General features: G+C 38.0%; 46 protein-coding genes, 2 tRNA genes, 1 rRNA gene and 3 pseudogenes. 46 read left to right on the top strand and 6 right to left on the bottom strand.

The features are described from left to right. The 8 genes from rrf to F4694_RS29765 form a co-directional block, all read left to right on the top strand. Positions 1 to 94, top strand: a 5S ribosomal RNA gene (rrf, locus tag F4694_RS29800); the annotation flags it as partial. A gap of 83 nt (positions 95 to 177) precedes the next feature. After that, positions 178 to 251: transfer RNA gene (locus tag F4694_RS29795), tRNA-Met, on the top strand. A 32-nt stretch (positions 252 to 283) separates the two neighbouring features. Then, positions 284 to 360: transfer RNA gene (locus F4694_RS29790), tRNA-Asp, on the top strand. 182 nt (positions 361 to 542) lie between these two features. After that, entirely contained in the window at positions 543 to 1,016 is a 474-nt protein-coding gene (gene tsaE, locus F4694_RS29785) for a tRNA (adenosine(37)-N6)-threonylcarbamoyltransferase complex ATPase subunit type 1 TsaE (RefSeq protein ID WP_179603537.1), read from the top strand. Further along, entirely contained in the window at positions 997 to 1,704 is a 708-nt protein-coding gene (gene tsaB / locus F4694_RS29780; protein ID WP_179603536.1) for a tRNA (adenosine(37)-N6)-threonylcarbamoyltransferase complex dimerization subunit type 1 TsaB, read from the top strand. The genes tsaE and tsaB overlap by 20 nt, the downstream gene beginning before the upstream one ends. A gap of 12 nt (positions 1,705 to 1,716) precedes the next feature. Next, positions 1,717 to 2,166, top strand: a complete 450-nt coding sequence (gene rimI, locus F4694_RS29775) for a ribosomal protein S18-alanine N-acetyltransferase (RefSeq protein ID WP_179603535.1) — start codon at positions 1,717 to 1,719, stop codon at positions 2,164 to 2,166. Beyond that, positions 2,163 to 3,185: a tRNA (adenosine(37)-N6)-threonylcarbamoyltransferase complex transferase subunit TsaD gene (tsaD, locus tag F4694_RS29770; RefSeq protein ID WP_179603534.1), complete on the top strand. Its 1,023-nt coding sequence runs from the start codon at positions 2,163 to 2,165 to the stop codon at positions 3,183 to 3,185. The genes rimI and tsaD overlap by 4 nt, the downstream gene beginning before the upstream one ends. Positions 3,186 to 3,651: 466 nt before the next feature. Beyond that, complete coding sequence (locus F4694_RS29765; RefSeq protein WP_179603533.1) at positions 3,652 to 4,158, top strand: Gmad2 immunoglobulin-like domain-containing protein; 507 nt, start codon at positions 3,652 to 3,654, stop codon at positions 4,156 to 4,158. A 33-nt stretch (positions 4,159 to 4,191) separates the two neighbouring features. Here the strand turns inward: F4694_RS29765 and F4694_RS29760 are convergent, their stop codons facing one another. Beyond that, a complete protein-coding gene (locus F4694_RS29760; protein ID WP_179603532.1) occupies positions 4,192 to 6,111 on the bottom strand; it encodes an ABC-F family ATP-binding cassette domain-containing protein in 1,920 nt (639 codons plus the stop codon). 189 nt (positions 6,112 to 6,300) lie between these two features. On the opposite strand from F4694_RS29760, the gene moaC reads away from it, so the two are divergent. Both moaC and F4694_RS29750 read left to right on the top strand, forming a co-directional pair. After that, positions 6,301 to 6,798, top strand: a complete 498-nt coding sequence (moaC, locus tag F4694_RS29755; RefSeq protein WP_179603531.1) for a cyclic pyranopterin monophosphate synthase MoaC — start codon at positions 6,301 to 6,303, stop codon at positions 6,796 to 6,798. Between the two features lie 29 nt (positions 6,799 to 6,827). Continuing rightward, complete coding sequence (locus F4694_RS29750) at positions 6,828 to 7,481, top strand: redox-sensing transcriptional repressor Rex (RefSeq protein WP_179603530.1); 654 nt, start codon at positions 6,828 to 6,830, stop codon at positions 7,479 to 7,481. A 70-nt stretch (positions 7,482 to 7,551) separates the two neighbouring features. Here the strand turns inward: F4694_RS29750 and F4694_RS29745 are convergent, their stop codons facing one another. Next, positions 7,552 to 7,752, bottom strand: coding sequence for a YdiK family protein (locus F4694_RS29745; RefSeq protein ID WP_063253362.1), 201 nt, complete (start codon positions 7,750 to 7,752; stop codon positions 7,552 to 7,554). Continuing rightward, positions 7,749 to 8,471, bottom strand: a complete 723-nt coding sequence (locus F4694_RS29740; RefSeq protein ID WP_179603529.1) for a CPBP family intramembrane glutamic endopeptidase — start codon at positions 8,469 to 8,471, stop codon at positions 7,749 to 7,751. The genes F4694_RS29745 and F4694_RS29740 overlap by 4 nt, the downstream gene beginning before the upstream one ends. 282 nt (positions 8,472 to 8,753) lie before the next feature. Between F4694_RS29740 and groES the strand changes: the two genes are divergently transcribed. The 14 genes and pseudogenes from groES (at position 8,754) to F4694_RS29670 (ending at position 25,348) form a co-directional block, all read left to right on the top strand. Further along, entirely contained in the window at positions 8,754 to 9,041 is a 288-nt protein-coding gene (gene groES, locus F4694_RS29735; RefSeq protein WP_179603528.1) for a co-chaperone GroES, read from the top strand. 52 nt (positions 9,042 to 9,093) lie between these two features. Further along, the gene (gene groL / locus F4694_RS29730) at positions 9,094 to 10,722 is read left to right on the top strand and encodes a chaperonin GroEL (protein WP_179603527.1); all 1,629 of its coding nucleotides are present in this window, start codon (positions 9,094 to 9,096) and stop codon (positions 10,720 to 10,722) included. Positions 10,723 to 11,121: 399 nt separating this feature from the next. After that, the gene (locus F4694_RS29725) at positions 11,122 to 12,246 is read left to right on the top strand and encodes a CdaR family transcriptional regulator (RefSeq protein WP_179603526.1); all 1,125 of its coding nucleotides are present in this window, start codon (positions 11,122 to 11,124) and stop codon (positions 12,244 to 12,246) included. 224 nt (positions 12,247 to 12,470) lie between these two features. Continuing rightward, a complete protein-coding gene (locus F4694_RS29720; protein WP_179603525.1) occupies positions 12,471 to 13,646 on the top strand; it encodes a glycerate kinase family protein in 1,176 nt (391 codons plus the stop codon). Positions 13,647 to 13,688: 42 nt separating this feature from the next. Beyond that, positions 13,689 to 14,735, top strand: a complete 1,047-nt coding sequence (locus tag F4694_RS29715; protein ID WP_257029493.1) for a TRAP transporter substrate-binding protein — start codon at positions 13,689 to 13,691, stop codon at positions 14,733 to 14,735. A 110-nt stretch (positions 14,736 to 14,845) separates the two neighbouring features. Next, complete coding sequence (locus F4694_RS29710; RefSeq protein WP_179603523.1) at positions 14,846 to 15,340, top strand: TRAP transporter small permease; 495 nt, start codon at positions 14,846 to 14,848, stop codon at positions 15,338 to 15,340. A 27-nt stretch (positions 15,341 to 15,367) separates the two neighbouring features. Further along, a complete protein-coding gene (locus F4694_RS29705; RefSeq protein WP_218895893.1) occupies positions 15,368 to 16,657 on the top strand; it encodes a TRAP transporter large permease in 1,290 nt (429 codons plus the stop codon). Positions 16,658 to 16,706: 49 nt separating this feature from the next. After that, positions 16,707 to 17,801, top strand: a complete 1,095-nt coding sequence (locus F4694_RS29700) for a zinc-binding dehydrogenase (protein ID WP_179603522.1) — start codon at positions 16,707 to 16,709, stop codon at positions 17,799 to 17,801. Between the two features lie 24 nt (positions 17,802 to 17,825). Next, positions 17,826 to 18,716, top strand: coding sequence for an HpcH/HpaI aldolase/citrate lyase family protein (locus F4694_RS29695; protein WP_179603521.1), 891 nt, complete (start codon positions 17,826 to 17,828; stop codon positions 18,714 to 18,716). A 15-nt stretch (positions 18,717 to 18,731) separates the two neighbouring features. Further along, positions 18,732 to 20,156, top strand: coding sequence for an aldehyde dehydrogenase family protein (locus tag F4694_RS29690; protein WP_179603520.1), 1,425 nt, complete (start codon positions 18,732 to 18,734; stop codon positions 20,154 to 20,156). A gap of 73 nt (positions 20,157 to 20,229) precedes the next feature. Beyond that, positions 20,230 to 21,255 carry a D-2-hydroxyacid dehydrogenase gene (locus F4694_RS29685; RefSeq protein WP_257029489.1) on the top strand — a complete coding sequence of 342 codons (1,026 nt, stop codon included), beginning with the start codon at positions 20,230 to 20,232 and terminating at the stop codon, positions 21,253 to 21,255. A 509-nt stretch (positions 21,256 to 21,764) separates the two neighbouring features. Continuing rightward, positions 21,765 to 22,360, top strand: a pseudogene (locus tag F4694_RS32815) (family 1 glycosylhydrolase). A gap of 836 nt (positions 22,361 to 23,196) precedes the next feature. Continuing rightward, positions 23,197 to 24,213 (top strand): hypothetical protein, encoded by a 1,017-nt coding sequence (locus F4694_RS29675; protein WP_179603519.1) that lies wholly within the window; start codon positions 23,197 to 23,199, stop codon positions 24,211 to 24,213. Between the two features lie 16 nt (positions 24,214 to 24,229). Further along, complete coding sequence (locus F4694_RS29670) at positions 24,230 to 25,348, top strand: glycoside hydrolase family 25 domain-containing protein (RefSeq protein ID WP_179603518.1); 1,119 nt, start codon at positions 24,230 to 24,232, stop codon at positions 25,346 to 25,348. A 963-nt stretch (positions 25,349 to 26,311) separates the two neighbouring features. Here F4694_RS29670 and F4694_RS29665 read toward each other — a convergent pair. Further along, positions 26,312 to 26,530, bottom strand: a complete 219-nt coding sequence (locus F4694_RS29665; RefSeq protein ID WP_218895892.1) for a hypothetical protein — start codon at positions 26,528 to 26,530, stop codon at positions 26,312 to 26,314. Between the two features lie 285 nt (positions 26,531 to 26,815). Between F4694_RS29665 and F4694_RS29660 the strand changes: the two genes are divergently transcribed. The 18 genes from F4694_RS29660 to urtE all read left to right on the top strand — a co-directional run bounded on the left by F4694_RS29660 (position 26,816) and on the right by urtE (position 43,286). Then, the gene (locus F4694_RS29660) at positions 26,816 to 28,405 is read left to right on the top strand and encodes an ABC transporter substrate-binding protein (RefSeq protein ID WP_179603516.1); all 1,590 of its coding nucleotides are present in this window, start codon (positions 26,816 to 26,818) and stop codon (positions 28,403 to 28,405) included. Positions 28,406 to 28,523: 118 nt separating this feature from the next. Then, positions 28,524 to 29,480, top strand: a complete 957-nt coding sequence (locus F4694_RS29655; protein ID WP_179603515.1) for an ABC transporter permease — start codon at positions 28,524 to 28,526, stop codon at positions 29,478 to 29,480. Between the two features lie 3 nt (positions 29,481 to 29,483). Further along, a complete protein-coding gene (locus F4694_RS29650) occupies positions 29,484 to 30,341 on the top strand; it encodes an ABC transporter permease (RefSeq protein ID WP_179603514.1) in 858 nt (285 codons plus the stop codon). A gap of 16 nt (positions 30,342 to 30,357) precedes the next feature. After that, a complete protein-coding gene (locus F4694_RS29645) occupies positions 30,358 to 31,356 on the top strand; it encodes an ABC transporter ATP-binding protein (protein WP_179603513.1) in 999 nt (332 codons plus the stop codon). Continuing rightward, positions 31,356 to 32,336: an ABC transporter ATP-binding protein gene (locus tag F4694_RS29640; RefSeq protein ID WP_179603512.1), complete on the top strand. Its 981-nt coding sequence runs from the start codon at positions 31,356 to 31,358 to the stop codon at positions 32,334 to 32,336. The genes F4694_RS29645 and F4694_RS29640 overlap by 1 nt, the downstream gene beginning before the upstream one ends. Before the next feature lie 19 nt (positions 32,337 to 32,355). Next, on the top strand, positions 32,356 to 32,817 hold the full coding sequence (locus F4694_RS29635) for a hypothetical protein (RefSeq protein ID WP_179603511.1): 462 nt from the start codon (positions 32,356 to 32,358) through the stop codon (positions 32,815 to 32,817). Between the two features lie 488 nt (positions 32,818 to 33,305). Then, positions 33,306 to 33,608, top strand: a complete 303-nt coding sequence (locus F4694_RS29630) for an urease subunit gamma (RefSeq protein WP_179603510.1) — start codon at positions 33,306 to 33,308, stop codon at positions 33,606 to 33,608. A gap of 18 nt (positions 33,609 to 33,626) precedes the next feature. Next, entirely contained in the window at positions 33,627 to 33,947 is a 321-nt protein-coding gene (locus F4694_RS29625; protein WP_179603509.1) for an urease subunit beta, read from the top strand. Beyond that, on the top strand, positions 33,947 to 35,656 hold the full coding sequence (ureC, locus tag F4694_RS29620) for an urease subunit alpha (protein WP_179603508.1): 1,710 nt from the start codon (positions 33,947 to 33,949) through the stop codon (positions 35,654 to 35,656). The genes F4694_RS29625 and ureC overlap by 1 nt, the downstream gene beginning before the upstream one ends. 10 nt (positions 35,657 to 35,666) lie before the next feature. Continuing rightward, positions 35,667 to 36,113 (top strand): urease accessory protein UreE, encoded by a 447-nt coding sequence (gene ureE / locus F4694_RS29615; RefSeq protein ID WP_179603507.1) that lies wholly within the window; start codon positions 35,667 to 35,669, stop codon positions 36,111 to 36,113. Then, on the top strand, positions 36,106 to 36,795 hold the full coding sequence (locus F4694_RS29610; protein ID WP_179603506.1) for an urease accessory protein UreF: 690 nt from the start codon (positions 36,106 to 36,108) through the stop codon (positions 36,793 to 36,795). The genes ureE and F4694_RS29610 overlap by 8 nt, the downstream gene beginning before the upstream one ends. A 26-nt stretch (positions 36,796 to 36,821) precedes the next feature. Continuing rightward, the gene (gene ureG, locus F4694_RS29605; RefSeq protein ID WP_179603505.1) at positions 36,822 to 37,436 is read left to right on the top strand and encodes an urease accessory protein UreG; all 615 of its coding nucleotides are present in this window, start codon (positions 36,822 to 36,824) and stop codon (positions 37,434 to 37,436) included. After that, the gene (locus F4694_RS29600; protein ID WP_179603504.1) at positions 37,433 to 38,248 is read left to right on the top strand and encodes an urease accessory protein UreD; all 816 of its coding nucleotides are present in this window, start codon (positions 37,433 to 37,435) and stop codon (positions 38,246 to 38,248) included. Before ureG ends, F4694_RS29600 begins: the two co-directional genes overlap by 4 nt. Before the next feature lie 205 nt (positions 38,249 to 38,453). Then, on the top strand, positions 38,454 to 39,722 hold the full coding sequence (gene urtA, locus F4694_RS29595) for an urea ABC transporter substrate-binding protein (protein ID WP_179603503.1): 1,269 nt from the start codon (positions 38,454 to 38,456) through the stop codon (positions 39,720 to 39,722). Positions 39,723 to 39,856: 134 nt separating this feature from the next. Further along, entirely contained in the window at positions 39,857 to 40,762 is a 906-nt protein-coding gene (gene urtB / locus F4694_RS29590; RefSeq protein WP_179603502.1) for an urea ABC transporter permease subunit UrtB, read from the top strand. Between the two features lie 32 nt (positions 40,763 to 40,794). Beyond that, a complete protein-coding gene (gene urtC / locus F4694_RS29585; protein ID WP_257029488.1) occupies positions 40,795 to 41,874 on the top strand; it encodes an urea ABC transporter permease subunit UrtC in 1,080 nt (359 codons plus the stop codon). Next, a complete protein-coding gene (urtD, locus tag F4694_RS29580) occupies positions 41,828 to 42,583 on the top strand; it encodes an urea ABC transporter ATP-binding protein UrtD (protein WP_179603500.1) in 756 nt (251 codons plus the stop codon). Before urtC ends, urtD begins: the two co-directional genes overlap by 47 nt. A gap of 4 nt (positions 42,584 to 42,587) precedes the next feature. Beyond that, positions 42,588 to 43,286, top strand: coding sequence for an urea ABC transporter ATP-binding subunit UrtE (gene urtE / locus F4694_RS29575; protein WP_179603499.1), 699 nt, complete (start codon positions 42,588 to 42,590; stop codon positions 43,284 to 43,286). A 208-nt stretch (positions 43,287 to 43,494) separates the two neighbouring features. Here the strand turns inward: urtE and F4694_RS29570 are convergent, their stop codons facing one another. Next, positions 43,495 to 44,463: a YsnF/AvaK domain-containing protein gene (locus F4694_RS29570; RefSeq protein WP_179603498.1), complete on the bottom strand. Its 969-nt coding sequence runs from the start codon at positions 44,461 to 44,463 to the stop codon at positions 43,495 to 43,497. 394 nt (positions 44,464 to 44,857) lie between these two features. Here F4694_RS29570 and F4694_RS29565 point away from each other — a divergent pair, with 394 nt between their 5' ends. Together F4694_RS29565 and F4694_RS29560 are read left to right on the top strand one after the other, a co-directional pair. Next, on the top strand, positions 44,858 to 45,583 hold the full coding sequence (locus F4694_RS29565) for a polysaccharide deacetylase family protein (RefSeq protein WP_179603497.1): 726 nt from the start codon (positions 44,858 to 44,860) through the stop codon (positions 45,581 to 45,583). 267 nt (positions 45,584 to 45,850) lie between these two features. Then, a complete protein-coding gene (locus F4694_RS29560; RefSeq protein ID WP_179603496.1) occupies positions 45,851 to 46,636 on the top strand; it encodes an SDR family oxidoreductase in 786 nt (261 codons plus the stop codon). A gap of 114 nt (positions 46,637 to 46,750) precedes the next feature. Here F4694_RS29560 and F4694_RS29555 read toward each other — a convergent pair whose 3' ends face one another. Further along, positions 46,751 to 48,223 (bottom strand): alpha-amylase, encoded by a 1,473-nt coding sequence (locus tag F4694_RS29555; RefSeq protein WP_179603495.1) that lies wholly within the window; start codon positions 48,221 to 48,223, stop codon positions 46,751 to 46,753. Between the two features lie 320 nt (positions 48,224 to 48,543). On the opposite strand from F4694_RS29555, the pseudogene F4694_RS32555 reads away from it, so the two are divergent. Continuing rightward, positions 48,544 to 48,729: pseudogene (locus F4694_RS32555) on the top strand (KGG domain-containing protein); the annotation flags it as partial. 72 nt (positions 48,730 to 48,801) lie between these two features. Then, positions 48,802 to 49,083, top strand: a pseudogene (locus F4694_RS32550) (con-10 family general stress protein); the annotation flags it as partial. Positions 49,084 to 49,366: the final 283 nt, after the last annotated feature.

Below are 49,366 nucleotides of genomic sequence, written 5' to 3'. Positions count from 1 at the left end.
TCACACCCGTTCCCATACCGAACACGGAAGTTAAGCTTCTCAGCGCCGATGGTAGTTGGGACTTTGTCCCTGTGAGAGTAGGACGTTGCCAGGCTGTACTATTTTTAAAAAAGTGTGGATATATTATTTGTTTTAACATATACTATATTGGTGCACTAAAAGATTCATTTATATTGTCGCGGGGTGGAGCAGTCTGGTAGCTCGTCGGGCTCATAACCCGAAGGTCGCAGGTTCAAATCCTGTCCCCGCAATTAAGATTTTCAAGCAAACACTTGAAAAACTTGGTCTGGTAGTTCAGTTGGTTAGAATGCCTGCCTGTCACGCAGGAGGTCGCGGGTTCGAGTCCCGTCCAGACCGCCATCTATATTTTTTAAAATACGAAACCTTGTTTCGTTTTTTTTATGCCCTTTTGCTTAAAAAGTGAAAGTTAGGTAAAATACATAGTGAATGGACATCCTTAGGAGCTATCCTAAGGTTTTTTTTTACAAAAATAAGGTAGAATGTAGATAGTGATAGGCTATGTTAGAATAAAAGGTGATTATATGAATCAGTATGAAAAATATACAAAAGATCCGAGTGAAACGTTCCAGCTGGCTTCTAATCTTGCTGAGCTGTTGCAGCCAGGTGATGTCATATGTCTGGAAGGAGATCTAGGTGCAGGTAAAACCACCTTTACAAAAGGGTTAGCAAAAGGACTGGATATTAAGAAAACCGTTAACAGTCCGACCTTTACCATAATAAAGGAGTATAGGGGCAGACTGCCTTTGTATCATATGGATGTGTACCGAGTTGCCGATTCCTATGAGGATTTAGGTTTCGATGAATACTTTGAAGGTGATGGAGTAACCGTTGTAGAATGGGCTCATTTGATTGAGGAACAGCTGCCTAACGAGTTATTAACCATCTATTTATATCACGAGGGTTCGGAAAAAAGAAAAATGGTATTTGTTCCAAAGGGAAAAAGATATGAGCAATTATGTAAGGAGATTTTTCTAAATGACAATACTAGCGATTGATACTTCTAATTATCCATTAGGGGTTGCGCTTATAGAAGATAATCAAGTTCTTGGCGAATATATAACTAACTTAAAGAAGAATCATTCTGTTCGAATTATGCCAGCGATCCAGACATTAATGAAGGATTGTGAGAGAACCCCAGCACAATTAACAAAAGTAGTGGTAGCAAAAGGTCCAGGCTCTTATACTGGCGTTCGAATTGGTGTTACCATTGCCAAAACTTTGGCTTGGTCGTTAAAGATACCATTGGTTGGTGTGTCTAGTATTGAAATTATTGCGGCGGGTGCTGGGAGACACTTTGATGGTTATATATCACCCCTTATTGATGCAAGAAGAGGGCAAGTCTATACAGGGCTCTATGAATACCAAAGTGGGCTGCTTACAACTGTTAAAGAGGACCGCTTAGTATTATCTGCCGATTGGGCTGTTGCATTAAGGGAAGTAAACAAACCCATTTTATTTGTAGGGAACGACCTGCCGCTTCATCAAGCTGTGATAGAAGAAACACTAAGCTCTCAGGCAGTGTTTGCGGCGATTACGGAGCATAATCCACGTCCTTCGGAGCTGGCGTTATTAGGCAAAGATAAACAGGGGGAAGACATACATTCCTTTGTTCCTAACTATATCCGTTTAGCAGAGGCGGAGGCGAAGTGGTTAGAGGCAAATGGGAAAATTCTAAAAGGATAGGATTAAAGAAATATGGTAGATTCTTTTGTTTTTCGATATATGAAGGAAGAGGATATCGATCAAATATTAGAGGTTGAGCATGCCTCTTTTGCTACTCCATGGAGCCGAGAAGCTTTCTATAATGAAATTTATAATAACAAATTTGCTGTTTATATTGTTTTGGAAGAAGATGAAAAAATAATTGGTTATGTTGGTGCGTGGGTTGTGATTGATGAAGCCCATGTAACAAATTTGGCCATCCTACCTTCCTATCGAGGCAAAAAACTCGGGGAAGCATTGCTTCGTAAGATGATGACTGTGGCGAAGGATATGGGTGCAAGAAGCATGACGCTTGAAGTACGAGTAACAAACAATGTTGCACAATCTCTTTACCGCAAGTTAGGATTTCAAAATGGCGGCATTCGGAAAAATTATTATACAGATAATCAAGAAGATGCCCTAGTGATGTGGGTGAATATATGAAAAAAGATCAGTGGATAATGGGAATAGAAACAAGCTGTGATGAAACAGCAGTAGCCATTATTAAAAATGGCAGAGAGATTGCGGCAAATGTTGTTGCTTCTCAAATTGAAAGTCATAAGCGTTTTGGCGGAGTCGTACCTGAAATTGCCTCCCGTCATCATGTAGAACAAATGACAATTGTTATTGAAGAGGCTTTAAAAGAGGCAGACCTTACACTACCTGAGTTGGATGCCATCGCGGTAACAGAAGGACCAGGATTAGTGGGAGCCTTGTTAATTGGTGTAAATGCAGCCAAAGCACTAGCATTTGCCCATAACATTCCACTTGTTCCTGTTCACCATATTGCTGGACATATTTACGCCAACCGGTTAGTAAAAGAACTGACCTTCCCTCTTCTATCCTTAGTAGTATCTGGAGGCCATACGGAGTTAGTCTATATGAAGGAACAGGGGCATTTTGAGGTCATTGGAGAAACCAGGGATGACGCTGCTGGTGAAGCCTATGATAAGGTGGCGAGAACCTTAAAACTGCCTTATCCTGGTGGACCACACATTGACAGGCTGGCTCAAGAGGGCAGTGATACACTCAATTTGCCTAGGGCTTGGCTAGAAGAAGGGTCATATGATTTTAGCTTTAGCGGATTAAAATCAGCGGTTATTAATACTGTCCACAATGCTGAGCAGCGTGGTGAAATAATCGCACCCGAGGACCTTGCTGCAAGTTTTCAGCAAAGCGTCATTGAGGTATTGGTGAAAAAGACAGTAAAAGCGACTGAGGAATATAAGGTTAAACAAGTGCTTTTAGCTGGTGGTGTGGCAGCTAATAAGGGTCTTAGGAAGGCATTAGAAGAAGCATTTTCAACTAAATCTGATATTGATTTGGTCATTCCGCCATTAAACTTGTGCACTGATAACGCAGCGATGATTGCTGCAGCTGGAAGTATCATGTTTGAAAAGGGTATTCGAGCCGACCTTTCACTAAATGCAAACCCTGGTTTGGATATTGAATTATACAATTAGTTTAGAGTCCTTCTGAATAAGAAGGGCTTTTTTTGTTAGGTGCAAAGATTTTTAAAGGGTTTTTTTACAGATTGGCACCAAAAGACCCTTGATGTTGAAAGTTCGGTCACAATAAATTGGTTAACCCAAATCTTCGTACTTAATGAGTATAAAACCCACTTTTTTGTGGATAACTTTTTTTGAAAAATTGCGCATTCATAAATAATGTGGGTAACTCACCTTTAATTTGTGGACAATGTGGATAAGTTGAGCGTTTTTTGTGGATAATGTGGAAAAGTGTGAATAAACCTTAAAGATTAAGTTTTCCTTTGTGAATAAAGTTGTGGAAAAGGACCTTGGAATGAAAATGGGAGAATTTTAGCGGAATTTGTCGATTATTAAATGAAAATGTAAACATATTTTTCTATACAAATCTAAAAAAAGGGTGAATATAGTTAATAACGAATATGTTTAAAAGGGGGATAAAATGAAGGGGAAATTAATGTTTCTACTAATTATGGCTCTTCTCGGTTTAGCTGCCTGCAACCAAGATACTAACACACCAGGTAATACGGAACCAAATAGTACAGATTCAAGTGAAACAGATCAAGGTGATAAACAACCCGATGTTATAGAGAATGATGAAACAGATTCAGGTGGTACAAATGAAGAGGATAAACACGACATGGAAGAGAATAAGCAGTATGGAAATGACGTATTTAAGGAAGTAAGTGTTTCACCCTTGGAGGATGGCAGTGTAGTTGTGAAGGGAAAGGCAAGGGTATTTGAAGGTGTTTTTCAATATGCAGTGATCTCTGGAACGGAGATCCTACTAGAAAACCACTATCAAACAGAGGGTGCACCTGCATGGGCAAGCTTTGAAATAGCCATAGATAATCAGTTTTTAACAAAAGAACAGGTTTCAATTGAGCTATTTGTATATTCAGCAAAGGATGGGGCGAAAACAGACATTTTAACGATTCCAATAAAATAAGGGCTTGGATTTCCATATCCAAGCCCTTTTTTATTATTCTGCAAGTTCAGCCCATTCTTCCATTAACTGTTCGAGCTCAGACTTTGCCTTTTCATTTTTCAAATTAATTTCTAGCACTTTCTCGTGGTCCTGAAATATTTCAGGTTCACATAACTTTTCGTCGTTATCCTGGATAAGTGCCTCCAACTCTTCTATACGCGTTTCAATTTCTTCTAATTTTCTCTTACGCTGCCGCTCCAGCTTTTTACTTTCTTTGTCCTGTTGATAAGAATTTCTCTCTTGCACGTCGGAAGCAGTCTGTTTTTTAATAACGTTTGTGCTCTCTAAAGCCCTGAGTTCCTCTTCCTCAAGCTTCTTCTCAATATAATAGTCATAGTCACCTAGATACTCTGTACTTCCATTTGAACTAAGCTCCAAGACCTTGGTGGCGATTCTGTTAATAAAGTATCGGTCGTGTGATACAAAAATAATCGTTCCAGGGTAGTCGACAAGTGCATTTTCAAGGACCTCTTTACTGTCTAGGTCCAGATGGTTCGTAGGCTCGTCCAATATTAGAACGTTTGCCTTCTCCAGCATTAATTTGGCTAGTGCCAATCTTGCTTTTTCACCACCGCTTAATGTTGAAACAATTTTTAATACATCGTCACCTGAAAACAGGAAGTTACCTAAGACTGTCCGTATTTCTTTTTCATTTTTTAACGGCCATTCATCCCAAAGTTCATTGAGAACACGCTTATTCGAGGTCAATTCTGCTTGTTCTTGGTCATAGTACCCTATTGCTAGATTTGCACCATATTGAACCGTACCAGCAAGTGCGGGAAGTTTTTTGATGACGGTTTTTAATAGAGTAGACTTTCCAATTCCGTTTGGACCAACTAAGGCAATGCTTTCACCCCGATAAGCCCGCATGTTAATATTTTCAGATACTTTTTGTCCATCATAACCAACAGCTAAGGATTCTACTGTAAGTACGTCATTTCCGGTTTGTTTCTCAATTTCAAAGGAGAAGGTGGCGGACTTCTCATCCCCTAATGGACGATCCATCAAGTCCATTTTCTCCAGCTTTTTGCGCCTGCTTTGAGCTCGTTTCGTCGTAGACGCACGGGCAAGGTTGCGCTGGATAAAATCTTGAAGATTAGCAACCTCCTGCTGCTGCTTCTCATATAGCTTTAAATCGCGTTCATAATTTGCCGCTTTTTGATCTAGATAAGCACTATAGTTACCAATAAATTTTTGAATTTGCTTCCGTGAAACTTCGTAAACCTGTGTAACCACTTTATCCAAAAAGTAACGGTCATGGGACACAATTAAAATGGCACCGTCATATCCTTGCAGGTATTGCTCAAGCCACGTGAGTGTATCGATATCAAGATGGTTTGTAGGCTCATCCAAAATTAAAATATCGGGCTTCGTTAAAAGAAGTTTACCTAAAGCTAGACGTGTCTTCTGACCACCGCTTAAACTGGATATCATCAATGAGTTATTATGAAAATTTAAACCGTGGAGGATAGAGCGAATATCTGCTTCGTACTGATAACCACCCTGTTCTTTAAATCTCACTTGCAGTTCATCATATTCCTTTAGTATTCGATCGTAGCGGGTACTATCCTCCATAGCGGCAGGATCCGACATCGAAACCTCTAACTGTCGAAGAGATTTTTCCATACTTCTAAGCGATTCAAAAACGGTAAGCATTTCATCCCAAATGGATAAGTTCGATTCTAATCCAGTATTCTGGGCCAAATAACCAATGCTTACCCCCTTTGGCTTAATGATTTCACCGCCATCATGTGACAAATGCCCAGCAATTATTTTTAATAATGTCGATTTCCCTGCACCGTTTCGTCCAACAAGTGCAACACGATCCCGGGTTTGTAATTCTAGTTTTATATTCGATAAAATTAGGTCTGCACCATAGTATTTTGCTAGTTGATTAACTTGTAATAATATCATTGTTTTTCACCTCTATTACTAAAATAAGTGTACCTTATTCCTGCAAAGTCGGCAATAAAGTGCCATGGCGTTGGAGAAAATAAGAAAATATCTTGAAAGAAAAAAATGTAATTTTTTCATCATTCGCTCAAAGTTTCACAGACAAATTGTGAAAAATATAGTATGATTTTTGGTGGGAGGATATTATTTATGTCTGATTTTACTCATTTTAACGAAGAAGGAAGAGCGAAAATGGTGGACGTTAGCGATAAGCCAGAAACGACTCGTACGGCACTTGCTCATTCCAGCATTACGGTTAGTAAAGAAATTTATGAAAAAATAACAAATAATGAAATGAAAAAAGGCGATGTTCTTGCAGTGGCTCAAGTTGCTGCCGTTATGGGGGCAAAGAAAACTTGGGACTTAATACCGATGTGCCATCCTATACCTTTGACCGGAGTAAATATATCCTTCGCATGGGAAAAAGAACACGAGTTTGCTTATACATTAAATATAGCCGCTGCGGTGAAAACAAAAGGAAATACAGGTGTTGAAATGGAAGCGTTAACAGCTGCGTCCACTTGCGCACTGACTGTTTATGATATGTGTAAAGCAGTGGATAAGGGTATGGTAATTGGAAAGACCTACCTGGTTGAAAAAACGGGTGGGAAAAATGGGGATTTCCACCGAACCGAACACGTTAGATAAATGAGCCTATTTATGAGGGGTGGGAGAATATGAGTAATGAAACGATGAAAATACCACAAGCGACAGCAAAACGGCTGCCCTTATACTATCGATTTTTAAAGAATCTGCATTCTTCTGGTAAACAGAGGGTTTCGTCTGCAGAATTAAGTGAAGCAGTGAAGGTGGATTCGGCAACGATTCGACGCGACTTTTCCTATTTTGGAGCCTTAGGAAAAAAGGGATATGGCTACAATGTCAATTACCTATTAACCTTCTTTCGGAAAACATTAGATCAAGATGAATTAACAAAAGTAGCGTTGATTGGTGTAGGTAATCTTGGAACCGCCTTTCTAAATTATAACTTTTTAAAAAATAATAATACAAAAATTGAATGTGCTTTTGATGTTGACCCAAATAAAATGGGAACGACAATCCGGGATGTACCCGTGTTTCATATGGATGAGCTCGAAAAGGTTTTAAGCAATGATGATATACATGTTGCCATCCTGACGGTACCCGCTCCAGTGGCACAGGTGATTACGGATCGACTTGTAAAATCAAATATTAAAGCGATATTGAATTTTACACCTGCAAGATTAAATGTTCCGGCCTCCATACGGGTACATCATATCGACTTGGCAGTCGAATTACAATCACTTATTTACTTCCTCAAACACTACCCTACAGAGGAAGTAGAAGAATAAAGTAAAAGACCTTTTCACTTGGCGATGTGAAAGGTCTTTTTTTGTCGAAAAAAGAGTGATGAAGAAATTGCTATTTCTTTATTTTGTCTTTATATCGATTGTAAAAGAAAATCATTCTTAAACCAGATCCGAAGTCAAAGGTGGCAAGTATAACGAGCAGGTAGCTGAAAAATCCCCATCCGTTTAGGGTGACATCCTCAATGGCAAAATAAGTAAATAAGCAGCCAAGAACAATATAAATGATTCCGGAAAACAAGGGTGAACGTCTCATAGAAAGCCTCCGATAAAGTTTTGAATACCTTCTGCCTCACGGATGATTTTATCAATTTCATCTTTATATACTGACTGCATGACGACAACTAATGTATTCATGGCAACATGGGCAAAAATCGGTACAAGGATATGTTTTGTTTTTACATAGAGAAATGCAAAAGTGAAACCCATTGCGGAATAGAGAAGTACATGATGCGGCTCCATATGGGCTAAGGCAAAAATGACAGAACTGATTAAAGCTGAGAAGAAAAAGTTAAACCGTTTGTGAAGAGCACCGAAAATAATTTTCCGAAATACGATTTCCTCTAATATCGGTCCTATTACTGAACTAACTAATATAGCGAGCGGAAAGGACTCAATGATGTTAAGAATTTGCTGAGTGTTTTCTGAGCCCATCTCAACCCCGATAAGCCGTTCGATATTTGCAGCGAGAGCTTGGGCAAATAAGGCGAGAAATACACCAAATACAGCCCAGATGGCCGAAAAACCAAAGGAACTGCCTCTTTCATTCAACACTGGTTTTTTCATTTCTGTACGCAGCAGGAAAAGAATAATAACAAGTGCAAGGGTGAAGCTGAAAATTAACCAATATGGGACAACGAGCCCTTGATTCATTCCTAGGTAGCCGAATAGGAACATCAATCCGGGAATTCCTACTAGGCTTGATAACTGCATGGCTATATAGACAATTAAAATAATCCAATATTCCCTTTTCAAATTAAAAAGTCTCCTTTAAGCAGCTAATGAAAGTATTTTACCCTATTCTCCATTCTACTAATAATAGCGAGGTTGTTTCAATTTTAAAGATTATCTTTAAAAACTATGTATATTCCTACTTGTAAATCACATACTTGTAAGGTTGCAAAAAATAATAAAAAATTGTTGCTTCATACTTGCAAAATTATTTTCCATTTATTATTATAAGAATTGTGTTAGCACTCATGTTAAGAGAGTGCTAATAAGTCAGAATTACATATTTATTTGAGGAGGTTGTTTGATTTGTTAAGACCACTAGGTGATCGTATTGTCATTGAGCTTGTCGAATCAGAAGAAAAAACTGCAAGCGGTATCGTGTTACCAGACTCAGCTAAGGAAAAGCCTCAAGAAGGAAGAGTTGTTGCCGTAGGTACAGGCCGAGTGCTTGAAAATGGCGAACGTGTTGCTCTTGAAGTTTCTGTAGGCGATCGTATTATCTTCTCAAAATACTCAGGTACAGAAGTAAAGTTTGAAGGCAACGAATATTTAATTTTACGCGAAAACGATATCCTTGCTGTAGTTGGCGAATAAGGATTTTTTAAAACAATATTGCGTTTAAAAAATACGAGGAGGTTTTTTGAACATGGCTAAAGAAATTAAGTTTAGTGAAGATGCACGCCGCGCAATGCTTCGTGGTGTTGATGCTCTAGCAGATGCAGTAAAAGTTACTCTTGGACCTAAAGGACGTAACGTGGTTCTTGAGAAAAAGTTTGGTTCACCATTAATTACAAACGACGGTGTAACAATCGCGAAAGAAATCGAATTAGAAGATGCATTTGAAAATATGGGTGCTAAGCTTGTTGCTGAAGTAGCTAGCAAAACAAACGATGTTGCTGGTGACGGAACTACAACTGCAACTGTACTTGCTCAAGCAATGATCCGTGAAGGTTTGAAAAACGTAACAGCTGGTGCTAACCCAATGGGTATCCGTAAAGGGATTGAAAAGGCAGTTGCTGTTGCAGTTGAGGGCTTAAAAGCAATTTCTAAGCCTATCGAAGGCAAAGAGTCTATTGCACAAGTTGCTGCTATTTCTTCTGATGATAGAGAAGTAGGTCAATTAATTGCTGAAGCAATGGAGCGCGTTGGTAACGATGGCGTTATCACAATTGAAGAGTCAAAAGGCTTCACAACTGAATTAGATGTTGTAGAAGGTATGCAATTTGACCGCGGATATACATCTGCTTACATGGTAACAAATACAGATAAAATGGAAGCTGTTTTAGAAAATCCATATATCTTAATCACAGACAAAAAAATCTCAAGCATCCAGGAAATCCTTCCTGTCCTTGAGCAAGTGGTTCAACAAGGCAAGCCATTATTGTTAATCGCTGAAGATATTGAAGGAGAAGCACTTTCTACTTTAGTATTGAACAAACTTCGCGGAACATTCAATGCAGTTGCTGTTAAAGCTCCTGGCTTTGGTGACCGTCGTAAGGCTATGCTTGAAGATATCGCTGCATTAACTGGCGGTGAAGTCATCACTGAAGAGCTTGGCCGTGAATTGAAAACTACTACAATTACATCTTTAGGACGCGCTTCTAAGGTTGTTGTAACAAAAGAAAATACAACAATCGTTGAGGGTGCTGGTGCAACTGAAGAGATCCAATCTCGAGTTAACCAAATCCGTGTTCAATTAGAAGAAACAACTTCTGAATTTGACCGTGAAAAATTACAAGAGCGCTTAGCGAAGTTAGCAGGCGGTGTAGCAGTAATCAAAGTTGGTGCTGCAACTGAAACTGAATTAAAAGAGCGCAAGCTTCGCATCGAAGACGCTTTAAACGCAACTCGTGCTGCGGTTGAAGAAGGTATCGTATCCGGTGGTGGTGTTGCCCTTCTTAACGTATACAACAAGATTGCAGAAATCCAAGCCGAAGGCGACGTACAAACTGGTGTAAATATCGTATTACGTGCGATTGAAGAGCCAGTACGTACAATCGCTCACAACGCTGGTCTTGAAGGATCTGTTATCGTTGACCGCTTAAAGCGCGAAGAAGTTGGAACAGGCTTCAACGCAGCTACTGGTGAGTGGGTAAACATGATCGAAGCTGGTATCGTTGACCCAACTAAAGTAACTCGTTCTGCACTTCAAAACGCTGCGTCTGTAGCTGCTATGTTCTTAACAACTGAAGCAGTTGTTGCTGACAAGCCAGAACCAGCTGGCGCTGGCATGCCTGATATGAGCGGCATGGGTGGAATGGGCGGCATGATGTAATAGCTGATCAATCCCTTGGTATATAAGGTTTTTAAAGAAATTTGCTAACAAAGTGCTAATATAATCTAAATTAAAAGAAGCTTCTCATTAGTTGACTAAACTTTTGGGAGGCTTCTTTTTTTCCTTTCTTGAGTAACATGGAGATAGATACTTTTTGTAATTTGGTCATCGGAATGTGGGTTCAGATCAGAACGATCCCCTTATTTCTTCCCTCCATTTCCTTCGAGTCACGAAATTTGACACTTTAGAATGGTGAAGGATATAATATACATATAATAGAATATTAAAAATAGTTAGAAATTTCATATACTTTCTTATCTAAAACTAACAATATTGTAATGGATCCATTATTGTTCACTATCAAATTACTAGATGTATTGTTTAGGGAGGAGAAATATTGTGTTTCTGAAGAAGACGACAGCGGACAAGATCATCCATGAAATGAAACATGTTGTAGATAATCACATTAACATTATTGATAATAATGGGTTTATTATTGCAAGTACAGATATACGCAGAATCAACAATTATCATGAAGGAGCTCTATTAGTTATTAATAAAAGATTTAAAGAACTAATTGTAGAGTTTGATGAACAGTATGAGGGTTGTAAAAGCGGTGTCAATTTACCAATCTATTTTTCAAATGAAATCATTGGGGTAGTTGGGATAACGGGCATCCCAGAAGAAGTAGTTAAATATGCACGAATTATCCAAAAAATGACTGAAATGCTTGTTCATGAATATTTTGATCTCTGGAATCGAAATAACAATGAAAAAATTAAGCTTATATTTGTTAATGACTTAGTTAGCGGAAATTTTCTATCTTCTCTTTTTGAAATTGAAGAACGGCTACAAAAAAATAACCTAGATGTAAAAGGTACGTTTAATGTTGCCCTAATTAAATATGCTAAGAACGAAAACGCCGATTATAATAGTCACCTCAATACAGCTCGACACACTATTGTTAAAAAATATATAACTGAAAAACTAGAAAATACGAACTCATTGGTTACTTTTAATGGTGAATTTTTCATTATCATTACCAATTTAAGCTTAGAAGAGTTTTGTAAGGAATTAGAGTATCTTTGTAAAAAGGTTCAAGAGATTCATAGTGTTCCTCTTACTTGTTCGATAGGGAATAATTATGATAGTTATGAAGATATCCCAAAGTCCTATAATGAAGCGAGTAGTATTTTAAGTTACATAAATAACCAACCAGGAGTTTATCAATTTAGCAAAACCTCCTTAAATGTAGCCTTTAGTAAAATCCCTGAGAATTACAAAACCACATTGAAGAATCATGTTTTCTCAAAATGTAGTAGCGCAGAAACACAGGAATTCATTGATTTTATTAAAAATTACTTTTTTTGTAATGGATCCTTAAATCTACTGTCGAACAAGTACTTTATTCATAAGAATACCGTTCAATATAAAATTCAAAAGATCAAGGAGAGAACAGATTACGATATTCGTGTGTTTAATGACATGCTTATATTGTATTTAGCTTCTATTTTTTATAAATAAATTTCTTAAAAGCACTTTAACTTAGAGGGCTTTTTTTTGTGCCTTCGAAAAAGCCATTTTGTATCGATACCAAACCCCATTGTTATCAAAAACAAAAATTGGTATGAAGCGTTAGTATGGGGAACATACCATTTAAGTAATCTGATAATTATAATTATTTATATATTAACCCGTACTATTTTCAATCTATTTAGTACAAAAAATTATCGTAAAGGAGGTTCCGTATGAAAGTAGTTATTGCGATTGATTCATTTAAGGGCTGTTGCACGACCTTAGAAGCGGCAAATGCTGTTGAACGAGGAATCCGTTATTACCGTGATGATATTAAAACGAAAATCCTCCCAATAGCGGATGGTGGAGAGGGAACGGTTGAAACCTTAGTAAAATCATTAAACGGAAAGTATGTCGAAGTGGATGTTTTAAATCCGCTTGGAAAAAAAATAAAGTCTAAGTATGGGATTCTTCCAGGCAAAATCGCAGTTATTGAAATGGCTGCTGCCTCTGGACTGCCTTTAATTTCTGAAGAAGATTATAACCCACTAATTACAACAACTTATGGAACGGGGCAACTGATTCGAGACGCATTGGATAAAGGCTGCAAGGCTATTTTTATCGGACTTGGTGGAAGCGCTACCAATGATGGTGGAGTTGGAATGGCTCAAGCTTTAGGAGTTAGCTTTAAAAATAAAGTGAATCAAGAAGTTGGGTTTGGGGGTGGGGAACTAAAAGGGATTGAATTTATTGATATTTCGAAATTAGATCCAAGAATTGATAATACAGAAATTGTGATCCTATCCGATGTTACAAATCCATTATGTGGCAAAAATGGTGCAGCGAATGTATATGGACCACAAAAAGGCGCAACTCCTAAGATGATTCAAATTCTTGATGATAATTTACAGTATTTTGGAAGCGTTATCAATAAACAGCTATCAATAGATGTGATGAATCTATCAGGCGGGGGCGCTGCCGGGGGTTTAGGGGCCGGACTTGTTGCCTTTTGTCAGGCAAAAATTCATTCGGGTGTTGAAAAAGTCATTGAGTTGATTGGGTTGGAGGAACATCTTCTAGATGCTGATTTACTCATCACAGGTGAAGGCAGGATTGATGCGCAAACGATTAATGGAAAAGTAGCTTTGGGTGTTGCTCGTAAAGCTAAAAAATATGGTGTACCAGTAATCGCAATCGTCGGAAGCATCGGTGAAGGAGCTGATATTGTTTATAGTCATGGTATCGATGCCATTGTTGATATTGTTTCAGAACCAATGTCACTAGAAAAAGCATTGGAGGTTGGCATTTCCTTATTAGAAAAAACGAGTGAAAGAACTATGAGAATTTGGGATGCAAGTGTAAAACATCGGAACGTTAAAAGTGCTACAGGAATTTTGATAGATTGTTAGATTCCTATCCATATAAATCATATTTAAGGGGGAAAACAAGTGATGAGAAAAACGAGAATCATATTAATTACTATAATCGCAATGATTGGGTTTCTATTAGTAGGCTGCGGAAATGCAAGCAACGAAGCCTCTGGCGATTCCGATGGTTCAGCCAAAAAGTTTCGACTAGGAATGGTAGCAGCGCAAAATAGTGTGCAGCATCAAGCTGCAGAAAAGTTTGCAAAATTAGTCAAGGAAAAAACAAATGGGAGTATCGATATTGCCGTTTTTCCAGCGGGGCAGATTGGTAGTGATGAATCACTTGGGCAAGATCTTTCTCGAGGAACTTTAGAATTTGCCTTTTTAAATCAAGGTTCAATGTCTGGTATGGATAAGTTGTTTGATTTCCATTACCTTCCATATATTGTTTCGAATTATGCACAAGCTGATAAGTTATTTTATGGTGATGGAATCATTCCTCAAACTATGACAGAAACATTAGCAAAACATGGAATTAAAGCTCTTGGATGGTATGAGCTAGAGTTTAGAGCCTTATCTAATTCTAAAAAAACAGTGACAACACCAGAAGATTTTAAAGGATTAAAATTACGCGTTCCAGGCTCACAGGCTATTATGGGATTCTTTAATGGAGTCGGAGCTCAAGCGGTAACAATTGCAATGCCAGAATTATACACGGCATTACAACAAGGAACAGTAGATGGTCAAGATAATGGGCTATTAATTACGTACGATAACAAGCTTCATGAAACAAACCAATACTATACTCGTCTAAACCATGTCTTTGCAACCGGGACAATCGCAATGAGCGATAAAACCTTCGAATCATTGTCAGAGGATGAGCAAAAGGCACTAAAAGAAGCAGCTAAGGAAACGCAAGAGTGGGAAATTGCTGAGCAAAGAGATGTAACAGAAAGTTATGTAGAGAAGATGAAAGAAGAAGGCGTGGAAGTAACTGAATTAACACCTGAACAAATCGCTGTATTCCAGGAAATAGGTGTTAAAGTTTGGGAAGATCTTTATGATACGTATGGTCAAGATAGAATTGAAAAGCTTAAAGAAGAAGTTGAAGCTGTAAAAGATGTTAAATAACCACTAACCAGAAGGACCTTCGATAGGTAGGAATCAATTTCAATATCATCCATTCTATCGAAGGTTAAGAAAACCTTTTTATGTTTTGAAAAAGGAGGAGGAGACTGTTGTTGGCTAAATACGCTAGATTCGAAGAAATTCTCTTTAAAATTGAAAAATTGGTCATAACGTTAATGATGGCTATCATGTTTGTAACCGTGTTTTTTCAGGTTTTTACGAGATTTTTTAACCTACCAATACCAGATACGAGTGATATTAGTATTTTAGCCTTCACGATTATGACCTTTATTGGTGCAGGACTTTTAGTTTATACGAAAGGCCACATTACTCTAGAGGTAACTTCACTCATTAAATCGAAAAAATTGGTATTTATTTTTGATTTATGCACCCATATCGCAATGCTCGTCATAATTGGTGGACTACTAAACATTGGATATTCTTTACTAACTTTTGCACTAGAAAGTAATGAAGCGACAATGGCCATGCGAATTCCGATGTCCATTCCATTTTCAGCATTAGTTATCGGATTGATCTTAATGATTATACATACAATTGGGATCATCCTTAAATTAATCAGCAACCAAAGGGCTGTTCCTACAGAATGATCCTGGGTAAAAAGGGAGGGTAGATACATGATACTTACCGTAATGATAGTAGTACTGTTAGTTTTATTAATACTTGGTGTGCCAATAGGGTATACTTTTGCTCTTTCTGGTCTCATTGGTGCTGTAATGGCTAATTTACCTCTTGGAATAGTTGCAGCTACGCCTTATCACGCTTTAGCATCCATCCCTTTATTAGCTATTCCTTTTTTCATACTAGCAGGTGAACTCATGAATCGAGGAAAGCTAATTGATAGAATGGTAGATTTAGTCGAAGTTTTTTTAGCTTGGCTTCCCGGACGATTGGGCCATGTTACTTTAATTTCTAGTGCTTTTCTCGGTGCGATGACAGGCTCATCAGTTGCTACTGTGGCAGCTATGGCCAGTAGTGTTGGGGAAAGAATGATTGCAAAGGGATATAAACGAGCTTATGTTGCAGCATTAACAGCCTGCTCAGGTTTATTAGGGGTGCTCATCCCACCATCCATACCATTGATTGTATATGGAGCGGCAGTTGGTGCATCCGTCTCTAAACTTTTTTTAGCAACAATTGTCCCAGGAATCATGTTTACGATTATTTATATGTTAGTACACTGGTTTAGTCTCCCTAAGGTGTTAAATACGGAAGGTGAAGGAGCACATGAAAAGAGTTCTAGCTTTGATAAGGTTATCTATAAAAAAGCTCCAAAATTGTTTTGGAAAGCAACTCCTGCCATTATTCTTCCGTTCATTATTTTAGGTGGAATTTACACAGGTATTGCTACTCCAACCGAAGCTGCTGCGGTCGCTGGTGCTTACGCAATCGTGATTATTGTACTTGGGAAAATGGTACGGATTAAAGAATTACCAAATATTTTTTATCAAGCAACGGTCGTTTCAGCATCGATTTTGTGTATTATTGCTTTCGCTAGCATCTTTAATAAAATTATGACGTTATTGCAAGTACCACAGGTAATAGCGGAATTTACAATTACAATGACTGAAAATCCTGTCATGTTCTTAATTATTGTCAATCTCATTTTGTTCTTAGTTGGAATGTTTATGGAAACGAATGCTGCTGTACTTCTTATGGCACCTTTATTATATCCTGCAGCGATGAAGTTCGGCATTGATCCGATTCATTTTGGGATCATCCTAGTAACAAATATTGAATTAGGGTTAATTACACCGCCAATGGCAGCTAATATTTTTGTCTCGGCAAGAATTAATAAGTCTTCGTTAGTAGAAATGTGGCCTTATATTTTAAGATTCTTAATACCATCCATCATTGGATTGTTATTAATTACTTATATCCCATTCCTAACGTTATGGTGGAAATAAAGGTTTAGCAAAATAATAAAAATGTAGAAAGCTAGGGAGGAAATGAAAAATGGGTAAAGTTGCAGCAATGACTGGTGTAAGAGAGATAGAAATTAAAGAATATTCTGTGCCAAAAGCAGAAAAAGGCTGCGTAACAATGAAAGTTCTCAAAAGTAATATATGTGGATCTGACATCCATATGTGGGAAGGCAAACACTTATTTAAAAACCATGTACTAGGTCATGAAATGGTTGGTGAAATTTCTGAACTTGGTGAAGGTGTAGTCACTGACTATGCTGGTGAGGAAGTAAAGGTTGGAGATCGTGTCGTTCCCGTTTACTATCTTACTTGCCAAAAATGTCCGGCATGTTTAGATGGCCATTTTAACATTTGTACACATGGAAGCGACTATCAAGGTCAGCTTGCAGAAAAACACCCACATTTTACTGGAGGATTTGCCACACATTATATCATCCATCCAAATCAGTATTTTTATAAAGTACCAGACAATGTACCTGATAATGTTGCAGCTGGAGCAAACTGTGGAATTGCGCAAATGGTATATGCGATGGATATCTCAGGCATTAAAATTAACGACACTATTGTCATTCAAGGAGCCGGTGGTTTAGGATTATTTGCTTCTGCTATTTCAAAAACGATGAGTGCGAATGTCATTGTGATTGATAGTATTGGTTCAAGACTAGAAGAAGCAAAGAACTTTGGAGCAGACCATGTGATTAATATGAGAGATTTCGACACCGTTGAAAAACGTATTGAAGAAATTAACCGATTAACGAAGGGCAGAGGTGCAAACTTTGTTCTGGATGTCGCTGGAGTTCCAGCTGCTTTTGATGAAGCTGTTCGTATTGCAAAAATTGGTGGAACGATTCTTGAGCTAGGAAACGTAAGTGTAGATGAAAGCCAAAAAGTATCCATCTTGCCAGGGCTAATTACTCGTAAATGCTTGACCGTAAAAGGAATCCTGCGCTATCAACCATGGTACTTACAAAAAACATTAAAGTTTCTTGAAAAATATAACAATCATTTTCCATTTAATAGCTTAACAGACAGAACTTATAGTTTAAGTGAATCACAGTTAGCGATGGAAAAAGCGGCTGCAAAAGAGATTACGAGAGCCATTATTGAACCTAATAAAGCTGAGTAATTTTCCAAATAGGTGGTGGAAAAGTTGAATCATAAGTCGATTAGACGGTCCTTATTATATGTACCAGGCAGTTCAGAAAAAATGATCAAAAAGGCATTGGATTTAGATGCAGACAGTTTCATCCTAGATTTGGAAGATGCCGTCGGTCTTACTGAAAAGGGGTTGGCACGTCAAAACGTGAAACTGTATATTTCCCATTTTAAAGCTAGAAAAAAAGAAGTGATTGTAAGGATAAACGATGTAAAAACAGAAGATGGGGTGTTAGATCTCGAAGCCATCGTGGAAGAAATGCCAAATGCGGTGATTGTTCCTAAAGCGGATGAAGAGGCGGTTTTAATCACTAATATCCTAATAAAATCCACCGAAAAACGTTACGGTATCAAAGGTTTTGAAATAGGCATTATTCCATTGTTGGAAACGAGTTATAGCATTGTTCATACTTTCCATATTTTATCGAGTTCGGACCGGATTTCCGGAGTACAGTTTGGAGCAGAAGATTTAACAAAAGAACTTGGGATTGAGCGAACAAGAGATGGCAAAGAAATTGAGTATGCCAGAAACGTTATTGCTCAAGCAGGAAACGCTCGTAAAATTGATATTCTTGACACTCCATTTACACATGTCGGGGATCGCGATGGATTAATACAAGACACAAACAATGCCAAAAGTATAGGTTTTACTGGTAAAACATGTATTCATCCGAATCAAATTGAAATCGTAAATGATGTTTTTACACCAAATGCTGAGGATGTTATTAAAGCAAGACATTTAATTCGTGTCTTCGATCATGCAGTTGATTCTGGCAAAGGGGTTTGTATGTTTGAGGGGAAAATGATTGATAACCCTATTGCAGATCGAGCTCGAAAACTGGTGATGAAGGCAGACTTAATTTCAGGGTTAACAATAAACAATTAAAATGGAGGTTTTTTCATGACCAGTGTGACAAGCAACGATAGTGGTATCGATATTGATGTAAATAGTATTTCTAGTCTAGTAACAAGAGCAAAAGCGGCACAAAAAATAGCCGAAGGATATAATCAGGAAGAAGTTAGACGTATTGCCGCTAGCATTGGATGGTTTGCGGTAAATAAAGCAACTGAGTGGGCAAATTTCACCTTCGAAGAAACAGGGATGGGTGAAATTCAAAGCAAGATTAATAGAACACAAGGTCGAGCTAGAGGGATTATGCGAGATCTTAAGAATGCAAAAACAGTTGGTGTGATCGAAGTTGATGAAGAAAAACAACTAGTTAAAATCGGAAAACCAGTAGGAGTAGTGGGTGCACTTATTCCTACCACTGTTCCAGCCGGTGTCGTTTTTATTGGCATGATGAATGCAATTATGGGAAGAAATGCGATGATTTGTTCGCCGCATCCAAGAGCAAAGCTCACAACGATTAAAGTTGTTAATGAAATCAGACAATTGTTTAAGAGATTAGGAGTACCTGAAGATCTGCTGTTATGTATTGAAGACCCATCAATCGCAAAAACAAATGAATTAATGCAACAGGTTGATTTAGTCGTGGCAACTGGTGGAGCTGCAATGGTGAAGGCAGCTTACTCTTCAGGTACACCTGCATATGGTGTAGGTGCTGGTAATGTAGTCGTTGTGATTGATGAAACGGCTGACCTAAGTGATGCAGCCAATAAGGTTGCGGAATCTCAATTAAATGATTTGGCTATTGGATGTTCAACTGAAAATGCGGTTGTTATTAAGGACAACGTTTACGATGAAGTCATAGAAGCAATGATTGCTTCTGGTGCTTATTTATGTAATGAAGAAGAAAAGGAAAAATTGCAAGCCGTTCTTTGGAAAAATGGGTACTTAAATCCAGAAGTATTATCTAAGCCGGCAACATTTATGGCAGAAAAAGCAGGATTTAAGATTCCTGAAGACCGCACGTGGCTAATTGTTGAAGAAACTGGATTTGGCCCAGAATACCCATTCTCTGGGGAAAAACTATCTGTCGTCGTTACTCTGTATAAATATGATACGTTCGAAAGCGCCATTGAATTAGTTAATAACATACAAGCTTATAGTGGAGCTGGCCATTCATGCGGAATTCATAGTAATGATGATGATAGAATTTTAAAATTTGCACTCGAAACGAATACAAGTCGTGTAGCCGTAAGAATGCCTGTAGGCAAATCAAATGCAGGAAATTGGAACAACGGAATGCCATTTACCATCAATCTTGGTTGTGGAACATGGGGTAAGAATATAACATCCGAAAACATTACTTACAAAAATTACATTAATACCACTTGGGTAGCAAGAGAAATTACAAACTATACGGTTCCTACAGATGAGGAACTATTTGGCGATGTAATGGCAGATCCAAAAGTATTTGAATAATCGATACACGGGAATGACCGTTTTGCCCCTTAGTTTGGTGTACGGTCATTTCTTTTTTAAAGGAGGGTATAAATTGTTAAAAGCTGTTGTATTAGACGGGTACAGATTAAATCCAGGTGATTTAGATTGGTCAACTTTACTATCCTTGGTTGATGCGACTATTTATGAGCGTACCACATATTCTGTTGAGGATGTACCATTAATCCTCGAAAGGGTGAAGGATGCAGATATTATCCTTACGAACAAAACACCTATTCCAAAAGAAGTAATCATACAACTACCAAAACTAAAATATATAGGCATGCTTTCAACGGGATATGATGTCGTGAACGTGGAGGCTGCAAATGAAAATAATATTGTCGTGACCAACATTCCTACTTATGGTACGGATGCTGTCGCTCAAATGGCGATCGCTTTGCTTCTAGAAATATGCCATCATGTCGGATCACATAGTGATGCTGTCAAACGAGGAGAATGGACAAATAATGCGGATTGGTGTTTTTGGAATCATCCATTAATTGAGCTTTCAGGAAAAACAATGGGAATCATCGGTTACGGTCGTATTGGTCAAGCGGCAGGACGTATAGCTATAGCTTTAGGTATGAAAGTATTAGCATATGGCCATAACCATGTTAAAGAATTTGTAAGTGATAAAATGGAATACGTAGAGTTAGAAGAATTATATGCAAAGTCCGATGTTATTTCACTACATTGTCCGTTAACTGAGCAAAACAAAGGCATTATTAATAAAGAGAGCATTAACAAGATGAAAAATGGAGTTATTATTATTAATAATTCAAGGGGGCAATTGATAAATGAGGATGATCTAGCACACGCATTAAACAAGAATAAAGTAGCAGGGGCGGCACTAGATGTAGTTTCCACTGAACCTATTAGAGGGGACAATCCGTTACTTCATGCCAAAAATTGCATTATCACTCCCCATATATCATGGGCCACCAAAGAATCCAGACAAAGATTATTAAACACAGCAATTGAAAACCTAAAAAATTACCTATCGGGTAAACCAACAAATGTAGTTAAGACACAAGGGGAAGTAGGGGGACGGTGCTCCTGTACCCAAATTGGAGTAAAGTGATGAATTGTGGTCCAAGGGGACAGGCACCTGAACTGCACCCCAATTGTTAGACACAACTAACGATTGGAGGTGTAGTTTTTTTATGACCAAGATATACTTCTTAGAGACCAAATTAGCTGCTGTTAATGATTACCTTGAGGGTGCGATTCCATCAGAGAAATAGCAAAAAAGTATAGTGCAAGTAAAACAATGCTACATAGATGGGTAGCTAAGTTTCAGAACCATGAAAAAGAAGCCCTTCAAATTCAAGAAACCTATAAAAATTACTCAATTTGAGTTTAAAATGGACGTACTAAAAAATACAGAAGTTTTTTAGACAATAAATTTTTATAGAAAACAGTTAAAAGCTTGGTTTAAAAGGGTTTACTTCTCTTTTAAACAATCGATTAGTTAGTATAACAACTTGTCTGTTTTTGTAAGAATGTGTATTTTGTTAGTTCCTATTGTCAGTTTTGAAGATTATTCCTAATTTTCTATCCCCTCGTACGAAGGAAGGGGAGCAAATTATCATGGAATGTCATGAGAAAGCAAGACAAGTTATTAAAAAAATTAAACCTAATATTAAGGTAGGGATTACCTTTTCATTATACGATCATCAGACATTAACTGGTGGAGAAGAATCAGTAAAAAAAGAACAAGTTGATGATTTTCTTGATTATATCGCCTATCTTCAGGAAGATGACTTCTTAGATGTACAAAATTACTCTAGAAAAATCCATGGTCCCGATGGAGTGATTAAACCGGATGGAAATACAAGGTTAACGAAAATGGGCTATGAATATTATCCTGAAACATTGGGAAATGTTCTGAGATTTGTTTCTAAGCACTGGGACAAGCCCATTTTGGTAACGGAAAATGGTGTCTCCACGGATTATGATGAACAAAGAGTCGAATTTATTGAACGAGCATTAAAAGGTGTTCATGAATGTATGGAAGAAGGGATCCAAGTATAGGATACACGCACTGGTCTCTGTTGGATAACTTTGAATGGCAGCTTGGCTATGAGCAGCGATTTGGATTGATAGCTGTTGATCGTTCCACTCAAACGAGGTATCCCAAAAAAAGTTTGTCCTACATAGGAAATGTGAAGCAGTCAGGACTCTAATTGAAATCGATTATCAGGGCGACTTTATTATAAAAGGATCAATCCTTAAAAGAGACTTCTCATAAATAAATATGCTAACATTTTGCTAGCGCAATCAAATAAAAAACAGTAAATTCCCGTTAAAGATGTTACACATAGATTTCCTAAAACCTTAATATATCGCACTTTTTGCACCTAACGTTAAAGAAATTACACACTCTCATCTTACGGGCGGCATGATGTAATAAGGGATGAAAATGAAAAGGTCTTTCATCAGTTTACTAAACTGATGGGAGGCCTTTTCTTCCGTATTGGCAGTTATATGAGCGTAAATATTCATTGTGGTGTTAATGTCTGTGTGCCCCAATCGTTTCTGTATTTCCTTTATTTGAACAAGGTAAAGAAATTAGGTGAAATGTTTTTAATCTTCAATTTAAGATGGTTCTGTAACTGCTAAAATGGAAAATAACAGGGAAGAGTATCTCATTATTACGAACGTTGGGCTTTATGGTATACAATCGTATCAAAATTTTTAAGCAGTCGAAAACACCTCATTTAGTCGAGGTGTTTATTTTTTTTGACTATAAATCTTATTCAAATAAAAACTACACACTTCAAACTTCTATGAATCTAGAACTTAGACATTACCTTGACCTAATAGTTTCGATTTCCTCAATTGTATATGAGTAAAGCCCCTTTGTTTAAGTAGATTTGACTCATCAATAATAGAACCAGCTTAGGTTAAAAGAACTCTTTCTTTGTTAAAGAAACGAAAAATCGACAAAAAAAATAATAGTAATGTAGAATAATGTCTATGTGGGTTATGATGCCCTGCTTTTTTGAAAGGGGGTGAAATAATGAACCTACGGCATTTATTTATTTCAGGTCTAATTGTTGGAGCCGCCATGTTTTTACCGGGCAATGTCTTTGCTGAGGAGAACGAACTTAGTGTACCGCAGAATTCTCAAAAAGCACCTGGACAAGTTAGTCCTTCAGTGGGAATTCATAACGCAACTGTAAAATCAGACGTTCCGGCCAAGGAAGAAGCTATAGTGGGACCCGCAGCTGTGAAACCAGACGTTCCAGCTAAGGAAGAAGCTATAGTGGGACCCACAACTGTGAAACCAAATGTTCCAGCCAAGGAAGAAGCTGTGGCAGCACCTAATCCCGCTATGAACAATCAAGGTGGGGTAAAGCAGCAGCCATCTAAAGTTTCTCCTACCAATCCAGCTATCCATAAGTCATCTGCAGCATCACAAAAATTGCATGATCAGGCAAAAGGTAATGTGCAGTCTGCCTTAAATAAGACAGAAAAGTCCGTTAATGAGGCTCGCGATCCTGAAAAAGTGGCAGCTGTTGAGGAACATAATAATGGATTAGAAAAGAATACGCCGACTCCTAAAAACGGGTCTAGAAATTCTGATTTAGATTCCTTACATAATTCTGAAACTGAAGTAAAAAAACAAGTCTACCCTGCAAGTTTTGAACCTCAAGGGAAGGACACAGATTTATCAGTGGTGAAAAAGGAAAATCGTTCTGAACCCCTTATGCAGGAGTCACAAGAAAAGAGTGGTATCCCATCAGCTGAGGAAAAGATTCCAAAGGTCAGTGAGGTGCCGAACCCAACGCAGCGGACGGGCAGTAACGGGGGACCATCAAATGACAGGGGCAGTCAGGGATTAAATACTATAAGTTTTCTAGATAAATGGTTTGTATGGAATCCATATTATGAAATCCAGCTTGTCCAATCTTATCTTTCTCAGCATACATGGTTGAATAATCAATGGGTGAATGCTCCACCTTCACCACCACCAATAGCAGCTCCTTTTTACTTAACGTTTACTGTTAACTTAGCCACAAGTAACGATAAATAAAGGAGCAAAATTGGGAATGAAACATTATTTTAAACCATATAAACTTATTAAATCTATTGTATTAACTGGAGTATTGTCATTTGGACTTATGGCAGGAGGCCCTTTTACTGCGGCGGCTGAACTTGATAAAGCCAAAGTGGAGCCTGTTCAAGCTACGCATGCAAACAGTTCCGTAAATGTACATGCCAATGTAAAAGTAAACCCTGCGGTTCCTGCACAAGCTACGGATTCTGTACAACTTGAGGCTCCCGCACAACCTGAAGTTCCTGCTCAGGATAAAGAAGTAAAAGCTGAGATTCAACATAAGGAAAAAGGTAGTATCGGAAAATCGCAGGCAAGTATACATGCCAGTGAAACAGCTAAAGAGAATGCTTCAGAAAACTCTGCCATCTTTTCCCAAACACCAGTAGCAGAATATAATGAGACTTCCGAAAACCCAGATGACCTTTCTAATTCTTCAGTGGCAGAATTGAACGAAACGGATGCTACAGAGGAATATTTTTTCGGATCAGATTCCGCTACATTAGCGAATCCTGAAGGAGAGGATTTTTATATAGGGAAGTTAGGCTATGGGAACAATGTGCAATTTGATGCAAGTACAGGCGGTGCAATTTATTTCAGTAGCGCTAGAGCACAAGATGCTACCTATGTTTACGGTTACTGGTTTTTATCCGGTATGCAAACTGCGCCATCAGGAATGTCGGCAAGCGATTGGGGAGTACATCAGGCCGAATTAGCACTACAAGCCTATGAAACTATGAAAAGTGTATATGGTTCAAAAGTTAGACCTGTTATCTTTGTCGATGTAGAACCGGCTCTAACCGGTATGAAAGACTATGACTATGCAAATAATCAAATGATTTATAACGCATTTGTTAATTACCTAAATCAATATGGACAAGGTGTTAAACCTGGCACCTATTCATCTCCAGGGAGCTGGGAACGCACAATGGGGGACTTTTCGCCAAGCACTCCAGGGGCTTATTGGGTCGCTTATTATCCGAGTGACATCCCTACAAATTTGACAACAAGCAATTCAGATTGGCTTAATTTCCCTGGAACAAACGAAAAGGCAGAAATTTGGCAGTACTATGGTGGATATGATGACTATAATGTAGCTTGGAAACTACCATAAACGAAATATAAAGGGAAAGTGGGTAGATTTAGAGTTTAATAGTTCGCTACTCCCCACAGTACCTGAATAAAAAAAGCAACGCTATTTTGATCTGACCCAATAAAGTTAGACGAATATATTTAGGCAGCTTCTAAGATCTGAGTTCGGTATTCTACTTGACTCAGATCTTTTAATTCCTTTTAGGAAACGCTATTATGACCAATGTTCGACTGCTAATCGCAAGCTACATTAGTAACAGAGTTAGTTTAAATTTATAGGTTTACCTATAAAGGTATATGAAAAATTTTTGCTTTATCGGAATCTCATTGGATGGTGCCTGGCACCACATTCCTGTTACAATAATTTCAATTCCTTCATCATCAATTGTCTCGACATTTTGTACACATCATAGAACTTCTCGTTTTCGTAGCCTTTCGGGGAATATTCGGCGAATCGATGCTAAAAAATCAGCATCGTTTCTAAGTTCAATTCATTGAGTAATTATTGTTTATCCATATATGTGCTACAAAATGCTAACATTTTGCTAACGCAATCTCATGAAAAACTGTATATTCCCGTTAAAGATGTTACACCTCAGATTCTCCAAAACATGGATATACTGCACTTTTTGCATCCATCATTAAAGATATTACACACTCTCATCTTACGGGCGGCATGATGTAGGTTTCAAACCTTCATTTTGAGAAATAATTAATCTATTTCTCAACCAAGATTCACTTCATTTTATGAAGTAGTGATGAAATAAATTTATATTTTTAGCAATAACCACTTCCTAATAAAAATAGGGAGTGGTTTTTTTGTTGTTAAAATTCGCTTATCAAGATTTCCTCGATGATAGGAAATTTAAAAACACGACAAAGACAAATATCAAAAATTATGAAATGCTTTTGAGCAAGTTTATTGATTACGCCATCGAAAACAAGTTGTAAATGTATTAAAATGGTTAAATACGAGCTTGAAACATTAGGAAAGGAACAATTCTTCCACAAAGCATATGACGAAATCTGCTTTCGGTGATGACATAAGTGCGGATAATGTAGTGGTAGAAGGAAAAGCAGAATAATAAGAAATGATAATCCAAGACAATTGAACTTTTGGGAAGCCTCTTTTTTCAGCTCTTTTGCGTAACGTGGAAATACCATTTATCTTAATTTGGTCATCAGTATGACCAGGCCGATCCATTATTTGTTCGAGTGAAACACCTTCCTCTGCTGAGAGAGATGTATGCGTATATCTCAAAGAAGGAATCAACAGGGGTAGAAAATCAACAATTTGCTTTCACACAGCCATAAAAAAACATAAATTGTTCAAATATTACTTATATATTTCATTTACTAATTTTCATCAATCATGTAAAATAAATAACGTAAAACATATAAGAATAGTAGGAATTGAAATTTACATACTGTATTTACCTATTATTCTACTATTCCTATATCAAAAATAGCAACATAGGGGGAAAAACAAGTGGGTCGTAAAAATGTAAATATCCTCATAGTCATCTTAGTAAGCTTCTTTTTATTACTAGCTGGCTGCTCTTCAAAGTCAACAGAAAATGCAAGTTCAAAAGATAAGGCTGATGGAGCAAAAACACCAGATACTTTTATCTATGGTATTGATGGTGATCCAGGAAATGCTGTAAATGTTATTTCGACCGGTGATCGTTACGGATTAATGGAAATCAAAACGATTTACTCACCATTGTATATGTATAACGGAAAAGACAATGTTGAATACTTTTTAGCTGAAAGCATGACAGCGTCAGAAGATTTCTTAACTTACACTGCAAAATTGAGAAAAGACGTTAAGTGGCATGATGGCGAAGCGTTTACAGCCGATGATGTTGTATACACATATGAGCAAATGTTAAAAGAAGAAAATGGCGGATGGGCAAGAAGCCAGCTTATATTTAACAATCAGCCAGTAAAGGTTGAAAAGGTAGATGACTATACAGTTAAATTCACTTTACCTGAAGTAAGTATGGGTGCGTTCGAAGCTTTAGGAAACATCTTCATTATGCCAAAACATGTTTATGAAGGTGAAACCAATATCGCCAACAGTCCTAAAAATGCTACTCCAGTGGGTACAGGACCATACAAATTTAAGGAATATAAAGCAGGGGAAAGTGTTACGTTTGAAGCAAATCAAGACTACTTCCTTGGAGCTCCAAAAATTGCTAATGTAGTTTACCGAATTATTATGGATGCAAACACTGCTACAATGGCACTTCAAAAAGGGGAAATTAATGCCTTTGCAATCCAGCCATCTGACGCAACTAAATTTAAAGATAGCAAGAATGTTAGCTTAAAGCCTTATGATGAAGGTAGAGTAGGATATTTAGCGTTCAACTTAAGCTCAAAAGCAGTTCAATCAAAAGAAGTCCGCCAAGCTATTGCATATAGCTTGAATCGTGATGAAATTAATACGGCAAGCTATGTTTCTAGTGATTATTACGTAAATGCGTATTCAATCTTACCAGAGAAGGCAACTTACTATACAGACAATGTAGAAAAGTTTAAAACAGATACAAAAAAATCAAAAGAACTTTTAGCTAGTGCTGGCGCTTCTGACTTGAAATTGAAGCTTGGTTTTACTGCTAATAATCCTATTCAACAAAAGCAAGCAGCTGTTATCCAACAAAACTTACAAGCTGCAGGTATTACTGTAGAGCTTGTTGGTATGGATGGAACAGCCTTAAGCCAAAAAATGCAAAGTGTTCACACTGATTTTGATATGTATCTTGGCGGATACATCATGGGTATTGACCCAGATACGTTTAATTCACTTTTTGTTACCGATAGTACAGCAAACTACATGCATTACAGTAACCCAAAAGTGGATGAATTGTTTAACCAGGGACGTGTTGAAAAAGATGATGCCAAGCGTGAAGCAATCTATGAAGAAATTCAACAAATCATCATCGAAGACGCTGCCTTTTATCCGCTTGTAACAAACAAACGAATCCTTGCGATTGATTCTCGAATCAAAGGCATTGAGGAAGCTGGATTAGTACCTGTTTATACGTTTGAAGATATGTCCAAGCTTTCATACGAATAAGTAATAAAAGATAAAGATAAACAGCGAGCTGTTTATCTTTATTTTTTAGTTGAAGAAGTACTAGAATAGTATAGTAGATTTTATGCCTTTATGTGGATCAATAAGGAGTGGGACTTTCTTGTTTAAGTATATTTTCAAAAGGATTATGCAGGCGATCCCTATGCTCGTCATTATTTCAATCATTTGTTTTGGACTCATCCAATTGGCTCCATACGATGCAGTAGACGCTATGACTACACCGAATATGTCTGAGAAAACGGTTGAATTAATCAAGGCGAGATATGGGTTAGATCAGCCTGCTTATATGCAATATTTTTATTGGGTAAAAGGGATTTTGAGCGGAGAATGGGGTTATTCCATCGTAACACATGAGAGTATTTCTAAGGATCTCTCTGTTAGAATTCCAAACACAATTATCCTAGTTCTGCCAGCCTACTTTATAGCATTAGTTTTGTCGGTTATTCTTGGCCTTATTGCTGGTGCTAGAAAGGGCAAACTAGCAGATAAAATCATCGATGGTCTTAGTTCTTTTGGGATTGCTATACCAAGCTTTTGGATGGCGATGGTTCTAATTTTCATTTTTGGATACCAGCTAAATTTATTTCCGATTCTGGGGATGCATACTATTGGCAGCGAGGGTTCTTTTTCCGATCTCTTCATCCATTTGGTCCTGCCCACTACCGTATTAACACTTTCATTTATGCCCGAACTAGTCCGTTATGTCCGTTCCTCGACAATTGGTCAGCTTTCAGAGGATTATGTCATGGTCCAACAGGCATACGGGGCACCTTCAATTGGGATATTATTTAATCATGTTCTTCGAAATGTGCTGCTTCCAGTAATCACGATTGTTGGAATGAGCCTCCCAATGTTAGTGACCGGTGCAGTTGTAACGGAGACTGTATTCGGCTGGCCAGGTATTGGTACTTATTTTGTGAAGTCGATTCAAGGGTTTGATTATCCAATCATCATGGCAATTATGCTGCTCTCATCCAGTCTTGTGATTATTGGCAATTTGCTCTCAGACATTTTATACTGCATTGTTGATCCAAGAATAAAAGGAATGGGGGAGTAAAAGTTGAACGGAGAGAAAAATAGAAGGATTGAAAAGCTAAAAACAGAGCTGAAACGTAATAAATCGGCTGCCTTGGCTTTACTATTCCTATTCCTGATAATTTTTGTATCAATCTTCGCTTTTTTATCACCCTATGATCCAAATAAGGTAGATGTGTTAAATGTCCTGCAAAAGCCAAATGCTCAGCATTTATTTGGGACAGATGAGCTTGGACGTGATTATCTTACTAGAGCCTTGTATGGTGGGCGAGTCTCGCTGATAGTAGGGATTTTAGCAATGCTTATTTCAACTAGTATTGGTGTATTGGTTGGTACAGTAAGTGGATATTTTGGAGGGCGGATTGACAACTTTCTGATGAGGACAGTTGATATTATTTCTTCGATTCCATGGATGATTTTAGTAACAGTAGTAAGTATTTATCTTACGCCAGGACTAAAAGCTATTATTCTCGTTATCGGACTTTTTACGTGGATGAGTACGGCAAGAATGGTCCGTGCTGAGACACTTTCTGTAAAAGAAAGAGAATATGTTTTATACGCAAAATCTACAGGACAATCAATAAGAAAAGTAATTTGGAAACATATTATTCCAGCTGTAATGCCGACGTTCATAGTAGCTTCAACGGTAAGTATTGCCAACGCGATTTTGATGGAGTCCGCATTAAGCTTTCTTGGACTAGGAATACAGCAGCCATTATCATCATGGGGAAGCATGCTGCAAAATGCACAAAGCAATCTAGGAAATGCACCATACATGGCGATTTTACCAGGTCTTCTTATTGTATTTACCGTTTATTCTTTTAATAAATTGGGGGATATCTTAAGAGCGGTTGTGGAGCCGAAGACAAGCGGCGGCAAATAGAGAGGAGGGACAACAAATGAAAATCAATGTAGATAAGGAAAGTAGTTTACTAGAAGTAAAAAACCTCCGCACAGCCTTTTATGATGGGAAAACGAAAACAGAAGCAGTTCGTGGAATTGACTTTTCTGTAAAAAAGGGTGAGATTCTTGGAATAGTCGGCGAATCAGGTAGCGGAAAAAGTGTATTGGTTAAATCGATTCTTGGTATTGTCCCTTCAAATGCAAAAGTAGATACTGGGGAAGTTATTTTGGATGGCAGGCGTATTGAAGGCTTATCCAAGAAAGAAAAAAGGTTGATTCGAGGGAAGGATATTGCGATGATTTTCCAAGATCCAATGACCGCTCTTAATCCCTTAAAAAAAGCTGGTGATCACCTAATTGAATTATTAGTCAGAGTGAGAGGGATAAAAAAGAAGGAAGCCAAACAAGAGGCAATTGAACTTCTGAGAATGGTAGGAATTCCTTCTCCCGAAACAAGAGTTGACCAGTACCCTCATGAATTTAGCGGCGGGATGAGACAAAGGGTACTGATTGCGATGGCATTAGCTTGTAATCCGAAGCTATTAATTGCTGATGAGCCAACAACTGCCCTTGATGTAACGATACAAGCACAAATTCTTGAATTACTAAAAAAGCTGCAAAGAGAAAAGGATATGTCAGTTGTGTTAATAACACATGACTTAGGGGTCGTTGCTACAATTTGCAGCCGGATTTTAGTGATGTATGCAGGAATGGTTATGGAAGAGGGAATGGCGAATGAAATCTTTTATTCTCCTAAACATCCATATACAAAAGCTTTGCTGAACTCAATTCCAAGGGTGGATGGAGAAAAGACTAGATTGAAGCCAATAAAAGGCTCCGCTCCTTCACTAAAAAATGTGGGTAAAGGCTGCCCGTTTGCAGACCGGTGTGAGTTTGCATTTGATAGATGTTTCACGGAAGTACCTCAATATAATACCTTTTCAGCCACACAAAGATCGATGTGCTTTCTAGCGGAAGAAGAGGTGAAAAATTGATGAATGAGACACGTGAAAAGCTAGTTGAAGTAAAAAATCTAAAAAAATACTTTCCAATTAAAACATCAATGTTTAAAAAGGGAAACCAAGTAGTAAAAGCTGTAGATGATGTGACTTTTCACATTTATAAGGGTGAGACGTTTGGTCTTGTTGGTGAATCTGGCTGTGGTAAATCAACACTAGGGAGGACGCTCAATCGCTTGTATAATCCTACTTCAGGTGAGATTCTTTTTGATGGCAAGGATATTACGAAATTAAATAATAAAGAATTGCAGCCGTTTCGCAATAGAATGCAAATGATTTTTCAAGATCCATATTCTTCTCTTAATCCTCATTTGACGGTTGAAAAGATTATCGATGAACCACTAGAAATCCATACAAGACTTTCTAAAAATGAAAGAAAAGAAAAGATTATTGATATTCTTGAGAAGGTTGGATTAAAGAAAGAAGACTTGGATAAATTGCCACATGAATTTAGCGGAGGGCAGCGGCAAAGAATCGGAATAGCGAGGGCACTTTCAATTAATCCAGATTTTATTTTGTGTGATGAAGCGATATCCGCGCTGGATGTTTCGATTCAGGCACAGGTAATAAATATGTTGGAAGACCTGCAGAGTGAACTAAATCTTACTTATTTGTTTGTTGCTCATGATTTATCTATGGTACGACATATATCTGATCGGATTGGTGTAATGTATCTTGGGAAAATAGTAGAGATTTCAAAAAGTGAAGAGCTATATGATAAACCGCTGCATCCATATACGCAAGCATTATTATCGGCTATTCCCATTCCTGATCCAATAAAGGCACAGAACAGTAAGCGAGAAATTATTACCGGTGAGCTTCCCAGCCCAATTGAAATGGAAAAAGGCTGCCGTTTTAGATCAAGATGCCCATTTGCTAAACCAATCTGCGCAGAAGCTGATCCACAATTAAAACAAGTGGATGATGAACATTATGTGGCCTGCCATTTATATTAATGAAGGGAAGTAATGGATTGTGGAAAAGGTTAAATTAGCTTTAAATTATGCTCTAATGCTTGAAATGATGAAAGCTAAAGGATATGCCAGTACAACAATAGTCGCACTCCTGAATGAAGGGGATGAAGAAATACTTAGCAGTATTGGGGATGGAATTCCAACATGGAAAACGCTGGTTGACTACTACCACCTGGATAAAGCGAAATTGCACCAGGTACTTAAAGAAGGGTATAAAATAACTTTCTTGACAAAAGGAGCCCTTAAATCTCTTTTGTCCATCAAGTTTGGAATGAAAGAAGGCGTGGATTTTGTTGATACTGGTGAATTTCTTGCCCAAGTTAAGATCACAGCAGATAACCTTGAAGCTCTACGTGGAATCATCTCGAAAAACTGGACGATAGTTTTAGAGGATGAAAATATTAATGACGAAACATACTTGATCAAAATTGAGCTAACCTATAAACCTGTCTTTAATATATAGGCTCTGTTAAATTTTAATGTTGATAAATGAGTGAATTAAAAGGGAAGCCCATTAGTGAAGGTTACCCTTTATATATAGAATGAGCAATCACAAAGTGCTAACCTTTTTGCTAACGAAATCCCATGAAAAAAGGTACATTTCCCTTTAAAGATATTACACCTCAGATTTCCTAAAACCTTGATATTTAGCACTTTTTACACATAACGTTAAAGATATTACACACCGGGCGGCATGATGTAATCTGCCCCCAAATAAAAAAGAAGCCTCCCAAAAGTTCACTGAACTTTTGGGAGGCTTTTTTTTATTTCTTGTGTGTCATGAAGGTACGCATTAGTGTGAAAACCGGCCCTACTCGTCACCATTTTTTTACTTTTTAAAATATTGTAAAAAAAGGCAACCTATGTTAATTTATTTGTATGTTAGGTTTCGTTACATCAAATGTTAGATGATGTGCAATTTGGGGTCTACTGAATGAAAGGGTGAAATAAATGAAGCTTACTTCGCGGGAAATGGAGAAATTGATGGTGGTTGTAGCGGCTGATTTAGCACGTCGTAGGCAAAAGCGAGGATTGAAGCTTAATTATCCAGAGGCGATAGCTATTATTACATATGAAGTCCTTGAAGGTGCGCGAGATGGAAAGACGGTAGCTCAGTTAATGCAGTATGGTGCCACGATATTATCAAGGGAAGATGTAATGGAGGGTGTTCCTGAAATGATTCATGATATTCAGGTGGAGGCAACTTTTCCGGATGGGACTAAGCTTGTGACGGTGCATGATCCAATTCGTTAATATGAGGAGGAGTAGTGAATGATTCCTGGTGAGTATGTGTTGAAAAAAGAAGTGATTGTATGCAACGCAAATAAACAATCGAAGAAAATTCAAGTTCTCAATAGAGGAGACCGCCCGATTCAAATAGGATCGCATTTTCATTTCTTTGAAGTCAATTCAGGTTTACACTTTGACCGTGAACAAGCACTTGGAATGCACCTTAATATTCCTGCTGGTACTGCTGTACGTTTTGAGCCTGGAGATCAAAAGGAAGTAGAGCTTGTTCCGTTTTCAGGCGAACAAAAGGTCTACGGTTTAAATAACAAAACAAATGGTCCGGTAGGAAAGGAGGTAGAATAATGAGCTTTAAAATGTTCAGAAAGCAGTATGCTGATATGTTTGGTCCAACAGTTGGGGATGCTGTCCGTTTGGCGGATACCGAACTATTTATTGAGATTGAAAAAGATTATACAACATATGGAGACGAAGTGAAGTTTGGCGGTGGCAAGGTTATCCGGGATGGAATGGGGCAGCATCCCTTAGCAACTAGAGCGGAGAGTGTCGATTTAGTATTCACCAATGCCATTATTCTCGATTATACAGGCATTTATAAAGCTGATATTGGTGTGAAGGATGGTTATATTGCTGCTATTGGTAAAGCGGGAAACCCATTATTGATGGACAATGTTGATATTGTTATTGGTGCTTCTACTGAAGTAATCGCTGCAGAGGGAAAAATAGTAACTGCGGGTGGGATTGATGCTCATATTCATTTCATTGCTCCCGGGCAGATTGAGACTGCCCTTTCCTCTGGAATTACGACAATGTTAGGTGGAGGTACAGGTCCTGCAACAGGAACAAATGCAACAACTTGTACACCTGGGCCATGGAATATTCATGGGATGCTTCTTGCTGCAGAAGAATACCCTATGAATCTAGGATTCTTAGGAAAGGGAAATTCTTCAGATGAAAAACCTCTTATTGAACAGGTAGAAGCAGGAGCTATTGGCTTAAAGCTTCATGAAGATTGGGGAACAACTGCTGCAACGATTGATACTAGTTTAAACGTAGCGGATCAATTTGATATACAAGTTGCTATCCACACAGACACCTTAAATGAAGGAGGGTTTGTGGAAGATACCATAGCTGCTATTGATGGCCGGGTTATCCATACATACCATACTGAGGGTGCTGGAGGTGGGCATGCTCCAGATATTATTAAAGCAGCTGGATATCCTAATATTCTTCCTTCATCTACAAATCCAACCCGTCCATTTACAGTAAACACACTTGAAGAACACCTAGATATGCTGATGGTTTGTCATCACTTGGATCCGAGTGTTCCTGAGGACGTTGCTTTTGCGGATTCAAGAATTAGAAAGGAAACAATTGCGGCTGAAGATATATTACATGACCTAGGTGTGTTCAGTATGATTTCATCAGACTCGCAGGCAATGGGACGTGTGGGTGAGGTGATTTCCCGTACATGGCAAACAGCCGATAAGATGAAGAAGCAACGAGGTAAGCTGCAAGAGGACCTCACAGTAGGAGATAACTTTCGGGTAAAAAGATATATTGCCAAATACACCATTAACCCAGCAATTGTACATGGTATCTCGGAATATGTGGGATCTGTGGAGGTTGGTAAATTTGCAGATTTAGTTTTGTGGGACCCAGCATTTTTTGGGGTGAAACCAGATCTTATTCTAAAAGGTGGGATGATTGCTCATAGTATAATGGGTGATCCAAACGCGAGTATTCCTACTCCTCAGCCTGTCTTATATCGCCCGATGTTTGCAAGTCATGGAAGCTTGAAATATCGAACATCCATAACGTTCGTTTCTAAGGCTGCATATGAAAACGGCGTTCATAAGGAGTTAGGACTCCAAAAAGAAATTAAGTGTGTTTCAGGAATCCGGAAAATATCAAAAAAATCAATGGTATTTAATGATGCAACACCAAATATTGAAGTTGATCCGCAAACATACGAAGTTCGTGTGGATGGGGAATTGATTACATGTGAACCAGCTGAGGTTGTTCCAATGGCCCAGCGTTATTTCTTATTTTGAGGTGAAGGATATGATAATTGAAAAAGTGCTTGGTAATGTCTCGACGATTGAAAAAAGAACTCCACATGTTGAACGTGTTTATTTGGAAAGTGATTTATTGGTCAAAAGAATCCAGCGGGTTATTACAGACCATGGGAGAGAAATTGGAATTCGTCTAAAGGATAATAAAGATTTGGTTGATGGTGATATTCTTCATATGGATGAAAAAAATATGATTGTTATTTCGGTGAAAGAGGATGATGTGTTAGTGATCATGCCAACTTCGATTGGACAAATGGGTGATATCGCACATCAGTTAGGAAATCGCCATCTTCCAGCCCAATTTGTAGGTGATGAAATGTTGGTTCAATATGATTACCTTGTCGAGGAATTACTTAAACAGGTAAAGGTGCCTTATAAACGAGAAAAGAGAAAAGTAGGTCAGGCGTTTCGTCATATAGGACATAGTCATGGATAATGATTTAATTCCTTTACTACAATTATGTGATTCTAATTTTCCATCTGGGGCATTTTCGCACTCATTTGGTTTAGAAACATATATCCAAGAACAAGTTATTGTGGATAAGGAAAGCTTTAAAACTGCCATTTCTGCCTTTGTTGATAAACAGTTAGTCTTCTCAGATGGACTTGCTTGTAGACTATCATATGAAATCTTGGAATCTACTAGAGGTATAAATGAGCTTCTCGAAATTGATCGTCTATTGTACGTGTCGAGTCTTGCGATGGAAACAAGAGAGGGTAATCGCAGGATTGGAGAACGAATGGCAAAGTTGTGTCTGGAATTATACCCTTCAACTACCTTAGGGGAGTATCTCCAATTTATAAAAAATAAACAAGGCTACGGTCATTCGGCACTTGTGTTTGCGTTTGTTGCACATCACTTGCAGATTGATAAGGAGAAAATTCTTTCAGCATACCTATTTGCCTCTGTGTCATCACTTATTCAAAATGCAGTTCGAGGTGTACCACTAGGTCAAACAGATGGTCAAAAGCTATTGGTCGAAATGCAGGTAAAGATTCACGAGGCCAAAAATAGAATTATGATGCTAACAAAGGATGATTTAGGTGCGGTAAGTCCGGGATTGGAAATTGCACAAATGCGTCATGAGAGGCTGCCTGTACGATTATTTATGTCTTAATTAAGCGTTATAAAGGAGAGATGAAGATGGAACCGATACGAATTGGAGTTGGTGGTCCTGTGGGGGCCGGTAAAACAATGCTAGTCGAAAAATTAACGCGAGCATTGAATGAAGAGCTGAGTATGGCGGTTGTCACAAATGATATTTATACAAAAGAAGATGCGAATTTTTTAATTAAAAATGGAGTATTACCTGAGGACCGTGTTATTGGTGTGGAAACAGGAGGATGCCCTCATACAGCTATTCGTGAAGATGCATCTATGAACTTTGCGGCTATTGATGAGCTAACAGAACTGCATCCGGATTTAGAATTGATATTTGTGGAAAGTGGTGGTGATAATTTAGCTGCAACCTTTAGTCCAGAGTTGGTCGACTTTTCCATATATATCATAGATGTTGCCCAAGGGGAAAAAATCCCTAGAAAAGGAGGGCAGGGGATGATTAAATCAGATTTATTTATTATAAATAAGATTGATTTAGCTCCATATGTGGGGGCGAGTCTAGACATTATGGAAAGTGATACGATTGCAGCGAGAGGGGAAAAGGCATATATTTTCACGAATTTGAAGGATGGAACTGGTTTAGATAAGGTCGTTGATTGGATTAAAAAGAATGCATTATTAATGGGATTAGGTTCATGAGCTACACGGGAGTGTTAGATCTTTTCGCCTCGAAAAAGAATGAAAAAACGATTATCTCATCGTGCTATTATGAGGGTGCCTTAAAAATAGCACGGCCAATCTACCTAGAGGGAGATTCACCTTCTATCTATCTCATTCATGTTGGTGGAGGGTATGTTAATGGAGATTCTTATTTCACTCAAATACAGGTAGATGACAGTGCACATCTGCTAGTTACTACCCAATCGTCAACGAAGGTTTATAAAACTCCTACAGAACCTGTACGTCACCAAACAAAAATAAAACTAGGATTTGGGAGTGTACTAGAGTACATTCCAGATCCTTTGATTGCATATGAAGACGCTCGATTTATACAAGAAACAGAGGTTGAGATAGAACGTGATTCATGTTTTTTTTATAGTGATATCATTACTCCTGGCTGGGCAAAAGATGGGGGTTTTTTTAAATATGAATGGATTCGGTCAAAACTTAAGATTTATAGAGAAGGACAGCTCGTGTTATTTGATCATCTTTTTTTAGAACCTGATCAGCAAATGAACGGAATCATGCAAATGGAAGGATATACCCATATAGGTACATTTATTCTTATTCATGAGCAGGTGAATAAGAAGTTTTTAGATGAGTTTTATTCTCACCTTATTGAAAACTTTCCTGATGTTCATTTAGGATTATCAGCATTACCTAATCAAGGAGGTATTCTGCGACTATTAGCAAATCATTCTGGAATCATTGAAGCAATCATAGCAGAAGCCCAGACATTTAGTAGGCGTTTGTTATTAAATAAAGAATCCATTCTTTGGAGGAAGTATTAGAAATTAACAGAATGCTTAACATAGGTTTTTTAATAGGTTGTAAGATAAAGCACTTGTTGTCTCATTAGGCATCAAGTGTTTTTTTGATTTTTGAAAAATCCAAAAACTATGTCACATAACCTTACGTGATTGTGGAACATCATGTGTAGTGTTGTTATTATTTAGTTGTCAGAAAATTTTACATATTTAAATGGGGGTTAAAAAAATGAAAGTAAAACAGTTTTATCTTTTTTTACTAATGGTAGCTTTTACAACGATCATTGTAGCGTGTTCAGGAAGTAATGGTGCATCCACCCCAGAAGAGGGAAGCTCTGGATCAACAGAAGGTACTTCTGATTCAGATGAAGATGTGATTGAAGTAGGAATCTTACATTCTTTGAGCGGAACCATGGCGATCAGTGAAACATCTGTACATGATGCAGAATTATTAGCAATAAACGAAATTAATGAAAACGGAGGTGTTTTAGGAAAGCAAATTAAGCCAGTTATTGAGGATGGCGCATCAGATTGGCCAACATTTGCAGAGAAAGCGAAGAAATTATTACAGCAAGATAAGGTTGCAACCATATTTGGGGGCTGGACGTCGGCGAGTCGTAAAGCGATGCTTCCGGTGGTAGAAGAAAGTAATGGGTTACTATGGTATCCAGTTCAATATGAAGGAATGGAAAGCTCTCCAAATATCTTTTACACTGGTGCAGCGCCAAACCAACAGATTGTTCCTGCTGTTGATTGGTTACTAGAAAATCGGGGTACAAAGTTTTACTTATTAGGATCAGATTATGTATTCCCAAGAACAGCAAATGCAGCAATTAAAGCACAACTTGAAGATGCGGGTGCAGATTTAGTTGGTGAGGAATATACACCACTCGGGCATACAGACTATAACACAGTCATTGCGAAAATAAAAAGTGAAAAACCAGATGTGATTTTCAATACGTTAAATGGTGATAGTAATGTTGCATTTTTTAAACAATTAAAGGATGCAGGTATTACGTCAGAAGATATTACTGTGCTTTCAGTTAGTGTTGCTGAAGAAGAAGTCCGAGGTATTGGTGCAGATGCTATTGCAGGTCATTTAACGAGCTGGAACTACTATCAAACGACTGAAACTCCTGAAAACAGTGAGTTTGTCGCAGCCTACAAAGCAGCTTATGGAGAAGATCGCGTAACAGCAGATCCAATTGAAGCAGGTTATTTTGGTGTTTATTTATGGGCTGCTGCAGTAGAAAAAGCTGGAACAACAGATGTAGATGCTGTAAAAGAAGCTGCTAAGGAATTAGAATTCCAGGCACCAGGTGGTCTTGTAAAGGTTGACGGTGAAAACCAGCATGTTTATAAGACAGTAAGAATTGGTGAAGTACAGGGTGATGGACAAATTAAAGAGCTTTGGAATTCAGGTGAACCAGTTAAACCAGATCCATTCCTAAAGGGATTTGATTGGGCAAGCGGGTTAGCTGAAAGCTTAGGTCAATAATCATTTTAAACAGCCTTTATTATTAAATTAGGTAGAGGTTTGATTAGCCTCTATCTCTTTTTGTCCTTTTTCGTTTATTTTAAAAGATAATTGTTTGATATTTACGATATTGGTTTGTAGAAAGGAGCAAGGATATGAGTGGTACAATATTAACCCTTTTCAATGGATTAAGCCTTGGTTCCATTTTATTATTAATTGCTCTAGGGCTTGCCGTTACCTTCGGCTTAATGAAGGTTATTAACATGGCTCATGGAGAGTTAATTATGATTGGAGCATATGTAACATATGTGATTCAATCCCTTTTTTTAAAGTATGTCCCTGAACCATTTTTTGATCTTTACTTTTTGTTATCCATTCCTATCGCCTTTTTAATTGCTGCAGGATTTGGCATTTTACTAGAGGTATCGTTGATTCGATTTTTATATAAACGTCCTTTAGATAGCTTACTGGCAACATATGGTGTGGGTTTAATGCTTCAACAATTAGCAAGATCGATTTTTGGTGCGCCTAATGTTGGTGTACAGAGTCCTAGCTTTTTAAATGGAGGTCTTACGATAGGTACGCTTGTTTTACCATACTCACGCATTTTTATTTTAAGTCTTTCAATTTTATGTCTTGTTGCTATTTTTCTTTATTTTTATCGGACGACGAATGGTAGAAGAGTTCGTGCTGTTATGCAAAATAGGCAAATGGCAGAATGCTTAGGGGTTCAAACAAGGAGGGTCGATTTAGTGACTTTTGCGATTGGATCAGGCTTTGCTGGCATTGCAGGCTGTGCCTTAACCTTATTAGGTCCAATTGGTCCAACAATTGGGACCTATTATATTATCGATGCTTTTATGGTAGTAGTCGTTGGAGGAGTTGGTGCTCTTGTCGGAGCAGTGGTTGGTGCATTTGGAATTGGATTTTTCAATACCATCTTTGAATTTTTCACTTCAGCTACAATCGGGAAAGTACTGGTATTTATGCTAATTATCGCATTTTTACAATGGAGACCTTCTGGACTTGTAAGTTCTCGATCAAGAGTACTTGACGAATAGAGATAGGGAGCGGTGACTTTATGGGGAAAATAATGAATCAATCAATATTTAATAAAAAAAATCTTCTATTATTAGGTTTTATCGTGTTACTTATAGCGCCCTTATTTCTAACAGATTTCCGTCTGAATCTTCTCGGTAAATACTTAGCTTTTGCTATTTTAGTCATTGGTTTGGACTTGTTATGGGGGTATACAGGTGTACTGAGTTTAGGACACGGAATTTTCTTTGGAATTGGTGCTTATGCAATGGGGATGTATTTAAAGTTAGAGGCCTCCGGTACTACTAAACTCCCTGATTTTATGGCATGGAGTGGTGTGCAAGAGCTTCCATTCATTTGGGTACCATTTCAAAATCCAATCCTGGCAATCATATTAGGAATATTCATTCCCTTAATGATTGCATTGTTACTAGGACTGTTAACGTTCCGTAATCGTATTAATGGAGTTTATTTCACCATCTTATCTCAAGCATTAGTCGTTGTTGTTGTCACTCTTTTTGTAGGGCAACAAGGTTTAACTGGTGGAACAAATGGCTTGACGAGTTTCAATACAATTTTTGGATTTTCGTTAGCATCGACAACAACACAGACTGTTATTTATCTTATTACAGCTGCTGTTCTGGCAATTGTTTATTTTGCTAGTAAAGTGCTGATTAACGGACGCTTAGGGCAGGTGTTAATCGGTATTCGAGATGGGGAAAATCGTCTTCGGTTTTTAGGATATGATCCTGCCATCTTCAAAACCTTTATTTATGCTTTATCGGCTGGAATTGCGGGATTAGCTGGGATGTTATTTGTTCTTCAGGTAGGTATTATTTCACCAACCATGATGGGAATTATTCCTTCTATTGAAATGGTGTTATGGGTTGCATTAGGGGGACGTGGTACACTGATTGGTCCAGTGATAGGAGCGATTTTAGTAAACTGGGCAAAAACATCCTTCAGTGAGTCCTACCCAGATATTTGGTTATATTTCTTAGGACTTATGTTCGTTATTGTCGTTGTGTTTTTACCAGACGGTTTGATGGGACTATTTAAGAAATTCCAAAAAAGGTGGAGTGGTTTACATGATAAACAGCCAGACAGTGCTAGAGTCGAAAAAAATTACAGTTGAATTTAGTGGATTTAAAGCAATTAGTAATTTGGATTTTAAGGTAACAAATAATAAAGTTCATTTCTTGATTGGACCAAATGGGGCAGGCAAGACAACTTTATTAGATGTAATTTGTGGGAAAACTCAAGTAAGTCAAGGAAAGGTTGTGTATATGGAGGATCAAAATCTAGTAAAACTAAAGGATTTTAAAATCGTCCATATAGGAATATCTCGAAAGTTCCAAACTCCTTCCATTTTTCAAAACTTAACTGTGTATGAAAATTTAATCATTGCCTTAAAGCAGGATAAGGGACTTTGGGCAACAATTACAGCAAAAATAACAAAAAACCAACAAAAAGATATAGATGAGATGCTTCAGTTAACTGGATTAATAGATGAAAAGGATCAGCAGGCAGGAGCTCTATCACATGGGCAAAAGCAATGGTTAGAAATTGCGATGGTTTTATTACAGGATCCAGGACTAGTGTTACTAGATGAACCTATTGCAGGAATGTCTAAAGTTGAAAGATTGAAGACAGGAGAAATGATTCGTGAAATCGCAAAGGATCGAACAGTATTAATTGTTGAGCATGATATGGATTTTGTAAAAGAGTATGCCGATATCGTGACAGTAATGCATGAAGGCAAATTACTTTGTCAAGGTTCAATGGAAGAGATTCAAAATGATCCTCGGGTTCGTGAAGTATACCTTGGACGAAAGGAGGATTAATAAAATGCTAGAACTGGAAAATTTAGAGGTTGGTTACGGTGAAAGCATAGTGGTGAGGAATATACAGCTAAAGGTAAAGGAAAGCCAAGTAGTTTGTATTATGGGACGAAATGGTGTTGGTAAAACAACATTATTAAAAGCCATTATGGGAATTTTATCACCGAAAAGTGGTAGTATTCTTTTTAAAAATGATAATATCACAAAAAAAAGTCCTTCGTATCGTGCAATAAAGGGGATTGGTTATGTTCCACAAGGCAGAGAGATTTTTCCGAAGCTTTCTGTTTATGAAAATCTATTAATCGGTCTAGAAGCAAGTGGTGGGACAAAGAAGAACTCTATTCGAGAGGATATCTATGAATATTTTCCAATCTTAAAGGAATTTAAAAATCGAAATGGTGGGGACTTAAGTGGAGGTCAACAGCAGCAGCTAGCCATTGCAAGAGCTTTGGTTTCTAACCCATCTTTCTTACTATTAGATGAACCGACAGAAGGAATTCAGCCTAATATTGTTGCGGATATTCAAAGAGTTATTCGGGATATTAAAGAAAAAAGTAAGACATCCATGATTTTAGTAGAACAAAATTTAGACTATGCGAAAAGTGTAGCAGATTACATTTATGTCGTTGATCACGGATCAATCATGTATGAGAGCTCAGTAGATGAGATAAAGGATGAAGACGTATATCGGTACTTGAGTGTTTAAGAAGGAGAAGAGGTTCATATATAATATTGAAAGAAACTTTGAAAATGCTATGGTTCTCACACCAGTTATGGCGGGCGCAATTTTGCTGATTCGATGATTTAAAATAGAGAATGCATGAAGCTGATTTATTGAAAAAGGGTCAGTCCCCCGCTAAAGTGCTAATTTAGCGGGGGACTGACCCGCTAGTAAACTCTTATGACACCATCCATTAGAATCTATTAGTATCCACACTATTTCTGTCAGTAGTGACTTCATTGTCCGTAGCGTCTTCCTCTTGGGTCACTTTTGCTTCCTCACGCTTAATATTTTCTGTTACCTGTTGGGTTTCCGTAACTTGTTTCTTGCCAATCACCAGTTCTTCAGCAACGACGGGTTTCTTTGTCACTTCTACTTTCTCCTCAACAATTGGAACGCGGATAGTTTCTTCATCGCCGATTGGTGTAGTTGTGTCTGCATCAGTATTGTCGATCGACCGTCTTTCTACATAGACCTCATCATGTGTTACTGGGACATTTACTGTTTTCTGTTCTTCAACCACATCTTTTTTTACCTCTACTTCACCTGTTTGAACACTATGTTTATTCACATCCAACTGTTCTTCCCGTAGCTCAAGGGATTGCTGCTTATCTGTGTCGAAAGTATCCTTAAGACCTGTTTGATTACGAGCAAAATCTACTGTAGAGTTACGGTCGACAGCACTAACGTTCTCTAATCCTTTTTCAGCAAGAAGCAGAATCATTCCGGAGTTGATATCCTCTTCGTATTTTAACGCATCCGCTTCACTAATACCCTGAGCAATCAAATGATTATAATAGGTATTTCCGCCTTCATTTTGGGCGGTATTATCCACAAACGGGGTAAACAGGCTTGCTAAGAACCCTAGGTGCTCTTCTGAAGGTGTACTATTCCTTGTGTTAATCTCCTGAGATTCCACCCCTGTTTCCTCTTCGATGGTGGAAGGGACATCTGCTGTATTGGCAATAATTGAAAAGTCTTTTCTGGAATATCCTTGGTTTTGGAATACCTCAATGGCCTGAATTACTTCATCACTGGAATTATAAACCCCTAAAACTGTTTTACCCATAGTTATAGCCTCCATTTCCTTTTTGTTTGCTGATAAAGCATACAAAATATACTTACCCGGTTTAACACCATTGCAAACAAATTTTCTCTTCATATCAATCCTCCATGGGTCTTTTAGATGATTGATCTTTTTGGGTAAAGTTTCCATTTTTAAAATTGTTTTTAGTGCCCAGGAGGTAATGGACTGAATGATGATTTTATTGTAATGGCAAAAAGGGCAGCATTTTCTATATTATGTTAAAGTACCCGTCAAAACGGAGCAGGCAATGGTTGTGAAGAAACCTAAGGTATTTATTCTTAATAGTAAACTAAAATTAAGGTGCCAAGCATCATCCACTTTTTGGATGGTGCCTGGCACTTTTATTGATCAAGCTTTTGGGAGGCCTTCTTTTCTATGTTTAGCGGTGCCTGTCACCACTCGAAATGAAATGATAAGATCTAAGCAAACGAGGAACAATAATCGGAAATGAGATAAAGCGAGGAGTTTTATGAAAAAGTTTCTTCTATGTCTTCTTCTTTTAATGGTTCCTTCACATGTATTTGCACAGGGGAAAGTACCGATTTTGGTTTATCATTCCATCGAAGAGTATAAAGGATTGGGTTATAAGGAGCTATATGTCACGCCGGAAAATTTCGAGAAGCAAATGATGTATTTGCGCGACCATGGCTTCACCTTATTAACGTTTGAACGATGGCAGGACATTGATAAAGTAAACAAGCCCATTTTTATCACCTTTGATGATGGATATAAAAACAATCTGAAGGCCTTTGGAATCTTTCAAAAGCTGAAAACAGAACGATTTCAACCAACAGGAACTATTTTTGTCATTTCAGATTTCATTGGCCAATCGATCCGATTATCGGAATCGGATATAAAAAAGATGGTGGATTCCGGCATTATTTCTATCCAGTCGCACACCGCGACTCACCCTGATTTATTAAAAATAAACGATTATGACTATGAACTTAAAGAATCCAAGGATAAGATTCAAAGACTAACGGGTAAACCGGTGATTGCTCTTTCCTATCCATATGGAACATGGAATAACAAGGTGGTTGGGGAAGCGAAGAAGCATTATAGGTTTGGGCTCACCACCACGCCTGAGGCATTCTCTAAAAAGGGAATAAAAGATGAGCTTTATCTTCTGCCGCGGATTTATGTAAAGTATTCAACTACGCTGGATGACTTTGCAAAGATTGTGGAAGGAGAATAATTGTTCGAAATGTCCTTAAAAACCTTCCATAGGATTATATATAGAGGCTCCCTGCTTAAGGGTGCTTTTTTTGTTCATTTTTTTCGATATTAACGACACTTTTTTGGATCGTTGAACAGTGTGCTGCCATTTTTTTCTCATTCTATTTTCTTGAGATAGTCCTGTTAATAATTTATACCAATAGCAATAACCAATATAATCTTTATGTTTCAAAATCTCTATGGCGGATATAGTAATAGGTATTATCTTTTAAGGAGGCTTTCTAACGTGGAGAATCTACTTCAAAATCAGGTTGCTCTTGTTACAGGGGCTGGCTCAGGGATCGGAAGGGCTGCAGCTCTAAAGCTTGCTCAAAATGGGGGAAAGATTGCTTTAATAGATTTGCATACAAAAAACGTGGAAGAAGTGAAAAATCAGATTGAAGAAATGGGAAGTGAAGCACTTGTATTAGAAGCCAACGTTGCTCACCCCAAGGAAGTGGAGACCTGTTACAAAAGAACCATCGATCAGTGGGGGAGACTAGATGTTGTTTTTGCGAACGCGGGAATTAATGGGAAAGTTGCGCCCATAGAAGACTTGGAACCCAAGGAATGGGACTTAACCATGTCCAATAACTTAACGAGTACATTTTTAACTGTAAAATATGCGATCCCCTATATGAAGCAAGAAGGGGGAAGTATCATTATTACTAGTTCCATTAATGGGAACAGAATTTATAAAAATATAGGAATGTCTGCATATAGTACATCCAAAATTGGCCAGATGGGTTTTGGTAAAATGGCGGCTCTTGAGCTTGCCAACTACGGTATTAGGGTCAACATGATTTGCCCTGGTGCGATTGACACAAATATCAATGAAAACACATGGAAAGAAAATGAACAACTAAAAAAAGTTGAAATCCCAATTGAATACCCTGAAGGAAACCAACCATTGAAGCACAAACCAGGAAAGTCTGAACAAGTCGCCGACTTAGTACTATTCCTTGCCTCTACCCAATCAAACCATATAACCGGAAGTGAAATCTACATTGACGGGGCGGAATCCCTTTTATAAAGAAACAGTATCAGCAATACAGCTATAAAAAGTTACCTCATAACACAAATAGAACAAATAAAATGTCCACCCGCTAGTGGACATTTTGTTTGTTCTATTAAATTTGGCCCTTATCTAAAATGTATCTTGTTCCTTAGGAAGGTAAGCCCAAACGGAAACGCAGCCACTGTTAACCGGGAAAGTGGCATATCCATCTTTTCCGATAGTGATCAGATCATCCCTTGAGTTTGTTAGGTCCACCCATGTTTCTCCAGCTTTCCTTTCACCAACGTACATTCTTTTCTCACCATCTTCCCCATTGGAGATGACGACCGCACACCCTGAGTGTTTAAACTCTTTACTGCCAATGCGAACCCAGCCAATGGTATTTGGATGGTCGAAGTAATCATGTTGTTCCCCGTATGCTTTCTCGTATCTGGCAAAGAGAAGGCGATCAAGGATTTCTTTGTGTCCTTCTGCTGGCTCTGGTCCTCCGATTCCGTAATAATCCCCATAGAACAGACACGGATTACCATCTCTTCTAAGGAGAATTAGGGCATATGCACTTGGTTTAAACCAGTCTTGAACCCATGATTCAAGAGATTCCTGGGGCTGAGTGTCATGATTATCAACGAAGGTTACAGCATTCTTAGGATGGGAGTTTACAAGGGTACCTTCGAAAATACTGGTTAAATCGAAATCGCTGCCTTCGCTGGAGGCTTGGTGCAACTTATAATGCAAGGGGACATCAAACAAATCTATCTGATAATCGACGTAGTCAAGGTATTTTTGGCAGGCATGAAGATCTGTCCTCCATACTTCTCCGACAAAATAAAAGTCATCACCACGTTGTTTACGCATCTCTTTTACAAACTCACTGATAAAATAGTAATTAATATGCTTGATTGCATCAAGACGGTATCCATCGCAGTTAAGGGTATCGATAAGCCATTTTCCCCATTTTATCATTTCACTTTTTACTTCAGGACGTTCATAGTCAATATCGGCAAACATTAGATAGTCATAATTACCATATTCATTATCAACATGATTACTCCAATCTTTATCCTCACCAAGGATTTTAAAAATCCCCTCTTTCTCCGTCTTATTATCATAATCCGTTCCGGCAAAATGTTCATGCTCCCATTCAAAAGAAGAATATTTTCCATTCCGCTCCGGAAATGTAAATTTAGTAAAAGCCTCAATTTCAAAGGAATCGGATATTTCCTTCGTCCGGTCCTGTTGGTCCACTTCAATCACGTTAATTAATTCTGTCTCGTCAGCACCTGCTTTATGGTTCATTACAACATCTATGTAGACATTAATTCCTGAATTTTTACATGCAGCTATTGCATCTATTAGTTCTTGTTTTGTCCCGTACTTTGTTCGGATGGATCCTTTTTGATCAAATTCGCCCAGATCGTATAAATCATATGGGGCATAGCCATTATTATCAGGAGAGATTGCTTTTGTCACTGGCGGTATCCAGATGGAAGTAATTCCTTTTTCCTTTAGCTGTGGCACCAATTCCTTCAGCCGTCTCCAGTGGTTGCCATCTGGCTCTAAATGCCACTCGAAAAATTGCATAATCGTGTTGTTTCTCTTCATATTCCTTTCCCCCAATTCATTAATCTAAAGTATATGAATATTTACCCGATTTGATAGAAAAAAAAACTAGGGAAACCAATATATTTAGCCTCGATAGTTATAAGGTTTTATTTTGAAAGGGCAGGGGTTTAGATCACTTGAACCTATAGGAGGTCTTTTGGTTTTTCTAAAAGCAATTAAAAAAAGGTGTTTAATTTAATAGTGAGCGGGAATATAAAGAGTGCAACAGAATTCTACTAAAAATAAGGAGGAATATTTCTATGGCGAAGAATACCAAGAACAATCGCAGCGAAAACAATAATGGTAACATGACTGTCGAAGAAGCGGGAAGGAAAGGTGGAGAAGCCACCTCCTCAAATCATGATAGGGAATTTTATGAAAAGATCGGGCAAAAAGGCGGAGAAGCTACCGCTGCAAACCATGATAGAGAATTTTATGAAGAAATCGGCAGTAAAGGCGGAAAAGCCCGTGCTAGACAACGTGACAATGAAAATGACAATAGTTAATTAAAAAAATTTCTAGGTATCTAGTGGTATTGAAAACAAAGTAATAAGAAAATATTAAAGGAGGAATTTTTAATGAATAACAATAATCGAAATAACAACGATAATGATAAGATGACTTTAGAAGAAGCAGGACGCAAAGGCGGCGAAGCTACCGCTAAAAACCACGACAGAGAGTTCTATGAGGAAATCGGGCGTAAAGGCGGCGAAGCCACTTCAGCAAACCATGACAGAGAGTTTTATGAGGAGATCGGGCGTAAAGGCGGCGAGGCCACCTCTGAGAACCACGACAGAGAGTTTTATGAGGAGATTGGGCGCAAAGGCGGAGAGTCACGTGCCAGACAACGTGACAATGATTAAATACGTAAGCATCACTCATCAAAATTAATCCGATATTAACGAAATAGGGGTGTCCCATACAATATGGGACGCCCTTTTTTGCGTTGGATGCCTTCTATATTAATCACCCCATTGATTCTTATTCCAAAATGACAGTCGTATTGGCACCGTTGAATAAGCGGAGATTTTCCGGTTATACTCAGCATGGAGCTCGTTTGGGGGTAAATAAGCGGAGGGTTTCCGACTATGCAAAGAGAAATCGCCCATTTTCGAATTTTTAAAGCTAATAGGCGGAATCTCT

The organism is Neobacillus driksii (assembly GCF_013409995.1).
Classification (GTDB): Bacteria; Bacillota; Bacilli; order Bacillales; family Cytobacillaceae; genus Neobacillus; species Neobacillus driksii.
Note: the sequence above shows the minus strand (reverse complement) of the source record. Positions and strands in the feature narration are given on the sequence as shown.

Coding starts and splice junctions, on each gene's coding strand:
- F4694_RS29625 (WP_179603509.1), top strand. CDS start 33,627: ATGATTCCTGGTGAGTATGTGTTGAAAAAAGAAGTGATTGTATGCAAC.
- F4694_RS29765 (WP_179603533.1), top strand. CDS start 3,652: ATGAAGGGGAAATTAATGTTTCTACTAATTATGGCTCTTCTCGGTTTA.
- F4694_RS29715 (WP_257029493.1), top strand. CDS start 13,689: ATGAGAAAAACGAGAATCATATTAATTACTATAATCGCAATGATTGGG.
- F4694_RS29705 (WP_218895893.1), top strand. CDS start 15,368: ATGATACTTACCGTAATGATAGTAGTACTGTTAGTTTTATTAATACTT.
- moaC (WP_179603531.1), top strand. CDS start 6,301: ATGTCTGATTTTACTCATTTTAACGAAGAAGGAAGAGCGAAAATGGTG.
- F4694_RS29760 (WP_179603532.1), bottom strand. CDS start 6,111: ATGATATTATTACAAGTTAATCAACTAGCAAAATACTATGGTGCAGAC.
- F4694_RS29675 (WP_179603519.1), top strand. CDS start 23,197: ATGAACCTACGGCATTTATTTATTTCAGGTCTAATTGTTGGAGCCGCC.
- rimI (WP_179603535.1), top strand. CDS start 1,717: ATGGTAGATTCTTTTGTTTTTCGATATATGAAGGAAGAGGATATCGAT.
- F4694_RS29600 (WP_179603504.1), top strand. CDS start 37,433: ATGAGCTACACGGGAGTGTTAGATCTTTTCGCCTCGAAAAAGAATGAA.
- ureE (WP_179603507.1), top strand. CDS start 35,667: ATGATAATTGAAAAAGTGCTTGGTAATGTCTCGACGATTGAAAAAAGA.
- F4694_RS29745 (WP_063253362.1), bottom strand. CDS start 7,752: ATGAGACGTTCACCCTTGTTTTCCGGAATCATTTATATTGTTCTTGGC.
- ureG (WP_179603505.1), top strand. CDS start 36,822: ATGGAACCGATACGAATTGGAGTTGGTGGTCCTGTGGGGGCCGGTAAA.
- urtD (WP_179603500.1), top strand. CDS start 41,828: ATGATAAACAGCCAGACAGTGCTAGAGTCGAAAAAAATTACAGTTGAA.
- ureC (WP_179603508.1), top strand. CDS start 33,947: ATGAGCTTTAAAATGTTCAGAAAGCAGTATGCTGATATGTTTGGTCCA.
- urtA (WP_179603503.1), top strand. CDS start 38,454: ATGAAAGTAAAACAGTTTTATCTTTTTTTACTAATGGTAGCTTTTACA.
- F4694_RS29630 (WP_179603510.1), top strand. CDS start 33,306: ATGAAGCTTACTTCGCGGGAAATGGAGAAATTGATGGTGGTTGTAGCG.
- F4694_RS29750 (WP_179603530.1), top strand. CDS start 6,828: ATGAGTAATGAAACGATGAAAATACCACAAGCGACAGCAAAACGGCTG.
- urtE (WP_179603499.1), top strand. CDS start 42,588: ATGCTAGAACTGGAAAATTTAGAGGTTGGTTACGGTGAAAGCATAGTG.
- F4694_RS29690 (WP_179603520.1), top strand. CDS start 18,732: ATGACCAGTGTGACAAGCAACGATAGTGGTATCGATATTGATGTAAAT.
- F4694_RS29700 (WP_179603522.1), top strand. CDS start 16,707: ATGGGTAAAGTTGCAGCAATGACTGGTGTAAGAGAGATAGAAATTAAA.
- tsaE (WP_179603537.1), top strand. CDS start 543: ATGAATCAGTATGAAAAATATACAAAAGATCCGAGTGAAACGTTCCAG.
- F4694_RS29565 (WP_179603497.1), top strand. CDS start 44,858: ATGAAAAAGTTTCTTCTATGTCTTCTTCTTTTAATGGTTCCTTCACAT.
- F4694_RS29645 (WP_179603513.1), top strand. CDS start 30,358: ATGAAAATCAATGTAGATAAGGAAAGTAGTTTACTAGAAGTAAAAAAC.
- tsaB (WP_179603536.1), top strand. CDS start 997: ATGACAATACTAGCGATTGATACTTCTAATTATCCATTAGGGGTTGCG.
- F4694_RS29555 (WP_179603495.1), bottom strand. CDS start 48,223: ATGAAGAGAAACAACACGATTATGCAATTTTTCGAGTGGCATTTAGAG.
- urtC (WP_257029488.1), top strand. CDS start 40,795: ATGAATCAATCAATATTTAATAAAAAAAATCTTCTATTATTAGGTTTT.
- F4694_RS29640 (WP_179603512.1), top strand. CDS start 31,356: ATGAATGAGACACGTGAAAAGCTAGTTGAAGTAAAAAATCTAAAAAAA.
- F4694_RS29665 (WP_218895892.1), bottom strand. CDS start 26,530: ATGGATCGGCCTGGTCATACTGATGACCAAATTAAGATAAATGGTATT.
- F4694_RS29610 (WP_179603506.1), top strand. CDS start 36,106: ATGGATAATGATTTAATTCCTTTACTACAATTATGTGATTCTAATTTT.
- F4694_RS29670 (WP_179603518.1), top strand. CDS start 24,230: ATGAAACATTATTTTAAACCATATAAACTTATTAAATCTATTGTATTA.
- tsaD (WP_179603534.1), top strand. CDS start 2,163: ATGAAAAAAGATCAGTGGATAATGGGAATAGAAACAAGCTGTGATGAA.
- groL (WP_179603527.1), top strand. CDS start 9,094: ATGGCTAAAGAAATTAAGTTTAGTGAAGATGCACGCCGCGCAATGCTT.
- F4694_RS29570 (WP_179603498.1), bottom strand. CDS start 44,463: ATGAAGAGAAAATTTGTTTGCAATGGTGTTAAACCGGGTAAGTATATT.
- F4694_RS29720 (WP_179603525.1), top strand. CDS start 12,471: ATGAAAGTAGTTATTGCGATTGATTCATTTAAGGGCTGTTGCACGACC.
- urtB (WP_179603502.1), top strand. CDS start 39,857: ATGAGTGGTACAATATTAACCCTTTTCAATGGATTAAGCCTTGGTTCC.